The sequence below is a fragment of the Methylotenera sp. genome (genome assembly GCF_029945705.1).
Taxonomy (GTDB): Bacteria; Pseudomonadota; Gammaproteobacteria; order Burkholderiales; family Methylophilaceae; genus Methylotenera.
The window spans coordinates 1-57,671 of record NZ_JAQSDC010000059.1 but is presented as its reverse complement, the minus strand read 5'-3'; the positions used below and the strand labels follow the sequence as shown (position 1 = coordinate 57,671).

The 57,671-nt window shown below is 41.9% G+C and carries 50 protein-coding genes, 1 tRNA gene and 1 pseudogene (1 of these 52 running past the window's edge); 14 read left to right on the top strand and 38 right to left on the bottom strand.

What is annotated here, in order from left to right; genetic code table 11:
* The 12 genes from mnmC to PSU78_RS13575 form a co-directional block, all read right to left on the bottom strand.
* A protein-coding gene (mnmC, locus tag PSU78_RS13630) for an FAD-dependent 5-carboxymethylaminomethyl-2-thiouridine(34) oxidoreductase MnmC (protein ID WP_300388914.1) crosses the window boundary here: on the bottom strand, positions 1-926 show its 5' portion. It extends 283 nt beyond the left edge of the window; the window shows 926 of its 1,209 coding nt (coding positions 1-926); its start codon is at positions 924-926; its stop codon lies beyond the left edge, outside the window.
* 20 nt (positions 927-946) lie between these two features.
* A complete protein-coding gene (gene mnmD, locus PSU78_RS13625; RefSeq protein WP_300388912.1) occupies positions 947-1,654 on the bottom strand; it encodes a tRNA (5-methylaminomethyl-2-thiouridine)(34)-methyltransferase MnmD in 708 nt (235 codons plus the stop codon).
* 31 nt (positions 1,655-1,685) lie between these two features.
* Positions 1,686-2,138 carry a YhcH/YjgK/YiaL family protein gene (locus PSU78_RS13620; RefSeq protein WP_300388910.1) on the bottom strand — a complete coding sequence of 151 codons (453 nt, stop codon included), beginning with the start codon at positions 2,136-2,138 and terminating at the stop codon, positions 1,686-1,688.
* A 48-nt stretch (positions 2,139-2,186) separates the two neighbouring features.
* Positions 2,187-3,455, bottom strand: coding sequence for a cyclopropane-fatty-acyl-phospholipid synthase family protein (locus PSU78_RS13615; protein ID WP_300388908.1), 1,269 nt, complete (start codon positions 3,453-3,455; stop codon positions 2,187-2,189).
* 2 nt (positions 3,456-3,457) lie between these two features.
* On the bottom strand, positions 3,458-4,234 hold the full coding sequence (locus tag PSU78_RS13610; RefSeq protein WP_300388906.1) for a DUF1365 domain-containing protein: 777 nt from the start codon (positions 4,232-4,234) through the stop codon (positions 3,458-3,460).
* Positions 4,235-5,488, bottom strand: a complete 1,254-nt coding sequence (locus PSU78_RS13605; RefSeq protein ID WP_300388904.1) for an NAD(P)/FAD-dependent oxidoreductase — start codon at positions 5,486-5,488, stop codon at positions 4,235-4,237.
* 12 nt (positions 5,489-5,500) lie between these two features.
* Entirely contained in the window at positions 5,501-6,439 is a 939-nt protein-coding gene (locus PSU78_RS13600) for an acyl-CoA desaturase (RefSeq protein WP_300388902.1), read from the bottom strand.
* 20 nt (positions 6,440-6,459) lie between these two features.
* Positions 6,460-6,984: a lipocalin family protein gene (locus PSU78_RS13595; RefSeq protein ID WP_300388900.1), complete on the bottom strand. Its 525-nt coding sequence runs from the start codon at positions 6,982-6,984 to the stop codon at positions 6,460-6,462.
* Positions 6,985-7,051: 67 nt separating this feature from the next.
* On the bottom strand, positions 7,052-7,654 hold the full coding sequence (locus PSU78_RS13590) for a DUF6134 family protein (protein WP_367186367.1): 603 nt from the start codon (positions 7,652-7,654) through the stop codon (positions 7,052-7,054).
* A gap of 29 nt (positions 7,655-7,683) precedes the next feature.
* Positions 7,684-8,469: a DUF1295 domain-containing protein gene (locus PSU78_RS13585; RefSeq protein ID WP_300388897.1), complete on the bottom strand. Its 786-nt coding sequence runs from the start codon at positions 8,467-8,469 to the stop codon at positions 7,684-7,686.
* The gene (locus PSU78_RS13580) at positions 8,466-9,008 is read right to left on the bottom strand and encodes a DUF2878 domain-containing protein (protein ID WP_300388895.1); all 543 of its coding nucleotides are present in this window, start codon (positions 9,006-9,008) and stop codon (positions 8,466-8,468) included. Before PSU78_RS13580 ends, PSU78_RS13585 begins: the two co-directional genes overlap by 4 nt.
* 12 nt (positions 9,009-9,020) lie before the next feature.
* Positions 9,021-10,079, bottom strand: a complete 1,059-nt coding sequence (locus PSU78_RS13575) for a cyclopropane-fatty-acyl-phospholipid synthase family protein (RefSeq protein WP_300388893.1) — start codon at positions 10,077-10,079, stop codon at positions 9,021-9,023.
* Between the two features lie 278 nt (positions 10,080-10,357).
* Here PSU78_RS13575 and PSU78_RS13570 point away from each other — a divergent pair, with 278 nt between their 5' ends.
* Both PSU78_RS13570 and PSU78_RS13565 read left to right on the top strand, forming a co-directional pair.
* Positions 10,358-11,323 (top strand): DUF3034 family protein, encoded by a 966-nt coding sequence (locus PSU78_RS13570; protein ID WP_300388891.1) that lies wholly within the window; start codon positions 10,358-10,360, stop codon positions 11,321-11,323.
* Positions 11,313-11,879 carry a group 1 truncated hemoglobin gene (locus PSU78_RS13565; protein WP_300388889.1) on the top strand — a complete coding sequence of 189 codons (567 nt, stop codon included), beginning with the start codon at positions 11,313-11,315 and terminating at the stop codon, positions 11,877-11,879. Before PSU78_RS13570 ends, PSU78_RS13565 begins: the two co-directional genes overlap by 11 nt.
* A 29-nt stretch (positions 11,880-11,908) precedes the next feature.
* On the opposite strand, the gene PSU78_RS13560 is transcribed toward PSU78_RS13565, so the two are convergent.
* The 5 genes from PSU78_RS13560 to PSU78_RS13540 all read right to left on the bottom strand — a co-directional run bounded on the left by PSU78_RS13560 (position 11,909) and on the right by PSU78_RS13540 (position 16,633).
* The gene (locus PSU78_RS13560; protein ID WP_300388887.1) at positions 11,909-12,973 is read right to left on the bottom strand and encodes a hydrolase; all 1,065 of its coding nucleotides are present in this window, start codon (positions 12,971-12,973) and stop codon (positions 11,909-11,911) included.
* Positions 12,974-13,034: 61 nt separating this feature from the next.
* Positions 13,035-13,484: a cupin domain-containing protein gene (locus PSU78_RS13555; protein ID WP_300388885.1), complete on the bottom strand. Its 450-nt coding sequence runs from the start codon at positions 13,482-13,484 to the stop codon at positions 13,035-13,037.
* 2 nt (positions 13,485-13,486) lie between these two features.
* Positions 13,487-14,074 carry a sigma-70 family RNA polymerase sigma factor gene (locus tag PSU78_RS13550; protein WP_300388883.1) on the bottom strand — a complete coding sequence of 196 codons (588 nt, stop codon included), beginning with the start codon at positions 14,072-14,074 and terminating at the stop codon, positions 13,487-13,489.
* A 133-nt stretch (positions 14,075-14,207) separates the two neighbouring features.
* Positions 14,208-15,959, bottom strand: a complete 1,752-nt coding sequence (gene ycaO, locus PSU78_RS13545; protein WP_300388881.1) for a 30S ribosomal protein S12 methylthiotransferase accessory factor YcaO — start codon at positions 15,957-15,959, stop codon at positions 14,208-14,210.
* Positions 15,960-16,033: 74 nt separating this feature from the next.
* Positions 16,034-16,633: a hypothetical protein gene (locus PSU78_RS13540; protein WP_300388879.1), complete on the bottom strand. Its 600-nt coding sequence runs from the start codon at positions 16,631-16,633 to the stop codon at positions 16,034-16,036.
* Positions 16,634-16,982: 349 nt separating this feature from the next.
* Here PSU78_RS13540 and PSU78_RS13535 point away from each other — a divergent pair, with 349 nt between their 5' ends.
* The 3 genes from PSU78_RS13535 to PSU78_RS13525 are packed head-to-tail and all read left to right on the top strand — an operon-like array spanning position 16,983 to position 22,354.
* Positions 16,983-18,935, top strand: a complete 1,953-nt coding sequence (locus PSU78_RS13535) for a TonB-dependent siderophore receptor (protein ID WP_300388878.1) — start codon at positions 16,983-16,985, stop codon at positions 18,933-18,935.
* Positions 18,932-19,450 carry a YfiR family protein gene (locus tag PSU78_RS13530; RefSeq protein WP_300388877.1) on the top strand — a complete coding sequence of 173 codons (519 nt, stop codon included), beginning with the start codon at positions 18,932-18,934 and terminating at the stop codon, positions 19,448-19,450. Before PSU78_RS13535 ends, PSU78_RS13530 begins: the two co-directional genes overlap by 4 nt.
* Positions 19,451-19,456: 6 nt before the next feature.
* Positions 19,457-22,354 carry an EAL domain-containing protein gene (locus PSU78_RS13525; RefSeq protein WP_300388876.1) on the top strand — a complete coding sequence of 966 codons (2,898 nt, stop codon included), beginning with the start codon at positions 19,457-19,459 and terminating at the stop codon, positions 22,352-22,354.
* 139 nt (positions 22,355-22,493) lie between these two features.
* Here the strand turns inward: PSU78_RS13525 and PSU78_RS13520 are convergent, their stop codons facing one another.
* The 7 genes from PSU78_RS13520 to PSU78_RS13490 form a co-directional block, all read right to left on the bottom strand.
* Positions 22,494-25,550, bottom strand: a complete 3,057-nt coding sequence (locus PSU78_RS13520) for a CusA/CzcA family heavy metal efflux RND transporter (RefSeq protein ID WP_300388874.1) — start codon at positions 25,548-25,550, stop codon at positions 22,494-22,496.
* Between the two features lie 2 nt (positions 25,551-25,552).
* Positions 25,553-26,653, bottom strand: a complete 1,101-nt coding sequence (locus tag PSU78_RS13515; protein WP_300388872.1) for an efflux RND transporter periplasmic adaptor subunit — start codon at positions 26,651-26,653, stop codon at positions 25,553-25,555.
* Entirely contained in the window at positions 26,650-27,900 is a 1,251-nt protein-coding gene (locus tag PSU78_RS13510) for a TolC family protein (RefSeq protein WP_300388870.1), read from the bottom strand. Before PSU78_RS13510 ends, PSU78_RS13515 begins: the two co-directional genes overlap by 4 nt.
* 79 nt (positions 27,901-27,979) lie before the next feature.
* Positions 27,980-28,336, bottom strand: coding sequence for a hypothetical protein (locus PSU78_RS13505; RefSeq protein WP_300388868.1), 357 nt, complete (start codon positions 28,334-28,336; stop codon positions 27,980-27,982).
* A 95-nt stretch (positions 28,337-28,431) separates the two neighbouring features.
* Positions 28,432-28,668, bottom strand: a complete 237-nt coding sequence (locus PSU78_RS13500) for a VF530 family protein (protein WP_300388867.1) — start codon at positions 28,666-28,668, stop codon at positions 28,432-28,434.
* A 1-nt stretch (position 28,669) separates the two neighbouring features.
* Complete coding sequence (locus PSU78_RS13495; protein ID WP_300388865.1) at positions 28,670-29,146, bottom strand: DUF1854 domain-containing protein; 477 nt, start codon at positions 29,144-29,146, stop codon at positions 28,670-28,672.
* The gene (locus PSU78_RS13490) at positions 29,143-31,380 is read right to left on the bottom strand and encodes an ABC transporter ATP-binding protein (RefSeq protein WP_300388928.1); all 2,238 of its coding nucleotides are present in this window, start codon (positions 31,378-31,380) and stop codon (positions 29,143-29,145) included. Before PSU78_RS13490 ends, PSU78_RS13495 begins: the two co-directional genes overlap by 4 nt.
* A gap of 221 nt (positions 31,381-31,601) precedes the next feature.
* Here PSU78_RS13490 and cphA (PSU78_RS13485) point away from each other — a divergent pair, with 221 nt between their 5' ends.
* The 4 genes from cphA (PSU78_RS13485) (at position 31,602) to PSU78_RS13470 (ending at position 41,060) form a co-directional block, all read left to right on the top strand.
* Positions 31,602-33,770, top strand: a complete 2,169-nt coding sequence (gene cphA, locus PSU78_RS13485; RefSeq protein ID WP_300388863.1) for a cyanophycin synthetase — start codon at positions 31,602-31,604, stop codon at positions 33,768-33,770.
* A 57-nt stretch (positions 33,771-33,827) separates the two neighbouring features.
* The gene (gene cphA / locus PSU78_RS13480; RefSeq protein ID WP_300388861.1) at positions 33,828-36,398 is read left to right on the top strand and encodes a cyanophycin synthetase; all 2,571 of its coding nucleotides are present in this window, start codon (positions 33,828-33,830) and stop codon (positions 36,396-36,398) included.
* Positions 36,399-36,462: 64 nt separating this feature from the next.
* The gene (locus PSU78_RS13475) at positions 36,463-40,458 is read left to right on the top strand and encodes a Pls/PosA family non-ribosomal peptide synthetase (RefSeq protein WP_300388859.1); all 3,996 of its coding nucleotides are present in this window, start codon (positions 36,463-36,465) and stop codon (positions 40,456-40,458) included.
* Positions 40,458-41,060 (top strand): hypothetical protein, encoded by a 603-nt coding sequence (locus PSU78_RS13470; protein ID WP_300388858.1) that lies wholly within the window; start codon positions 40,458-40,460, stop codon positions 41,058-41,060. The genes PSU78_RS13475 and PSU78_RS13470 overlap by 1 nt, the downstream gene beginning before the upstream one ends.
* Before the next feature lie 10 nt (positions 41,061-41,070).
* On the opposite strand, the gene PSU78_RS13465 is transcribed toward PSU78_RS13470, so the two are convergent.
* The 4 genes from PSU78_RS13465 to PSU78_RS13450 form a co-directional block, all read right to left on the bottom strand.
* The gene (locus tag PSU78_RS13465; RefSeq protein WP_300388856.1) at positions 41,071-41,397 is read right to left on the bottom strand and encodes a hypothetical protein; all 327 of its coding nucleotides are present in this window, start codon (positions 41,395-41,397) and stop codon (positions 41,071-41,073) included.
* Between the two features lie 35 nt (positions 41,398-41,432).
* A complete protein-coding gene (locus PSU78_RS13460) occupies positions 41,433-41,732 on the bottom strand; it encodes a DUF5710 domain-containing protein (protein WP_300388854.1) in 300 nt (99 codons plus the stop codon).
* Positions 41,733-41,880: 148 nt separating this feature from the next.
* Complete coding sequence (locus PSU78_RS13455; protein ID WP_300388852.1) at positions 41,881-43,380, bottom strand: YdiU family protein; 1,500 nt, start codon at positions 43,378-43,380, stop codon at positions 41,881-41,883.
* A 103-nt stretch (positions 43,381-43,483) separates the two neighbouring features.
* Positions 43,484-43,951, bottom strand: coding sequence for a hypothetical protein (locus PSU78_RS13450; protein WP_300388850.1), 468 nt, complete (start codon positions 43,949-43,951; stop codon positions 43,484-43,486).
* 330 nt (positions 43,952-44,281) lie between these two features.
* On the opposite strand from PSU78_RS13450, the gene PSU78_RS13445 reads away from it, so the two are divergent.
* On the top strand, positions 44,282-44,695 hold the full coding sequence (locus tag PSU78_RS13445; RefSeq protein ID WP_300388848.1) for a hypothetical protein: 414 nt from the start codon (positions 44,282-44,284) through the stop codon (positions 44,693-44,695).
* A 202-nt stretch (positions 44,696-44,897) separates the two neighbouring features.
* Positions 44,898-45,533: a phosphatase PAP2 family protein gene (locus PSU78_RS13440; protein ID WP_300388847.1), complete on the top strand. Its 636-nt coding sequence runs from the start codon at positions 44,898-44,900 to the stop codon at positions 45,531-45,533.
* Positions 45,534-45,602: 69 nt separating this feature from the next.
* Here the strand turns inward: PSU78_RS13440 and PSU78_RS13435 are convergent, their stop codons facing one another.
* From PSU78_RS13435 to PSU78_RS13400, 8 genes are all read right to left on the bottom strand, one after another.
* Positions 45,603-46,817: a DUF4124 domain-containing protein gene (locus PSU78_RS13435; protein WP_300388845.1), complete on the bottom strand. Its 1,215-nt coding sequence runs from the start codon at positions 46,815-46,817 to the stop codon at positions 45,603-45,605.
* A 472-nt stretch (positions 46,818-47,289) separates the two neighbouring features.
* On the bottom strand, positions 47,290-48,552 hold the full coding sequence (locus PSU78_RS13430) for a hypothetical protein (RefSeq protein ID WP_300388843.1): 1,263 nt from the start codon (positions 48,550-48,552) through the stop codon (positions 47,290-47,292).
* Between the two features lie 47 nt (positions 48,553-48,599).
* Positions 48,600-49,268, bottom strand: a complete 669-nt coding sequence (locus PSU78_RS13425; RefSeq protein ID WP_300388841.1) for a hypothetical protein — start codon at positions 49,266-49,268, stop codon at positions 48,600-48,602.
* A gap of 41 nt (positions 49,269-49,309) precedes the next feature.
* The gene (locus PSU78_RS13420) at positions 49,310-49,801 is read right to left on the bottom strand and encodes a hypothetical protein (protein ID WP_300388839.1); all 492 of its coding nucleotides are present in this window, start codon (positions 49,799-49,801) and stop codon (positions 49,310-49,312) included.
* A complete protein-coding gene (locus tag PSU78_RS13415; RefSeq protein WP_300388837.1) occupies positions 49,798-50,079 on the bottom strand; it encodes a DnaJ domain-containing protein in 282 nt (93 codons plus the stop codon). Before PSU78_RS13415 ends, PSU78_RS13420 begins: the two co-directional genes overlap by 4 nt.
* Positions 50,080-50,189: 110 nt before the next feature.
* Positions 50,190-50,265: transfer RNA gene (locus tag PSU78_RS13410), tRNA-Asn, on the bottom strand.
* A gap of 106 nt (positions 50,266-50,371) precedes the next feature.
* Positions 50,372-51,592 carry a pyridoxal phosphate-dependent aminotransferase gene (locus PSU78_RS13405; protein ID WP_300388835.1) on the bottom strand — a complete coding sequence of 407 codons (1,221 nt, stop codon included), beginning with the start codon at positions 51,590-51,592 and terminating at the stop codon, positions 50,372-50,374.
* A 191-nt stretch (positions 51,593-51,783) separates the two neighbouring features.
* The gene (locus tag PSU78_RS13400; RefSeq protein ID WP_300388833.1) at positions 51,784-52,806 is read right to left on the bottom strand and encodes a trypsin-like peptidase domain-containing protein; all 1,023 of its coding nucleotides are present in this window, start codon (positions 52,804-52,806) and stop codon (positions 51,784-51,786) included.
* A 195-nt stretch (positions 52,807-53,001) separates the two neighbouring features.
* Here PSU78_RS13400 and uvrB point away from each other — a divergent pair, with 195 nt between their 5' ends.
* Genes uvrB through PSU78_RS13385 form a run of 3 tightly spaced genes read left to right on the top strand, consistent with a single transcriptional unit; the run spans position 53,002 to position 55,571 of the window.
* On the top strand, positions 53,002-55,038 hold the full coding sequence (gene uvrB, locus PSU78_RS13395; RefSeq protein ID WP_300388831.1) for an excinuclease ABC subunit UvrB: 2,037 nt from the start codon (positions 53,002-53,004) through the stop codon (positions 55,036-55,038).
* Positions 55,038-55,244: a transposase gene (locus PSU78_RS13390; RefSeq protein WP_300388829.1), complete on the top strand. Its 207-nt coding sequence runs from the start codon at positions 55,038-55,040 to the stop codon at positions 55,242-55,244. Before uvrB ends, PSU78_RS13390 begins: the two co-directional genes overlap by 1 nt.
* A gap of 30 nt (positions 55,245-55,274) precedes the next feature.
* On the top strand, positions 55,275-55,571 hold the full coding sequence (locus PSU78_RS13385) for a hypothetical protein (protein ID WP_300388827.1): 297 nt from the start codon (positions 55,275-55,277) through the stop codon (positions 55,569-55,571).
* Positions 55,572-55,686: 115 nt separating this feature from the next.
* Here the strand turns inward: PSU78_RS13385 and PSU78_RS13380 are convergent, their stop codons facing one another.
* Together PSU78_RS13380 and PSU78_RS13375 are read right to left on the bottom strand one after the other, a co-directional pair.
* Positions 55,687-57,213, bottom strand: coding sequence for a tetratricopeptide repeat protein (locus tag PSU78_RS13380; protein ID WP_300388825.1), 1,527 nt, complete (start codon positions 57,211-57,213; stop codon positions 55,687-55,689).
* A gap of 34 nt (positions 57,214-57,247) precedes the next feature.
* Positions 57,248-57,616, bottom strand: a pseudogene (locus tag PSU78_RS13375) (ATP-binding cassette domain-containing protein); the annotation flags it as partial.
* Positions 57,617-57,671 lie beyond the last annotated feature (55 nt).

Genomic DNA, 57,671 nt, shown 5'->3' with positions numbered 1-57,671 from the left:
GGAAAGTAGTCGAAGGAGGTGCATCTGAATGACACGCGGCCGCCTTTGATATTGTTTTTAAGGTTTTCATGCAGCGCTGATGAAAAGCTTTTTAGTTTGAAAAGGTTGGCTTGGTGGTCTTCTTCATCTAATGCCGTGTCTAAATTATCTACAGAAAAGGTAGCCCCCAAGCAATGTTGACCATTTTCTGCGGGGCTTAAGTAGCCATCACTACAGATAATGGATTTTATATTTTGGCTGATACTTGTCGCTTCAAGCATGCTGACTTGACCGCGAACGGCTTGCGTTTTTAGGTGTAAGTTAATGCCTAAATGTTGTGCTTCATTTGCATTTGCGATAATGGCAATATCCGCTTTTTCTATGAGTTGACCATTTGAGTAAATTTCAAATAAATCATTATTTTTCAATAAGCTATCGATATTAGTTAATGTTTTAATTGAAATATTTTCATGAGCAACTAAACGCTTGCAGAGTTGTTGAGGGTTAACCCAAGCAGCTTTTGGAAAATACAGTGCATCATGTGGCAACGTTGCGCCTGCAAGGCTGCTTGCTTCATCAGCATTGACATATTTCAGAATATCGTCAGCATGATTTTGCGCGGCAACTTTTTGAATGCGCGCTAATTCTCTGGGGTTAAAGCCGAGTTGCAGCATGCCGCAAACGTTAAAATCTTCAGAGTTTAGGTTTAAATTCTTAAAAAATTCTAAGCTATACAAATAGCTTTCAAGTGCAAATCTGCTGGCATCATCATCGCCACTTAAACGTGGATAAAGCATGGCTTGTGGGTTGCCTGAAGCTTCGCTGGCTATTTGGGTGTTACGCTCAAATAGGGTAACTTTAATGCCACGGCTGGCTAGGGCATAGGCAGTGCTACAGCCTGCGATGCCGCCACCAATGATGATTGCTGTTTTAGGAGTTAAATTCATGATTTGTTATGCGATTTTTATTAGGGGATAAAATTTCCAATGAGCATTTCACGTTTTTTGCCAAAGCCAGTGCGCTTAGTCACATTAAAACCAGCATTGATTAAACCTCGGCGCACGTCGCCTGCACTGGTGAAAGTTGCAAATGTGGTAGAGGTTTTTGACAGCCTAGCCATTTGTTGAAACAGTTCGGTTTGCCACATATCACGGTTTTTAGCGGGCGCAAAACCATCGAGAAACCAAGCATCAACTTGGCTGGTGATTTTGCTTAAACTTGTTGTGGCATCGCCAATTAAAAGGCTCAGTTGCACGCGGTTATCATAAAGAGCAATGGTATTAGCGCCGTTAATCAGGCTTTCATACTGAGCTAGAAACGGTTCGCTCACCGCTTTGAGTTGCGGCCAAAAACTTAATGCTGTGCGCATATCTTGCAAGCTCAGTGGATATTTTTCTGTGCTAATAAAATGCAACGTTGCATTCTCAGGGCTTGTAGCAAGCCATGCGTTGACAGCGCATAAAAAGTTTAAGCCAGTACCAAAGCCAGTTTCGGCAATAATGAAAGTTTGCATTTCAGCATCAAGCCAGCGCTTCATTAAGTCATTGCCTTGCAAAAACACATAGTCAGTTTCTAGCAAACCATTGTCTGTAGAAAAGTAAACATCTTGAAATTCACTGGCGTAGGGTTGCCCGTCGCGCCATTCGATATTGGCAGTATTGCTAGGAGATTGCATATAAGCTGAAGTTTAATTTTAAGGTTAAATTTTAAGGCTTAACCGCAATTTTAAACACCGCTTTATGGAGATGATGCTCAGAGACCATGCCTGAGTGCGCGTCTTCTGGGAAGAAGATACAGAATTTATTTGGCTGCGTGTTAAGCCAATTAAGAGGTAAATCTTCAAAGAACTGCACATCATTGGTGGTGTTAAAGCTATCGATGGCTTGTTGGCAGTCTGCAAGCGGTTTCCAGCCCATATTATCTGTACCATCAAGCACTAATTGAATATCGATATACTTGCGGTGGCATTCAAGTTTAGCTTCAGTTTTGCTTTGCCCAACACCGCGTTGAATAAGCACAAAAATATCATCGTTTAAGATGGCATGTTTGCCGTTTGGTAGCGTTAATAAATTGGTGGTTTTAATGAAATCGAACACTTGTGGAAATAAGGGGTGAACGGCTGCATAGCGTTGTATTTGGTCAATCGTGTCGATAATCATGGCATTTACTCATGTCTGTTTTAAGTATTACTTCGACATTATTATAAATTATATTAACGCATCTCTTCGATTTTCTGGTTTTGCTAAAAGTAAATGCACATCACCTAACGCACGCTCCATAAAGCCGCCTTCGCAATAGCTTAAGTAAAAGTCCCACATTTTAATGAACTCTTCTGAATAACCGAGTTTGCGCACTTCTTGGATATTGGCAAAAAAGTTATCACGCCAAATCTTCAATGTAGTCGCGTAGTGTGGGCCAATATCTTCTAAATCGAATAGTCGCAAATCGCTCACTTTAGTCACGCTATTGAGCATGGCCGTGTTTGATGGAATGCAAGAACCTGGAAATATATAACGTTGGATAAAATCCACTGATTCTTTTGCATTTTCATAACGCTGATCGGCAATGGTGATAGCTTGAATCAAAGCTAATCCGTCGGCTTTAAGCAGTGAACTCACTTTAGCAAAGTAGGTGTCATAAAACTGATGCCCGACCGCTTCAATCATTTCAATAGAAACAAGCTTATCAAAAGTGCCTGTTAAATGGCGATAATCTTCAAGTAATAGCGTGACTTTACTATCTAAACCTGCCGCTTTAACTCTGGCTTTTGCAAGTTCATATTGCTGTTTAGAAATGGTTGTAGTGGTCACGTGGCAGCCATAGTGTGTTGCTGCATAAATGGCAAAGCCACCCCAGCCAGTGCCGATTTCAACTACATGATCTGTCGATTTTAAATCCAGCTTATCGCAAATGGTTTTAAGTTTAAGTTCTGAAGCCGCTTGTAGATTCGGTGTGCTCTCGTTAAAAATAGCGCTGGAATACATCATGGTGGCATCTAAAAACAAGGCAAACATGTCATTACCTAAATCGTAATGGGCAGCAATGTTTTTGCGACTGCCTTCCGTGGTATTGCTATTTAACCAATGCAGTATTTGTAAAAAAGGTTTGGTTAGCCATTGATAACCACCTTCAAGCGTATCCATGACAGATTGATTGAGACACATCATGCGAATCACATCGGTAAGATTATCCGCTGTCCAATAACCCAGCATATAAGCTTCGCCAGCACCTATGCTGCCTCCAAAAGCGATTTCGCCATAAAAACGTGAGTCATGTACGTAAATGCTAGCGCTTAGCCCGTCAGGATTGCCAAACGTGTGCTGCTCAGCACCATCAACAAGGGTTAGGCTACCTTTTTGTAGCTGCTGCAAGCGTTTAAGTATTTTTGACTTTGCAAAATCAGCCACCCATTTGGAGCGACTTTTTTGCTTTAGGCTAGCAGTTAATGTTTCTTGTTGAAGTGTTTGATTGATCATTATTATTTGTTAACTTGTATTGGGTTTGAATAGAAGGGCACACGTTTAATCCAAAGCCAAAGCGCGTTCCAATAGATGGCCGCAACTACTTTAATGGTCATCAATGGATAGGTCATTAAAATCCAATTGAGGTTACTTTGCGTTATTTCTTGGCGTTCTAGGGCTAATGTGGCGTTGAACACTTGTTCGCCACCTTTAAAGTTTTTCATGTGAATAAGTAATTGATTGGCTTCATGCTTAAATGCCCAATCGTATTGAATGTCCATAGGCATAAAGGGTGATACATGAAACTGTTTATCAAACTTGAAGACGGATATTTCACCATTTTTAGTATTTTTTACTGTTTTATCTGCTTTAAAGTCATGTACATAAGCGTAATCTTCGCCCCAAGGGGTGTTGGTGATATGACTGACGATTGCTTGCAAGGTCGTGCCATTGGCTTCATAACAATAATAAAAACTCACTGGATTAAAACAATGACCAAAGTAGCGCATATTGGTGAGTAGTCGGATTGCACCACGTGGTGCAGAGCCAGTGGTTTGTAAAACTAGCTTACTAATCTCTTGTTTAAGTGGTATTTGGGGGTCGCCGTAGTAATCACAGCGCTTAAACCATGCCCAATTTTTAACTGCATAAGACCAGTTTTTAAAACCACTGAATAAGTTTGGCAATTCATCTAAATCTAAATACATCATAAATACTTTATAGCGAAAACCATGTGGCTTAGGCTGGAATCTATGATGTGTAACAAAACCTTGATAAATAGCGCTATTGGACATTTAAGTTTTACCAATATTGGCTTGTTCAAAATGCTTAATAGCCTCTAAAGCACTGACCACACCATCTTCATGAAAACCGTTGCGCCAGTATGCCCCTGCAAAGCCAGTTCTGTTCTTACCACTAATTTCAGCATGCCTAGCTTGTGCCGCTGCACCAGCCAATGTATAAACAGGGTGCATGTATTTCAGTCGTTTAATTACTTTGGCAGGGTTAATGAATTTGGTGTGATTTAAAGTCACAAGTAGCGGTTCTTTTGATTTTAGGCTCTGCAAAATATTCATGTTGTAAGTCACGGCCACTTGCTCAGCATGTGGATTAGTCACATGGTAGTTCCAAGCAGCCCATGCAAGCTTCCGCTTAGGCATCATAGAAACATCATGGTGCAAAAATATGGTATTTTGTTGATATGGAATCGCGCTTAATATTTCTATTTCATTCGGTTTTTTATCGCTAAGTAGTTTTAATGCTTGGTCGCTATGGCATGCGAAAAATACATAATCAAACTTTTCCTCTTCGCCATATAGCGGCTTAACACGCACAGATGCGGCTAATCGGCGCACACTTTCTACAGGTGTATTGAGACGAATTTTATTTTTAAAGCTTTCAGTCAATGCGCTTACGTAGCTTGCTGAACCATTCGTAATGGTGCGCCATTGCGGCCTGTTATTCACTGTGAGCATGCCGTGGTGATGGAAAAAGCGTACAAAAAAACGTGCTGGAAAATCTAGCATTTGACGCGCTTCTGTCGACCAAATTGCAGACCCCATAGGAATGATGTATTGGTCAATAAACTGCTGGCTGTAATTTCCTTGTTTTAAATAATCACCCAATTTAATTTCATTGCCATCAGCCAGTAACTCAAGTGAAGTTTTATTAAAGCGTAAAATATCTCGAATCATTTGGTGAAACGATGGCTTAAATAAATTGCGGCGTTGCGCAAATAAGCTGTTTAAATTAGTGCCGTTATATTCCAAACCCGTTTTTTCACATTGCACACTAAAACTCATTTCACTCGGTTGCCAAGCTACTTTTAACTCATCAAGCAGTGCAATGAAGTTAGGGTAAGTACGATCGTTAAATACGATAAAGCCAGTGTCCACATTGTATGGATTGCCCTCATGCGTGATGTGATGCGTGTGCGTGTGGCCACCAGTGTGGCTTTCTGCCTCAAATACAGTCACATCGTGTTGCTTGTTTAAGTGGTATGCAATGGTGTTGCCTGCAATACCGCTACCTATAATGGCTATTTTCAAAAGACTACTTTCCTAAGCTTTATTGTTAATTTTTCTTGATTCGCGAATAGTTTTTGGCACAGTTCTGATGTCCCATATCAAGCCACAGGCGGCGAGTAGCTTTAAACCGTAATAGGTCAAGTCGATTTCCCACCAGTAAAAGCCTTGTCGAGCTGAGCCTGGATAGTGATGATGATTGTTGTGCCAGCCTTCACCTAAAGTTAAAAGTGCAATCCATAAGTTATTACGGCTTTGATCACTAGTGGCATAGCGTCTTTTTCCCCACACGTGAGCAAGTGAGTTGACGGTAAATGTGGCGTGATATAACACCACGGTGGAGATTGCAAACCCCCAAACCAATAGCTGCATGCCATTGGTATTTAAGTTAGGGTAATAGCTCTCAAGCCACACGCCTAATAGATAAATACTTAGGCCAAAAAGTATCGGTATAACAATATCAAAACGGTCAAGTAAGCGTAACTCTACAAACTTAGCCAGCTCTTTTACGCGGTCAGTTTGTGTGGCGAAGTGTTTGTTGGAAAGAAACCAGCCCAAGTGACTCCATAAAAAACCATGTTGTACGGGGGAGTGTGCATCATCAATCTCGTCTGACTTAATATGGTGATGTCGATGATGTGAAGCCCACCACAAAGGACCACGTTGTACCGCGGTGGCACCAAATACAGCTAAAACAAACTGAAATACACGGGTCGTTCTAAACGCCTTATGTGAAAAGTAGCGATGATAAAAGCCAGTAATTGCAAACATTCTTATGGCATACAGTGCTATGGCAAAAACCAGTGCAAACCAACTAAACTCAACCCAAAATACGGCGAAGCAAGCTAGGTGAAGCAGCACAAATGGAATAACACGCCACAAATCAATTTGGCGCCAGTTGGCACGATAGTTCAGACCATCATCAGGGATGGTCACGGCTTCATTATCAAACCATTTAATAATCTTTTTAAGCATGGTGTTTAAGCGTTCCAATATTATGGATTTGTAGCTTTACTTGTGTTGTGAGGCACTTTACGTAATTTAATTAAATCGTAACCAAGGTTAGAGATGAAACTGGTTAATTTTACATATTCTGTATCAGTGATTGTGGGTGTTCTTGCCATAATCCAAACGTAATCACGTGCATTTCTTGCAATCACAGTTTGTGTGTAGTCATCGTTTAAATAGGCAATACGGTATTCAGCTTTAATCGGCCAAATAAACTGCATGCCCCACAAGGCATTACCAGTATTTTCAATCACGAAACCATGTGGCTGATAAGTTTTGAACTCGCCGTTTAAACTACCCTTATTAAAAGTAAAGGTAGTGGCTATAGTGCCATCTGCATTGAGTTTATAATTTTCAATGGCGTTGTAAGACTGGGTTTCTATCATGGTTGGAATAGCCGCGATCACATACCAGTCACCCATAAACCTTGGTAAATCTACTTGGGGCACTGTCGCAATGGACGGTAATTTAGTGGTTGCGCAGGCGGTTAAAATACTTGCAAGTATTGACATGATGAATACTCTTTTAATGTTTACTAGAATCATTTTAATTTAACTTTCAATTAGTTATTATATGAACTTAACGTAATTTATAATTAATAGTGTAGCCTTCTGGCGTAATGGATTTAAGTGCTAGCCATTCGTTATTAGATGAATACCATAGCTCAATTTTTAACTTGCTCTTACCTTTGAGGCTACCGTCTAATTTGTAGTGATTGGCTTCTACCTTTTTATTTTTTACCTCTATTGTTTCAGTGCCTAGGTGAGTGAATTTTGTATCTAACCACTCCCCATTTTGTGGGTTCAACAGTTTAGTTTGCTGAATTATTTTAGGGTTCCAATAAGCAAAAGTCATGCTACAAGCAGGAAGCTTTTGTTTCACTTTGCCATCGTCTACCGTAAAGTCTTGCCCTGATAGCTTTGCTTTAATATTGGTTTCAACTTTGTTTTCTACAGTATGTGACTCTAAACTACTTAAACAGTCGCCTTGCCATTGCTCCACAGCTTGATGATCATATTGATAAGCGTTAATAAATAACACTTTGACGTTGAATTTTGCCGTACTGGTTAGCTCGTTAGAATCGCTCAGTTTAAATTCATGCTGTCCAATTTTATTTTTGTCTAAGTACACATCAAAAGACCACTCTTTGGCACTGACACCAGATGAAAAGAGGCTTGTCAATAATATTCTACTAATACATATAGCTTTATTCATAAAGATGAAGACCTTCTGGGAAACCATGGAAAGAATGCATTCGTATTTTTAATGTAGCTTATATAAGCTGGACGGCGTTCTGAAATATCTTTTTCTAGCAGCGCAACGCCACTCACTTTAAGTAGTAAAAGCGTCATTAATATTGGCCCAGTAATCGTCCACCATGCGCCACCCGCAAAAGCGATGAGATAAAATCCCCACCAAACACAGCACTCACCAAAGTAATTTGGATGCCTGCTGTAGCGCCAAACCCCCGTATCAAGTACTTTGCCTTGATTGTTAGCATTGGCCTTGAATATACTTAATTGCCAATCTGCAATGGTTTCCCATACAAAACCAAAGGTAAATAAGATGCCACCCAAAACATCTAATCTTGTTAACAACGCTTTTGATTCAATGGCACCGAATAAAGGCATGGAAATAATCCAAGCAAGTACTGCCTGTAGGCCAAATATAATATAAATACTTTTAAACCTAAAGTGCGCTTCATTGTTTTGACGAATGGCTACATAGCGATGATCTTCATGCGGCCCCCAATTACGCCAAGTTAAATATACGCACAGTCTAATGGCCCATAAACTCACCAGAAATAGCACTAAAAACATGCGAGGCGTGAGTTCATTTAATAGTAACGCATAGCTGTAGGCAGATATCATTAAGAATAAACTCCACATGCTGTCTACATGCGTCACATTTTTCCTAACCAAGCTAATTAACCAGCCAACAAATGCCAGTAAACTGATGCTGAGTAGACCACTGAAGTATAGTTGCCAATGGTTCAATTCGATAAGCCTTTAAATGATTTCATAGGAGAATGAGCGAATCCATCATAGCGACTGGAAAGTAAGAGTAATAATGGCGTGATGATTGCCCAGCCAATCGACAAGGCTATATAACTAGTTGCGCCGTGAAGCACTACTGCACCCAACTTTTCCGCACTTAAGTAAGCTAGCGGGGCACCAATCGCGCCAAATATAATACCGATTACATATTTACCGCGCATCCAGCGCAAACTTACATTTAGCGTGCTGGTGAAACCTAGCCAAAGCGCGAGAATCCAGACTGGCACAATGGCATTACTCCAACCATTATTGAGATAGCTAATATAACCTAAAGAAAGCATAGATTGGTCATATGCGGCGCCAATGAGCAGAGCATACAACATCAAAATCACTTCATACTTTACATTTTTTGCTTGATATAGATGCCAACTCAACGCAAGTAAGGTGACTATGACACCTAGCCAAGGCATACCTTTTGCAGCGCCTATCACGCAAGCAAACCAGGCTAGTTGAAACAAAATGAAGTTAATCATTATCATGAGTGATTTTCCCTAAGCAGGGCGCTCAAATTGATAATGTGAAACCCACCATTCTTGACCGTTTTTATAACCAAATAACTCTGCACATGCCATATAGAATATGCGCCAGCGATTACGCCACTTAACGGCCTCATCAACGCCGTAGGTATCTTTTAAAATTGGTGTGATGGTGCTTTCATGTTTATCCATATTCTCCAGCCAAGCATTGGCAGTTTTTTCATAATGTGTGCCATCCCAGCGCCAGCGCTTGTTCAGCTTTAACTTCTGTTGAAAATGTAAAGGCAAATCATCGCTAGGCATCATGCCGCCAGAGAAGAAAAACTGACTCATCCAGTCGTCGTCACCTTGTACTTCAAACGCGTAGGGCGTTGAGCGATGCACAAATATGTGCATAAAAAACTTACCGCCTGGCACTAGCCAATCATGCACCTTACCATATAAAAGTTTGTGGTTACGCATGTGTTCAAACATCTCAACCGAGACTACGCGGTCAAATGCTTTGTTTATCGAAAATGCACTCGGCGAAAAATTATTCATATCACAAGTAATCACGGAAATATTTTTAAGTCCGCGCTGTGCGGCTGTAGTAGTAATATGCTCGCGCTGTGAGTTTGAATTAGAAACCGCTGTGATTTGGCTATTCGGGTAATGCGCAGCCATCCATAATGTCAGTGAGCCCCAGCCGCAGCCTAGCTCTAAAATATGTTGACCATCTTTTAAGTCTGCGTGCTCACAACTCATCTGCAATGCATTAGCTTCCGCTTCATCTAATGATGATGTTTGAGGTAACCAAAAACAGCTACTGTATTTGCGATGGTTTCCTAAACATAATTCAAAGAATTTTGTAGGCAGTTCGTAATGTTGTGCATTTGCCAATTCTGGCACTAAGGCAATAGGCGCTAGGTTCATAGCAGCTACGAAATCAGCTTCAATTTTCGAACCAGCTTCGCAATTATCCGCACGTATTTCTTTAAGCCGTGTTTCTGATAGCTGCCTAATGCCAGCCCTGATTGCGCTATCAGGAACTAAACCTTTTTCAGCCAACTTTATAGCTAAACTTGTTAATTGCATTATTACCCTTGTTATTTTTAAATTGAATATTATCTACCAATAAATAGACGTAACTGGCTAGACTAGGTTCCTTTGTTTAAAACAAATTCATCTCTTATACGTGGTGTTTACGCTGATGGATGCAATAATTTAGATGAATTTAAGGTACTTGGTGTTATTGGCATATAACTAGTCTTTTCTGCATCTAAATATATCGATGCAGCGTATATCTCCTGAGTGATCAATTCAATTCCTAAGGAAAGGATTGTTCGTCACGATCTTTTACTTTTGGAGAATATATGAACAAGCAAACTCGCTTCAAAAAGCGACTACTAGCAACAGTAGTTTCGACCATTACGCTGGGGGTGAGCTTTAGTTCATCCACTACTCAAGCGGAAACTTATAGCAACAAACTACTTTTAACTGGCGGTGTTTCTCAGGTTGAAGGTGCGGCAGGTGGCGGATTGACGCCGTGGGCTGTTATCGGCGGCTATGGTACAAACAACGAAATTGGCGGCAATGTACATTATACCTATGCTAAAACAAACGACTTTCAATTAGATACCTACGGTGTAACCCTAGGCTTTTATGATCGGTTTGAGCTTTCAGTTGCGCAGCAATCATTCGATGTGCGTGACTTAAGAGGCAAGGTGAAAGCAGGACTTGGGGCTGATGCGATTGGTCGTGATGAGGTTGAACAAACTATTATTGGTGCAAAAGTTCGTGTTTTAGGTGAGGCAGTATTAGATGCCAACAGCTGGATTCCTCAAGTAGCAGTGGGAATGCAATACAAAAAAAATCATGATGGTGATTTTGTAACTGGCGGCGTGATAGGCGCTAAAAAAGATCATGGTGTGGATTTCTACGTAGCAGCTACTAAATTGTTATTAGACAAAAATTTATTGTTAAACGGTACTGTACGCATGACTAAAGCTAACCAGTTTGGTCTTTTAGGCTTTGGTGGGGATAGGCATGATAGTTACAGCCCTGAACTTGAACTATCAGCTGCTTATTTGTTAGCTAAAAACCTTGCTGTTGGTGCTGAGTATCGCACGAAACCTCACAATTTAGACAACACCGTTGGTGGTGCTGTTGACCTCAAAGAAGATGATGCATTTGATGTTTTTGTAGCTTATGCGCCATCTAAAAACATTTCACTCACAGTGGCTTATGTCAATTTAGGCAATATCGCGACAGTTAACGCGGTGGGCGCAAATTACGGCAAACAAGACTCAGTGTACTTATCCGCTCAGATTGGCTTCTAAATTAACGATTGAACAAGGAATGATGATGAATTTTAAAGTAAAAATATTACTAGTTGCACTATTTACTAGTGCATCGCTCATGCAAGCAATACCCGCAATGAGTGCAGAAAAAGCGATGGCGCCTGTTGGCAGTCCAAATTTGGGTAATACGCCTATGGAAGGCACAGAAACCTTTAAAGCCTTTGGTGGTAAAGAAGGTTTAATTAAAATAATGGATGATTTTATGATTGGTTTAATTGCAGATCCGCGCACAAAACCATTTTTTGATAATCCTAAAAAAGACTTTATTAAGGCAATGTTAGTTGAACAAATGTGCGAGCTAATGAATGGGGGCTGTAAATATCCAGGTCGCGATATGACCACGGCACACGCAAATATGAAAGTAAATCGTGAGGCTTTTAATGCACTTGTGGAGCAGTTTCAATTTGCTATGGATAAGCATAACGTGCCATTTTCCGCGCAAAACAAGTTGTTAGCTAAGTTAGCACCTATGTACCGTGAAGTTGAGACGACTAATGGTGTGGCAGTTCCTCCAACCACTTTATCGGCTCAATAGTCAATATAAGCATTAGATTTGAAGTACGCTTACTGGTTATCTGTTGTTTGACCAGTAAGCGTACTTTTTAACTGTAAGGATTCAAAGTAATGAATGATATGTTGCGGTAGCCAATTGTTATTGCCAGGGAAGGGGAGGCTTATAAACCCAACATGTCCGCCTTCTTCAGTCACTTCTAATGTCACTGCATCTGATACGGATGATTGATCAGGTAAAGATTCAGCAGGAATAAAGGGGTCGTTTTTTGCGTTAAGCATCAGCGTTGGGATTTTAATGTAAGGTAACCATGGTTTTGCGGCATTTTTAGCCCAGTAATCGTCAGCATCTTTGAACCCATGTAGCTTGGCAGTGACATAAGTGTCAAATTCGCGAATAGTCCTTGCTGATTTAATCTTTTCTTCATCTAACAAACCTGGAAATTGGCGTGCTTTTTCAATGGCTTTGGGACGCATACTGTTAACAAACATAGGAGTATAAAGCAGGCGATTAAGCCCTTTATCTAATGCTTCTCCGCAGGCGGCCAAGTCTGTTGGGGCTGAAATAGCCGCTGCCGATTGAATGATTTCAGCTGCATGTTCACCTGATTCACCCAACCACTTCAGCAGTGCATTGCCACCTAATGAAACGCCAACTGCATAGACGGGTGCATTGCCCACAGTTTTTTTAACGCGAGATAATGCCATTTCTATATCAGCGCTATCTCCAGCAAAATATGCACGTGGTAAACGATTGTTTTCACCTGAGCAGCCACGGAAGTGAACTACCAAGCCATGCCAACCTTTGGCTTGCAAATTAGCCATTAACGCTAAAGCATAGTGGCTCTTTGAACTGCCTTCTAAGCCGTGGAATAGCACAACAGTTGGAGTGCTTTCACTATCGCTAGTTTTTACAACGTTACTCTCGTTATCTATCCAATCGACATCCATAAAGTCACCGTCATCTAATTCCCAGCGCTCACGACGATACTTAACTTGTTGTTTAGCCGTGAATACTGCTGGATAAATAGTTTGCAGGTGTCCGCTAGGCAACCAAAACGGTGCTGAATATGCCTCCTCAGCCACACTTGGCGTTGCCATAAACCCAAATATCATCATAAAAACTAAGTTATATTTGTTCAAGGTATTTATCAGAGGTGTTCTATATGTGACTTAAGAACTAAGCATTTCTGATAAATAGTAAGCAACCATGGTCAGAACGAATCTCGCGATGCGCGCTGCCTGCATGGGCGAGATGATAGTCACCAATGCCGCACAGAATGTCCTCGAGCCAAACCTCACCTTCGAGCACGATAGCCTCTTCATCAAAATGGTGATCATGTGCTGGCAAGCAGCTATTTGCGGCCATTTTAACTAAAGCTGAGCGACTGTCAGAATCTTGTCTTAGTATCTTAACTTGCACACCTTCTGCAATGGTTCGCCAGTCGCCTTGGTCGGCAAACATAAAGCGATGACTAGTTTCAGAAGTCTTAATTCTATTAAGTAAGGTTTCTTTCATTCTATGCGCTACTTCAGGCGCAGGAATGGTTGGTAGTAGGCTTGATGCCACTGCGCCAGCTACGGTTATATCTAGTCCTTCTAAAACATTTAAGTCTTTATCTTTAGCCATGATTAGGCCTCCTGATGCGATAGCGCGTCTTTTAGCGACGCCTGCGCACGTTTAATATGAGATTTAACAGAACCTAAGGGTAAGTTAGTCTGTTCAGAAATTTCTTGATGTGTATAACCTTTAAAAAAAGCGAGGGCAATTAATTGCCTTTGAATGGCGGTAAGCTTTGCCATAGCAACATGTAACGCAGAATCTCTTTCTAGGGTCAGCATTTTTTCAAGTGTAGGGCATGAAAATTCAGACTCAACAATTAATTCACTAGGTTCAGGGTGTGATTCAGCTTCGTCTAACTTACGTAATGCATCTAATGCACGTGATCGACAAATGAGCATTAGCCACGCCATGGGCACGCCTCTATTAATATCAAACCTCACTGCTTGATGCCAAACCTGCCAGTAAGTGTCGCACACAACATCTTCAGCTAGGTCATGGCGGCGAGTGATTTTAAGCGCTAGGCCATAAACTTTTGATAGGGTCATATCATAAAAATCTTCAAGAGATGATTCATCTCTTTTCGCCATTCTGCCAATGAGCGCGAGCAAATCCGATGGCGGCGAGAGGTCGTGCAGATGCGTAGGTGTAGCGTACATAAGTTCAACCATAGTATTTTTAATCAAATTAACTATCATATGAAGCATTACGCAACACAGTAGTTTTTAGATGCAACTTTTAATAAAATTGCATCTATTTTTTTAAGACTGTTTTTTAAGGCTGGTTTTAAGACTAGTTAAGTTGTTTCCATACTTTACGATAAGCAGCTAGCAATTGTTGATGCATTTTGCTAGCTTCCATATTGGCGCCTAAATTTTCTAAACCAAAGTATTGTTCTTCTTGATTCACTAAGCGCCGTGCTTGTGCCAAGGTTTCTTTGCCATACATAAGCGCTAAATTTTCTTCAAATAAAGCCGTGTCGCCATTCTCTAACTCTTCTTCAATCTGTACTAAGTTGGCAATGCAGCGGTAAACTTTGGCGCGTGCAGGCGGCAACTCATTAAATTGCGCAATCCAAGCGCAACCGTCTAAGATATTGTCGGTATCACCTGCGGCAAGCGCGGCTAAAGTTTTAAGTTCACCTGCGCGCAAATCCACCCATGTTGTACCAGCATCGGCGCACAGGCCAATGAGCGTGGTCACTGGTAATTCATCAGCTAAATCTAAATCAAGTAGCGTTTCTAGTAATGCTGCTGACTCTTCTTGCTGTAATTCTTGTAGTCGCAATGCGAAAGGGCGCACTAAATTACCTACCGTATTGTTTTCCCATTCCAATTCTTCAACAGGGTAGATTTCACTCATACCTGGTATGAAAATGCGGCAAGCATAGACGCCTAAATGCATAAAGTCGGCAATGTACATATCATGTCCGCTATTGTGAATGGTGTTAACGCACCAGTTGTAGTCTTCTTCTGTGGTTGTACCGAAGTTCCAAGCGACAAATTCGTAGTCTGGGGTACTACGTAAGAAATCCCAGCTAATTACACCACTAGAATCCACAAAATGGATTTCTAAGTTTTGCGAGTCAGCAATTTCTTCCATATCAAAACCTGGTGCAACAAAGCCTTTTAAGCTACCCAGCGCGCGGCCTTGTAATAGCTCGGTCAGTGCGCGTTCAAGCGCCACTTCAAAGCGTGGGTGTGCTCCAAAACTGGCGAAGCAACCTTGGTCTTCTGGGTGTAGCAAGGTGACGTTCATGACTGGGTATTGTCCACCCAATGAAGCGTCTTTTACTAAAATGCCATAACCAGCGTCACGTAACCCTTTAATGCCTGCAGCGATACGTGGGTAACGGTTAATCACGGCCTCTGGTACATCTGGCAAGCAAATGCCTTCACGAATGATTTTGTATTTAATATCGCGTTCAAAAATCTCTGCAAGTGCTTGTGTGCGAGCTTCCATTAAGGTGTTGCCAGCGCTCATACCGTTACTTACATATAGATTGCCGATTAGGTTGACTGGAAAGTATACGGTTTTGTCGTCACGCAGACGCTTGTATGGAATTGCGCAAATGCCACGCTCTTTATTGCCTGAGTTCAAATCAATCAATTGACTGGCGACTGCTGTGTTTTCTGGGTTGTAGAATTTTTGCAATTCAGGTGTAAGCAAGCCAGCTGGCCATTTATCACCCTTGAGATGAAACCATTGCTCATTTGGATAGTGAACAAAGTCTTTATTAGCGATGTTTTCGCCTAGGTAAAAATGTGTCCAAAAATAGTTGGTGCTTAAGCGCTCGAAATATTCGCCCAAGGCGCTGGCGCGCGCTGCTAATTGAGAAGCGCCTTTACCGTTAGTAAATAAGCGAGTGCAGTCGCGGTCAATCACATGCACAGACCAAATGCCTTCAATCTCATTCAACCATGACTTTTCTTCTACTTGTATGCCTAGCGCTTCTAGCTTGCCTTGTAGTGTGCGGATGGATGACTCTAGTGAGGCATCCTTGCTAGGGATAAAGGTTTCTGTGGTAGTGGAGTTGGCAGTCATTTTGCAGGCTCTTGGCTAAAAACCTACAGAATATCATGCGGAGCTAAAACAGCGAAAGTAAGCCGATAAAATGACTACTTTTTATCGATTCTATCTGGCGATAATGCACGCCTATATTCTTCGAGTTTAGCTTCGTAGTTTTCTGCGTCCCCAAAGTCTAAAAACCTAGAGTAACGGGCATGCGTGCTCAATACCTTTCTTGCATGTTTAATTGGGCAAAAGTATTGTTCAGTTCTAGCGATAATTTCGCTGATATAGGCCACCATGCCAGTGCCGTAAGCGCAGTACGTGCAATGAAATTTTTCGATGAAATTTAAATAACTTAAATGCTGGCGGTCGAAAATGATGTAATCGGCACGTTTTACTTTCTTAATGCCGTAAATTGGAAAGCAAGTAAATTGGTAAAAACTAACAAAAAGGTCGGTGACGAGCAGGGGAACAATCATCGAGTAAATAATAGGCCCTGTAATCAGGTTTTGTGGGCGGTCTGTAACCAACCAGCGAAAGAAATTTATTTTTAGTTTGCGGTGTGTTGCTTTAATGGATTGTTCAAACTCAACGCGCTTACCTTTTATTTGAAAAAACATCGTTGATTGTTGTTCACTTAAGGCTGTACGTAGCTCGTCCTCTAGTACATTCATCTGATTAAGTAACTGTTGGACGCGCTCATTCATATTTACTTCGTTCTAAATAATTTTAGTTAACTTAGTATACGGCATGAATATGGGAGCGAGTTTTTGATACTATAAGTTATGTAGTTAATTTTGCAACAGAGCCACTTACCTAAAGATATTGGGCGACTAAATGTAGGTTTTATGTTACATTTTATTACATATTTATGGGCTTCACTTTACAAAGATAAAGCCATTAATATTTAACAGAATATGAGCAATCAAACATACTACCATGGTAGATAAAATATTTAACCACGTTTATTGTTAGATATAATTAAGCTCAAAGACGAGTTTTTTCAACATCATTATTACTATAAAAACTTATAGGCATAGTTTGAGGAAAGTATTAATGCGCTATATAGTTTTGTTAACAACAATCCTGTTCTCTTCAGCAGGTCAGGCAGTTGGCGCAGAAAAAAGTACTAATAATCAAGTAGATTTAACTCGTATGGAGTTAGAGCAGCTTCTTGATGTGGAGTATGTTTCGGCAGCTAAAATTGCTAATCAAATTAGCGATGCAAATACTGCTATCTCAATTGTCACCGCCGATGATATTCGTGCTTACGGCTATCGTAGTATGGCTGAAATAGTTAACAGCATGCGCGGGCTTTATACGCCGTATGACGGCAGTATCTATTATCTTGGTGGACGTGGTTTTGGTCGCTCAGGCGATTATGTTGGTCGTATATTGTTGATGATTGATGGCTATGCCACAAATGATAATATTTATGATGAGGCCTATATTGGCAATGATGGCTTGCTGGATACGGAGCTTATTGATCGAGTAGAGTATGTGCCTGGCTCTGGTTCGGCCATCTACGGAAATAACGCTTTCTTTGGCATCATTAATATCATTACAAAAAAAGGACATGATTTTGACGGTACCCAGGTGTCAGGCGAGATCGCCAGTTTTGGTGGGAAAAAAGGCCGAGTTACCTACGGCAAACGGTTTGATAATGGTGCGGATATTTTGCTGTCTGCGTCTGCATTACACAGCGATGGACAAGACTTTTACTATCCTGAGTTCAATAACCCAACAAGTAATTACGGCGTAGCAGCTAGTCTTGACTTTGAACGTAGTCAACGCGTATTTGGCAAATTACAGTTTGAAGGCATAAGTGTTGAAGGCGGATACGTCTCCAGAAGACACGCTAATCCAACAGGGGCATATGGTACGGTATTTAATGCTTTAACATGGGATTGGGACACCAATGGATTTGTTAGCCTAAAATCAGATAACGATATTAGTTCTCACGTAAAAGCTTCTAGCCATGTGTATTACGGATATTATTTAGATCGAACTGCGTTAACTGACCCAACACTAGGTTTTATACATGAACATAACCGTGGTCAATGGGTTGGCGGTGATGTTAAGTTTGTTGGCAATTGGTTTGATCATCACAAATTAGTGTTTGGTGCGGAATATCGTAATGACTTTGAAATAAGCTTTGAAAATCACTTTGGCACTTCAGACTACAGCCGAGAAACACTAAGTCTTTATGCTCAAGATGAAATGATTGTCACTGACAATTTGAAGTTTAACCTTGGTGGTCGAATTGAGAACAGCACTGGGTTAGGCACAAATATTAGCCCTAGAGCGGCTCTAATCTATACGCCATTTAACCCTACCACAATTAAGTTTTCATATAGCTCTGCTTTCAGAAGGCCATCTGCATACGAACAGTTTTATCATGATGGCACACAGGCAATTAATCCAACGCTAGGTCCAGAGTTCGTTAAATCAACTGAACTCACAGTTCAGCAGCAGTTTTCTAGGAATATGCGGGCAATCGCATCTCTTTATCATTACCAAACAAGCGATATTATTACTAGTATGGCTTTACCTTCTGGACTGAGTCAAAATGTTAACTCGGGAGGTGGACATGCTAATGGCTTAGAGCTTGAAGTGCAGAGACTCTGGGATAATGGTGTGCGACTACACGGTAGTTATGCGAAGCAATTTTCAACAGATTCAGATGGATTGCGCATGGTGAACTCTCCAAAAGATCTTGCAAAAATCAATTTAACTTTCCCTATGTTGCAAAACTCTGTTCGAACTGGGGTTGAGGTGCAAACTACCAGCTCTCGCTACACAGAAAAAAGAATGTTGGCAGCAGGTTACACAGTAGCAAATTTAACGTTCAGTTCTGAACATCCAGTTAATGGCTTGAATGCCTCTTTTAGTATTAAAAATCTGTTCGATCGCCATTACGTTTCAGTGGCGCCAGTCGGTTTAGTGCAGGATACGCTCCAGATGGATGGCCGTAATTTTTGGCTACAAGTTGATTATTCCTTCAAATGAAAATAAAACCTTTAATTTATAAGTGTTTTATTGCAAGCTTGCTGGGTTTACCTTGGGGTCAAAGCTGTCAAGCCAATCCCGCTCCAGAATACAAATTAAAAGCAGCGTTCCTTTATAACTTTATTCTATTAACAGAATGGCCTAATACAGTGAATGAAGCCTTACGTGTTTGTGTTATTGGGAAAAGCGGCATAGATGATGCAATTAATGATATCGATGGCGCCGAGGCCAATAAGCGGCATATTAAAATAATGCATTTGTCGAGCTTTTCTAACGTAGATGGCTGTGATGTGCTTTACATAGGTGAAGCTGATTCAATAGATATTCCAAATATTCTTAACAAGCTCGGAGATTCACCTGTCCTGACGATTAGTGATAACTTAGATTTGGTTAAGTCAGGTGTCATGATCAATATGTTTCCCGAAAATCGGCGATTGGTTTTTAGCGTCAATATCGATTCTGCAAAGCATGCTCATTTAACTTTAAGTTCTAGGCTGGTGAGGCTAGCAAAGTAGATTGATATGATGAATAGACAAAAACATTTTTTATCGATTAAAACCAAATTAACTACGATTAGTCTGGTTTCAATTATATCCGCGATGCTTATTATGCTTATCGTGATGATGTCATACGAGTTTTATTTTTTTAGGCAAAATCAGTCCGTTGATTTATCGGTTCAATCAAACATCATTGCTGATAATAGTGCTACGGCTTTAGCCTTTAGCGACCCAGTTGCAACAAATGAAGTGCTTTCTGCTTTGCATACCTCACCTAGCCTAGATAGGGCGATAATCTTTTTACATGATGGCACTCTTTTTGCGGAATACAGTAAGCCAAACCTAAAGCAGTCAGAAACGTTAGTGAGACCAACTTGGTATGGCGCTCAATACACGTGGACTAAGATGATATTGTCGGAAGATATTAAGTTTAAAGGTAGTTCTGTTGGGCAGCTTGTACTTGAAGCTAACTTCAATCTGCTTTATCAACATATATTTTTGTATGGCGGAATTGCCTTACTTGCCGTTGTTGTAGCGCTTTCTTTTGCAATGCTTATGCTTCGCCCACTGATACGCTCAATTACACAGCCAATTCTGAATATGAATTATATGATGCGCCACATCACCAAGAATATAGACTATTCAGGGCGTATGGATCATATTTCTAGCGATGAAGTAGGAGAGCTGGCGACTGGTTTTAATGAAATGTTAGAGCAGATGCAACTTGCTGAAATTCGAGAAGCGTCACAAAGTAACATTATGCGCATGTTGGCTAATGACAAGCCATTAACTGATGTGCTTGAAGCTATTGTCAGTAGCGGGTTTTCTGAAAACACTGAGTATTCTAATAAAGGTGCAATTTGTTGTTTCTGGTTGCTCAACAATGATAGTACGCAGTTTTATCGAAACATATCTCTTAAGCTACCTGATTTTTATGTAGATTTTATAAAAGAGATGAAGCTTAGCAATAGTATGAGTCCATGTGCGTTGGCCGTAGCTACTGGCAAGCGTGTCATTGTTAAAGATATTCAGTTACATCCTTATGATAATAGCTATAAAGACCTTGCCAATAAAGTAGGGTTAACTACATGTTGGACACATCCAGTAATTTCTTCGACAGGAAAAGTTCAGGGCGTATTTTCTGTCTATTTCAATGAGCCCATGAGCCCTAAAGGCGCGGATATTGCCATCATGGAGCAATATGCAGATTTGGCTAGTATTGCTATTGAGCGTGATAGGGCTGAATCTGAACTCAAAATTGCAGCGACAGCATTTCAATCGCAAGAGAGTTTATTAATTACAGACGCTAATTGCATAGTATTACGAGTTAATCAGGCATTTACCAAATCTACAGGCTATGCAGCCGATGAGGTCATTGGTAAAAGTGCTTATATGTTTAAATCAAATCTGAATCCTGCGAATTTTTATGTAGAGATGTGGGATTCCATTCATAAAACTGGTATATGGCAAGGGGAGGTTTGGGCTCGGCGTAAGAATGGTGAGGTTTATCCCAAATGGCTCACTATTTCTGCGGTCAGCGGAAAGGACGGGGTAGTCAGTCATTATGTCGGTTCTGGAATAGATATTACTCAGCGCAAAGCTGCTGAAGAAGAAATCAGAAACCTTGCATTTTATGATTCGCTTACAGGTTTACCTAACCGGAGATTGCTGATTGATAGGCTTAAACATGCCTTGGCAGCCAGTGCTCGCAGTAAAATGTTCGGCGCAGTTTTATTTCTTGATTTAGATAACTTTAAGACACTTAACGACACGCTTGGTCATGATGTCGGTGATTTGCTCTTGCAACAAGTTGCTAAGCGTTTATCTGATACCTCTCGTGAAGAGGATACGATTGCGCGCATAGGGGGCGATGAATTTGTCGTAATTTTAGAAAATTTAAGCGATAAGTCCATTGAAGCTGCTGAACATGCGAAAGTGATATGTGATAAGTATTTAAGCATACTTAATGAATCTTATATGCTTTCTACGTATGTGTGCCTTAGCTCACCAAGCATTGGCGTTACGTTGTTTACTGATCATCAGTCGGGTATAGAAGAGTTGTTAAAACAGGCTGATATCGCTATGTATCAAGCAAAAAAAGCGGGGCGTAATGCAATCCGATTTTTTGACCCCAAGATGCAAGATGCGATTAACCAACTCGTGAGTTTAGACCGTGAATTGCGCGTAGCGATTGAGCAGCAACAGTTTCAATTGTATTTTCAAGTTCAAGTTGATATTACAGGTCAAGCATTGGGTGCTGAGGTGCTGATTCGTTGGATTCATCCTGAACATGGGGCAATATTGCCCCCCATATTTATTCCATTAGCCGAAGACAATGGTCTGATTTTTACTATTGGGAAATGGGTTCTGGATAAAGCTTGTGCTCAGCTTAAAGCTTGGGCGTTAAATGCTAGCACTTGTAACCTCAAGCTTTCGCTTAATGTAAGCGCGAAACAGTTTCATCAAGCAGATTTCATTAAACAAGTTAAGACGGCCATAACATATCACGCAATCAACCCAGCAATGCTAAAGTTAGAGTTGACCGAAAGTATGTTGTTAGACAATATCGAAGACACGATTAAAACCATGAATATTCTAAAAGAAATGGGCATACAATTTTCACTTGATGACTTTGGAACTGGCTACTCATCATTACAGTATCTAAAGCAATTGCCGCTTACCCAATTGAAAATTGATAAATCTTTTGTACACGACATTGCTGAAGATAGTAGCGATCAAGCAATAGTGCGTACAACCATCGTGATGGCACAAACATTAAACTTAGAGGTGATGGCTGAAGGTGTTGAGACCAGTGAACAGTACAACGTACTAATCAATAGTGGTTGCACTTGCTTTCAAGGATTTCTATTTGGACAGCCTATGCCAATCGAGCAGTTTGAAGCTCAGATAAAATTGATGTGAAATACTAATTAACAAAAAATAAATTTAAGATGAAGATTAACTGCTAAAAATAAAAACAATAACTTATATATGTTTTTTTAAGAGAGTTTTCTAACAGTTAATTGTTTTCATCTTAAATATAAATCTACTTATAATTAGTTTATCTGCGACTGCCAAATCGCTGATATAGCATCGGCAACAGAATCAACGTTAAAATAGTGCTAGTGAATAAGCCGCCAATGACTACTATGGCTAAGGGTTTCTGAATTTCCGACCCCGGCCCACTGGCAAATAATAATGGCACCAAACCAAAAGCTGCGATAGTCGCAGTCATTAGCACGGGTCGTAATCTACGTTTTGCACCTTCCATTACCACATCAATTAACGGTAAACCTTCGTCTTCTAGTTGATTGAAGTAGGTCATCATCACTACACCATTCAGTACGGCAATGCCTAGCAATGCAATAAATCCCACTGAAGCTGGCACAGATAAATACTCACCTGAAACCCATAGTGCGAATACACCACCAATCATGGCAAATGGAATGTTGGCTAAAATGAGCACCGTTTGGCGAATAGAGTGAAAAGTTGAGAATAGCAAAATAAAGATCATCAAGATGGCAATAGGAATAACAATAGAAAGCCGTTGTGCCGCGCGTTGTTGATTTTCAAACTGACCGCCAAATTGAATACGGTAGCCAGACTCTAACTTGACTTGGCTAGTAATTTTTTGTTTAGCCTCCTCAACAAAGCTTACTAGATCACGGCCTTTCACATTACTTGTGACTACTATCATACGGCTTGCGCGTTCTCGATCAATTTTCACGGGTCCTTCTACACGCTGTAGATTAGCCAAAGTGGCAAGTGGCACGCTGACGCCTTCACTTGAGGTGATACGAATGTTAGCAAAGTCGGCAGGGGAGAGACGTAAGCCCTCTGCGCCTTTAATAATCAGCGGTGTGCGGCGCTCAGCTTCTTGCACAATTCCCATTTGCAAGCCTTCAACTTGAACTCGAAGGGCATCTTGAATATGTGCAATATCAAAACCTAATCTACCCGCTTTTTCGCGGTCGATATTGACAGATAAGTATTGCACACCATTATTTTCTGGCGTGTAGACATCTTGCGCACCTTGAATACCTTCTAATATCGATTTTATTTTTTCGGCTTTTTCTCCCAGTATTTTTAAGTCTGCACCATATAACTTAATGGCTAAGTCGCCTCGAACGCCTAAAATCATCTCATTCACACGCATATCAATGGGCTGTGTAAAACTGTAATCTATGCCTGCAAAATTTGCCATGACTTTACGCAAACTATCGATAATGTCGTCTTTATTTTGTGTTCGCCATTGGTCACGCGGCTTTAAAATCAAAAAGTTATCGGTTTGATTTAAGCCCATTGGATCTAAACCCAGTTCATCAGAACCTACTCGTGATACTACTTGAGCAACTTCTGGCACCTCTTTTAGAATGGCTTTTTGTATGGCGTCATCAATCGCAACGCTTTGGTTTAAGGTAATGGAAGGCAGTTTTTCTGTTCCCATAATAATGTCACCTTCATCCATGGTTGGCATAAAGGTTTTACCAATTTGCGTATAAATGAGCGCAGTCAAAATCAAAAATATGATTGCAATTATCATCACAAGTTTACTTCGCTTCAACGCCATCTTTAAAACTGGCGTGTAAGCTCGTAAAGCTTGGCGCACTAGCCAAGGCTCTGCATGATGCTTTTTGGTAATCAACATCGCAGCAAATACAGGAATAACTGTGAGCGACAATAGTAACGATGCAGCCAAGGCAAATACAATAGTGAGTGCTACAGGCGCAAATAGCTTGCCTTCTAAGCCTTGTAAGGTGAGCAATGGCAAAAATACGACAATAATAATCACAATGCCTGAGATGACAGGCGTACTAACTTCTTTGACTGCTTGTAAAATCAAGGCAACCTTATTGCTCTTTCCATCGTAATGAGCAAGTTTAGATTCTATATTTTCAACCACGACAACGGCTGCATCTACCAGCATACCAATAGCAATCGTCAGCCCACCTAGACTCATTAAATTAGCGCTTACGCCAAAATAGCGCATCAACATAAACGTCACTAATGCAGAAAGAGGCAATACTAAAGCTACGGTAATCGCCGCGCGAATATTACCCAAAAATAACATGAGTAAAATCATCACAAGCACAATGGCTTCAAGCATGGCTTTAGAAACGCCATGAATTGCTTTATCGACTAAATTACCACGGTTGTAAAAGACATTCAGTTTTATGCCTTTGGGCAAAGTAGGTTCAATTTCAGCTAATTTAGTTTTTACACTTTCGACTAATTTTTGTGCATTTGCACCACGCAAACCCAGCACCAAGCCTTCGACTACTTCACCTTGTCCATTGTGGCTGACAGAGCCATTACGTGTTAGGTTGCTAATATTCACGCTAGCAATATCTTTAACTCTAACCACAAGGTTAGCATCTGCTTTCACTACAGTATTTAAAATATCACTCAGTGCATTGATACGGCCTTCACTGCGTACAATAATAGCTTCCTCACCTTGACTGAGTCGTCCTGCACCATCGTTGCGGTTATTACGCACTAGTGCCGTTTGTAAGCTATCTAAAGTAATGCCACGTGCTTGCATGGCGTTTAAATCAGGTACTATTTCAAAGGTTTTAACTTTTCCACCCAGTGAATTTACATCTGCTACACCCTCTAAGCCTCTCAGTTGAGGTCTAATCACCCAGTCTAATAGGCTGCGATGCTCGGTTAGGCTTAAGCCACCACCTTCTACAGTAAACATCAACATTTCACCCAGCGGCGTAGTCATAGGCGCAATTCCACCGGTGGCATCGCTCGGTAGGTCGCCACGCACAGCATTAATGCGTTCTGCTACTTGGTTGCGCGCCCAATATATATCAGTGCCATCAGCAAAATCGATTGTAATATCGGTAAGCCCATATTTAGCTACTGAGCGCAACATGGTTTGATTCGGCAAGCCTAACATTTCAATTTCAAGCGGTGCAGTAATACGTGCTTCGACTTCCTCCGGCGTTAAACCAGGTGATTTCATAATGATTTTTACCTGCGTACTTGAGACGTCAGGAAATGCATCGATCGGCAGTTCTTTTGCTGCATATAGCCCACCGAATAAAATACAGGCGGTGAATATTAAAGTAAGTAGTGGATTTTTAAGCGAAATTTCAATCAGTTTATTCATGGTTATTCTCCACCCAAGCCTTGCCAACTAGCTTTAATGCCAGCCGTACCACTGATCACAATTTCTTCAGTGCCGTTAAATTCACCAGTAATGCTAGTAACCTCACCTTGAGTATTCAGCACCTTTACCTCACGCACTTCAAAGCCAGTGCCTGTTTGCACGAACACCACTACGCGTGATTGATGATTCACCAACGCGCTTGTTGGTACTTTAAAGCTATTCACGTTTGCACCCGAAACGGATGAAATGATGACATCCACCATTTGGCTGGGAAATAACTGATTAACGCCATGACGTACTTCAGCACGAACGATTGCAGTTTGGTCTTGTGCACGCATGCTAGGCAGCACTGTCATCACTGTGCCTGATGCATCTAGGTCTTTAATGGTAATTAACGCCCCTTTTTGAATAGGGTTATTTTTAAGATCAGTCAACGGCACATGCGCCTCAATCCAAAGTGGGTTTAATTGTGCAATTCTCAACAATGGCGTTACTGCCTCGATGCGCTGCCCCTGTGTAACCATTTGCTCTAGCACTACGCCAGAAATTGGCGCAATTAACGCAATGCCATTCTGATAGTGTCCACCTTTTTCAAGTTGATTAATTGCTCCATCACCCATGCCAGAGAGCTTAAGTAATTGACGGCGCTCATTCATCTGCGCTGCTGTTTCAAAGTGACTATTTTGTGATGTTTGCAAGCGCTTTTCGGCAATGATGCCATCTTTAAATAATGCTTCATCTCGGTCTAGCGACTGCCTAGCCAAACGTCTTTGCGCATTACTTTGTAGATATTCTCGCTGCATACTAATGAGTTCTGGGCTAACAATATGTGCCAGTACTTGGCCTTTTTTAACCGTTTGACCTGCCGTTACCTGTAACTGATCAACCAACCCTGCATAAGCACTGCTTACTACACGAATTTGGTTGACTGGCACGACGACTTCCGCAGGGTAAACTTGACCTGAAGCCTTGGTTTCCGCTTGTAATTTTACGGTTTTAACGTTCAAGTTCTTTTGTTGTATTGCTGTCATTTTCATAACATCTGCAGCGATCGCTTGGCCGCAATAAAGTACTAATAAAGTGAAATATAGCGTGAATCTCATGGTAGTTCTCCTACTGCTTGATTAAAGCGCGCAGTATTCCAAAGTTGTTGAATTTGCTGGTTTTTTAGGCTTCTGTCTGCATTGAATGCTTGTGCCTGAACGCGCATTAAGTCGCTTAAATCTAGCTCACCTAATTGAAAGGCTTTACGAGTAACATTTAAACTTTGATGTGCGATGCTATTTTGTTTCAAAAGGACATCTAATTGAATGATGCCAATCTCATAGTTGTGTTCAGCTTCGTGCATGGCTGCTGCAAGTAATTGTTTTAATTGACTTAGATTAACCTGTTGCTCCGCATGTTGCATTTCGGCAGCAGCCAATAAAGGCGCGTTGCGCGATTCAGTCTGTAATGGAATACGCAAAGTGATGCCTAGACTGTTATTAAATTGCGCATCAGAGGCACCGCGTAAACTACGCGTTCCGATGATCACAGTTGGGTTGTCGCGGGACTCAATTTTGGTTAAATTGCTACGCTGTTCACTAAGCGCGATTTTATCGTTAGCCTCAACCAAGGCTGGGTGTGTTTGGTCTAAGTCATTTTTGTCGGATTTCATTTCCGTAAACTCAGCAGGAATCACTTTCAAACCCGTTAAATTGATATAGCGGAACTTAGCATGCTGAACTTCGGCTTCTGCATAAATTTTTTCAGATTCAGCTTGTAAGGTTTCAGTCTGAGAGACTAGTAAATCCTTTTGCGCCATATCACCAAGTGTTACGCGTTTTTCAATATCTCGCTGTAATTGGCTTGCAGCGTCATATTTATTGTTGGCAATATCAGCTAAACCTTGCATTAGCTTAATTTCCCACAGCGCGTCTCGCACCATGCCAGCTAATTGCAATCGTATATTTTGTGTATGGCTATTTAGGTTTTGTAATGACGCATTTGCAATCGCCTCGCGCGCTTTTCGCTGACCACTTAACCAAATTGGTAACTCAACGCCAAGCTCCCATTCGCTTTCACCATTGCGGCTCAATAATTGGTCATTTTGATTGCGCAGCATTATGCTAGGCGCAGCAGGTAATAAGCCTTTAGCATGAATTTGACGCGCTTCAAGCTCTAGCTTTTTAGCGTTGAGTAATTGGCTATTGGGATAATTTGGTAGAGATTTTTCTACCAAATTATGTAGGGTAAGGGTGCTGTCTGAGGTCAATGTATCTTCATGCTGCATTTCTTCAGCGCGTGATAAAGCGCTATTAAAGAGACAGGATAAAAATAGTGCCCACACCAAGTAATGTGGTTTAAACATAAAAACTCCTAATTAAATCGACTGATTAAAACAACCAAATAATAGTTAGCTATTATTAAGCCCAGCTTAAGTGATTTAATTAGTAAGGCGGCGCACGGGGACTTTGAAGTGAGTAGGGGGTGTGACGGTACTTAGAAGTTTGCAGAAAGCTAGGTTTTAATGGGCTGGCTTTATTAAATACGATTGAAATAATTGTGAACAAAACAGCCAACATTGCAAGGTTGTCATCAATATCATCGGCTTTTGATACTTTAATGCCATTTGCAACAGTTACAATTGCACCAATGCTAGGTTGATCGCTTAACTGTGTATTGGCAATCACTTGATTATTACTTGTAGGACTAACTTCATTGGAATGTATGTGAAAGCCATGCACTTTAGAGTCGTCCAAACCATAGGCATGCGCGTGTATAAACGGTGCAAAAAATTGCAACATGACTAAACACAGCATTAAACAGTTTTTACTAAGCTTGAGCATTGTATGAATATTATACTGATTAAATCAAAATCTCATATTTGAACTTATTATTTTCAACTATTCTTAGTCAGCATAGCCAGATAAAGCGCTTCAACTTTATCGCGTGCCCATGGCGTTCTGCGTAAGAATTTTAAGCTGGATTGTATGCTAGGATCATTGCTGAAACAGTTGACAGGAATGCGATCTGCTAAGCCATTCCAGCCATAATGGTTTACTAAGTCCGTCACTATTTGCTCTAGTTTAATACCATGTAACGGGTTGTTGTGTTGAGTAGGTGTAGTGGTAGTCATGTTATAAAAAACGATCCAGAAGTTTTCTACTGGCTTTGTCTAATTGGTCTATTTCAGGAATCAAGAAATCAATGCCATGACTATCAGAAATAAGCAGGCTGGTAGGAGTTAATCGGCGAATATGATCTTCAGATTTCAAGGTGAGTGTTGCTTCGCCGCGATTCGTCATCAGCTGCCAAGTGCTAGGCGTGGCAAAGCTAGTGACGTGTATGATGCGATGAATTTCTGGCATGAATTCTCTTTGCGCCAATTCCTCTGCGATAAGTATGCGTATATCTTCTGGCAAGTCTGAAAGTTGATTAATCCAAGCCAGTTCATGACCTTCACGATTGAGTAATGACAGTCCTTCATTCGCGGCTGAGATTGGGAAAGCGCGGACTGGATACACGCCGTTGTGAACCTCATTGTTACGCGTGGTGAGTTGCAATTGTCCTGCGGGATTGCGTATTAGTTTGAAGTCTTCGAAAGTTTGATTCATGATGATGTGTTCATTTCTTTGCTGGCAATCTTATCATCAGCACTTAAGTCATCTAGATCCGTATCCACATTTCTAGCCTGTGCTTGGTAAAGTCGGTAATAAGCGCCTTCTTTTGCCATTAATTCATCATGGCTGCCAATTTCAACCACTTCGCCTTGGTCTAACACTACTAGGCGATTGGCTTTATGCAAGGTAGAAAGGCGATGCGCAATGGCGATAGTTGTACGACCCTGAACCAAATTATCGAGTGCTTTTTGAATTTCTTTTTCAGTTTCTGTATCGACTGAAGCGGTTGCTTCGTCCAATATCAAAATATGCGGATCTATGAGCAATGCTCGTGCAATTGAAATGCGTTGGCGTTCACCACCAGATAAGCCATGACCACGTTCTCCAACTAAGGAGTCATAACCATGCGGCAGCCGTAAAATAAACTCATGTGCATGCGCAGCTCGTGCCGCAGCGACAATTTCGGCGCGACTTGCATCAGGTTTTCCGTAAGCAATATTGTCTGCAATGCTGCCAAAGAATAAGAATGGATCTTGTAATACCAGCCCAATATTACGCCTATATTCTGAAATAGGCAGAGAGCGAATATTGACACCATCTAGGCTGATTGAGCCACTAGAAACATCATAAAAACGGCACATGAGATTGACCAGCGTACTTTTGCCAGAACCACTATGACCAACCAAGCCTATCATTTCGCCTGGTTGTATAGTTAGGTTGATGTTTTTAATCACAGTGCGATTGCCGTATCGAAAGCCTGCATTAGTAATTTCAATTTTTCCTGTAACATTGTTCAAATGCACTGGATTAGTGGCTTCTGGAACACTAGAAACATGATCAAGAATATCAAAAATACGCTTGGCACCAGAGGCAGCTTTTTGCGTCACTGAAACAATACGGCTCATAGAATCTAAGCGGGTATAAAAGCGGCTAATATAGGCGAGAAAAGCGGTTAATACGCCCACGCTGATTTCGTTACGGGATACTTGCCAAATGCCAAATGCCCAGACTAATAACAAGCCAATTTCCGTTAGTAAAGTTACGCTGGGCGAGAATAGCGACCAGATTTTATTAATACGGTCATTCACTATCAAGTTTTGTTGATTGGCTTCACGGAAGCGGGTGGCTTCACGATTTTCTTGTGCAAAAGCCTTCACCACGCGAATGCCCGGTATGGTATCTGCCAACACATTGCTTACTTGTGACCATACCCTGTCAATTTTTTCAAAGCCGGTGCGTAGGCGGTCGCGCACTAGGTGAATCATCCAGGCAATGATGGGTAGTGGTAGCAGGGTGATGAGCGCTAGCTTGGCATTGATGGAAATTAAAATCGCTGCTGTCATGATGATCATCAGGACATCGGTAGCAAAGTCGAGTAAATGTAAGGATAAAAATACACAGATTCGGTCAGATTCAGAGCCGATTCGCGCCATTAAATCACCTGTACGCTTTCCGCCAAAATACTCTAAGGAAAGTCGAAGTAGATGTTCGTAGGTGATGGTTCTGAGGTCGGCACCGATACGTTCGCTCACTAGAGCCAGAATGTAAGTGCGCGCCCAGCCTAAGCTCCAAGCCAATAGTGCCGAGCCTAGTAAGCCGACAAGTAGCAAAGAAACCATGTTTTTATCAATAGGCACGCCATTTTGATAAGGAATTAATACCTTATCCATCAGTGGAATGGTTAAATAAGGCGGCACCAAAGTCGCAGCGGTTGACGCTAGCATCAGCAAAAATCCCGCAAGCAGTTGCCATTGGTAAGGCTTTGCAAAGCGCCACAACCTAAATAATGTCCAAGTCGAAGGCGGCGCATCTAAGGTGCGGCTACATTGTGGGCACTCATCCTGATCAGCTGTCATGGCAAACTGACACTTTGGGCACGGTTCTGTTGGCTCTATGCTGATAGCCTGCCCAGTCACAAGCTTGTTGATTTGTTGCACAAACTGCTTAACAAAACGTAAAGTTGCGGTATTATTTTCTAAAGTCAAAAACCAGTAGGCGGTTCTTTTTCCTTGCTCAAATAGCTCGATTTTTCCTACGCCAGCATGGTCGCGATACTCGAGCTTTAAATTTACGTCATATTGAAACTCTGCTGTTTGCGCTTTGGTTTCCAGCGTTTGCGGCTCAATATGAAGTAAACGTTGATTGGTAATGACCAACAAACTTTTTTTAAAATAAAGCTTGTTATCCAAGTTGATTTCCAGCCAGCCATGCATCGTTTCAGCACTCATTAATCGTGCAGACACGTTTGCTTGCCAATCATCAGGTAGTGGCTTTAGGGCGGAGTTTAAATGTTGTATTTGCTTGTTCACGGCTGCTGAGTTTACTACAATCACCGAGCCTTACAAATAAATATAAATCTGTTACTGTGTGGCAGTCTGTCAGCTTTATGTCAGCTAAATACGATAAAATCGAATGACATTATTTCAATAATATTAATCTGGATAGATTGATGCAATTTCTCAAAATATTACCTCTGCATGGCCCAAATATATGGACGTATCGTCCAGTGTTAGAGGTATGGCTAGATATTGGTGCGTTAGAAGACTCACCATCCAATACCATCCCAGGTTTTTATGAACGTCTCAGTTCATGGCTTCCTTCGCTCATTGAGCATCGTTGTGGCATAGGTGAGCGCGGTGGATTTTTGTTGCGCGTAAAAGAGGGCACTTGGGCTGGTCACATACTAGAACACGTTACGCTTGAGTTGCAAACCTTAGCAGGTATGCAGGGCGGCTTTGGTAAAGCGCGCAGCACCTCTGTGCGAGGTATCTACAAAGTTGTTGTACGTTCACGTAATGAAAAAGTCAGTCGAGCAGCACTAAATGCAGGGCGCGACTTGATTATGGCTGCGATAGAAAACAAGCCATTTGATGTCGCTGGCACCGTTGCAACCCTGCGCGAACTGGTGGATGACTATTGCTTAGGCCCCAGCACCGCTTGCATTGTAGATGCCGCTACAGAGTTACGCATTCCCTCTATCCGTTTGACTGAAGGCAATTTAGTGCAGCTTGGTTATGGCTCAGCTCAACATCGTGTTTGGACCGCCGAAACGGATATGACTAGCGCGATTGCTGAAGGCATTTCACGTGATAAAGATTTAACTAAGCAACTGTTACAAAATTGCGGCGTGCCAGTACCTGAAGGCCGTATTGTAGAAAGCCCAGAAGATGCTTGGGAAGCGGCTGAAGATATAGGCTTACCTGTTGTCGTCAAGCCAAGTGATGGTAACCATGGCCGTGGCGTTTCTACCGAACTGATGACGCGCGTTGACGTTGAGGCAGCATTCAAACTTGCTGACGAAGAGGGTAGTGAGGTCATTGTCGAGCGATTTATACGTGGTAATGAGCATCGCCTGTTAGTTGTAGGTGGAAAATTAGCCGCCGCCGCGCGTGGAGAATCCGTTTCGGTGATTGGCGATGGCGTGTCTACGGTTCGCCAGTTAATTGACCTGCAAGTCAATACAGATCCTAGAAGGGGTGAGGCTGAAGAATTTCCATTGGAGCCGCTACTGATTGATAAAACGCCATCTGTTATTTTCGAGATTAACCGGCAAGGGCATACGCCTGATTCAATTTTGTCAAAAAATGTTTCTATTATTGTGCAACGTAATGGCAATGTGGCTATTGACGTGACTGATTTAGTTCACCCAGAAGTTGCTGCCGTAGCTGCCTTGGCCGCACGCATTGTCGGCCTTGATATCGCCGGTATTGATATGGTTGCGGAAGATATTTCTCGCCCGCTAGCCGAGCAAGGTGCAGCGATTGTTGAAGTGAATGCAGGGCCAGGTTTGTTAATGCATCTTAAACCTGCGCAAGGCGAGGCACGCCCAGTAGGTAAAGCGATTGTTGAAAGCTTATTTAGTAGTGAAGACTCTGGTCGAATTCCACTGGTAGGCATTGCAGGTACTCATGGAAAATCTCAAGTTGCCCAAATAGTGGCAAGCTTAATTCAGCTCAGTGGTTTACATACGGGACTAGCTTGCGCGGATGGTTTGTATGTAGATGAGCGTCAATTAGATAAAAAAGATTGTGCTAATTGGACTGCTGCCCAAAAGTTACTCATGAATCGCAAAGTGCAAGCGGCGGTGATTGAGAGTAGCGCCGCTACCATTTTGGGTGAAGGCTTGGGCTACGACCGTTGCCAGGTAGGTATTATTACTAATATTGAACCAGAGAAACACTTTGGAGAATATTACATAGAAACGATTGAGCAAGTTTACAATGTGATGCGCACACAAGTTGATGTAGTATTGGATAACGGCGCGGCTGTATTGAATGCTGAAGATCCACTAGTGGCCATGATGGCGGAGTTGTGTGATGGCGAAGTGATATTTTTTGCGCAAAATGCTGAATGTGAAATAGTAAGTGAGCATTTAGCCAATGCTGGGCGGGCGGTGATATTAAAGGATGGATATATCGTACTTGCCCATGGGGGAGTGCAAACGCCTTTGGTGAGTTTGGCGGTTATTCCAGCATTGAATAATCAACCCGCAACAGTAGAGATTACAAGTTTCTTGGCTGCCGCAGGCGCTGCATGGGCGCTTGGTATTTCACCCGATCTTATTGTTACAGGTATCAACACGTTCATAATTAAACCTGCCAACCTTGCTAAAATCTAACAACTAAAACAATCATCATTAACATCATAAAATCAATACAATAAGGAAAACTGTTTAATGCAAGTCAATCGTGTTCGAGCACTTCGCGGTCCTAATTTATGGAGCCGACATACCTCTATTGAAGCGGTTGTGTCTTGTGACGAGCTAGAGCGCTGCATCGCCAATATCAGCGGTTTTGAAGTGCGACTTCGTGAGCGCTTTCCTGAGATTGGTATGTTGCAACTAGGCGGTCATACTGAAGCTGTGACGATGGCGCATGTGTTAGAACTTACCGCCTTGGCGCTACAAGCTCAATCGGGAAGCCTAGTGACTTTTAGTCGTACCACGGCAACACCGGAACCTGGCGTGTTTCAAGTCGTGTTTGAATATAGCGAAGAAGAAGTTGGTCGTAGGGCGCTTGAGTTAGCGGAAAGTCTTTGCCAAGCTGCAGTGGCAGATACGCCATTTGATTTGGATGCTGCACTCACAGCGTTGAAAGACCTCGATGAAGATGTCCGTCTAGGACCTAGTACCGATTCTATTGTGCAAGCTGCAGTAGCTAGAGGAATACCATACAGACGATTAACTGAAGGTAGTTTGGTACAGTTTGGCTGGGGTAGTCGTCAGCGTCGCATTCAAGCCGCTGAAACAGATCGCAGTAGTGCGATTGCCGAAGCGATTGCGCAAGATAAACATTTAACAAAAAAATTACTCGATGCGGCTGGAGTAGCAGTACCATTTGGTCGGGAAGTTTCCACGATAGAAGAAGCATGGGCCGCCATGCTTGAAATTGCGGGGCCTGTTGTTGTTAAGCCGAAAGATGGAAATCAGGGCAAAGGTGTGACGGTGAATATAGTCACACGTGAACAGCTTAATGATGCTTTTATTGCGGCATCTAAAATTAGTTCAGAAGTATTGGTTGAGCGTTTTATCACAGGTAGTGACTTCCGATTGCTGGTTGTTGGCAATCAAATGGTTGCGGCAGCAAGACGCGACCCGCCGATTGTGTTGGGAGACGGTGTGCGCACTGTTCGCGCTTTGGTCGAGCAGGTAAATAGCGACCCACGTCGTGGTTCTGGTCATGCGACTTCGCTCACTAAAATTCGCATAGACGATATTGCATTAGGCTGCTTAGCCGAACAAAACTTAAATGCAGACTCAGTGCCTAGCAAAGGTCAGCGCGTGGTGATGCGCAGTAACGCTAATTTGAGTACAGGCGGCTCAGCAACCGATGTTACAGATGACGTACACCCTGAACTAGCCGCTACCGCAGTGGCCGCTGCGCAAATGATAGGTTTAGATATTTGCGGTGTAGATGTGATGTGCGATAGCGTATTGCATCCACTTGAAGCGCAAGGTGGTGGCATTGTAGAAGTGAATGCCGCGCCAGGTTTGCGCATGCATCTGCAGCCTTCTTATGGCAAAAGTCGCAAAGTAGGGGGCGCTATTTTATCTACTATGTTTGCCGCTGATGAAGATGGCAGAATTCCACTGGTGACTGTTGCAGGTACCAATGGTAAAACAACAACGGTACGTTTAATTTCGCATATCCTCACTTGCCAAGGATTGAGAGTTGGCATGACTAACTCAGATGGCGTTTATATTGAAGGCCGACGAATTGATACTGGTGATTGCAGTGGTCCAAAAAGCGCCCGTAATGTATTAATGCATCCAGATGTAGATGCTGCTGTGTTAGAAACGGCCAGAGGCGGCGTGTTACGTGAAGGTTTAGCGTTTGACCGTTGCAATGTCGCGGTGGTGACGAATATTGGTATGGGCGACCACTTAGGATTAAGCTATATCACCACCGTGGAAGATTTAGCCGTCGTTAAAAGAGTCGTTGTGCAAAATGTTGCGCCTAACGGCATGGCTGTATTAAATGCTGCTGATCCAATGACTGTGAATATGGCTGCAGCATGTCCTGGCGCTGTGACTTTCTTTGCACAAAATGGTCAGCTACCTGTGATTGCTACCCACCGCGCCCATGGGCATCGTGTGGTGTATGTTGAAGGTGGGCAGATAGTTGCCGCACAACAGCACAATGAATATCGTATTGATCTAGCGAAAATTCCATTGACTCGGAACGGTACGATAGGCTTTCAAGTTGAGAATGCCATGGCTGCAATTGCGTCTGCATGGGCGTTAAACGTTAAGTGGGATATTATTCTTCAAGGCGTCTCAACTTTTGTTAACGATGCGCAAACCGCACCAGGCCGCTTTAACTTTTTTGAATATCGTGGCGCCAGCGTCATTGCTGATTACGGACATAATCCAGATGCGATTGTAGCGCTAGTCAGTGCGATTGAAAATATCCCAGCAAATAAACGTATGGTAGTGATTAGTGGCGCTGGAGACCGCAGAGACGTAGACATCAGCCGTCAATCAGAAATTTTAGGTGATGCTTTTGACGAAGTGATACTCTATGAAGACCAATGCCAACGCGGTCGCGCAGATGGTGAGGTGCTTGCGCTATTAAGAAGCGGCCTGTCAAATGCTAGACGCACTAAAAGAGTAGATGAAATACGTGGAGAGTTTGTGGCGATTGATGCGGCATTGTCACGTTTGGAAAAGGGCGATTTATGCCTCATCCTAATTGATCAGGTTGATGAGGCGCTGGCTTATATAGCACAGCAAATCTCACAAGCTTAATTCAACTAAACTTGTTACAATCAGGCCCCGAGATTTTACGAACTCCACTAGAGGTCAACACACTATGCCCAGTATTTTATTTGGACATAACCAACCTGAGTTAATAGCAACTGAGATTCTTGCTGATATTTTTGAAGCAACTGCAGAGCGTTTACCTAATCAAACGGCTTTGATTTTTGGCGAACACAAGCTTAGCTATTCTGAACTGAATGATCGAGCAGATCTAGTAGCTTCAAATTTGATCGACCATGGTGTTATTACAGGGCAGATTATTGGTCTCTGGCTACCACGGGGCATAGAGTTACTAGTGATGCAGTTGGCAATAGCCAAGACAGGTGCTGCTTGGTTACCCTTTGATGCAGATACGCCAGCCGAGCGTGTTGCAGTTTGCTTGGGTGATGCGAGTGCTTTTGGCTTAATTAGTTGTGATACGAATATCAAGCAGTTAGCTGATTTAACTTCTGCAGCTTTATCTAGTGCGTTATGGAGTTCAGATAGCTTACTTACTCCAACTAAGGGCACAATAAAAAGACGTGTTGGCGCCTTGCCAGAACATCCTGCTTATGTGATTTACACCTCTGGTTCTACAGGTAAGCCTAAAGGCATTCTGGTGAACCAAGGCTCAATTTGCCATTTTTTGCGTAGTGAAAACAGTCGATTAGGCGTTATCGCCTCAGACCTTGTCTATCAGGGTTTCTCCGTAGCATTCGATATGTCTTTTGAAGAAATATGGATTAGCTATCTAGTGGGTGCTACGTTGTGGATTGCACCCAAAGAGTTAGCAACCGACCCTGAGGCGTTACCACAAGCTTTATTTGAGCAAAAGGTGACTGTACTGCATGCAGTGCCAACTTTGCTTGCATTGTTCAATCGAGAGCTGCCAAATCTACGTATTATTAATCTTGGTGGAGAGGCTTGTCCTGAATCGCTGGCCAATAAATGGGCTACTCCTGAACGCAAAATGTTCAATACTTACGGGCCAACAGAGGCGACGGTCTCTGCTTCATTGGCTCAATTACAAGCGAACGAGCCTGTGATTATCGGCTTGCCACTGCCAAACTACATACTGCTTGTGGTGGATCCTGATCCAACAGTTAGCTTGCGTTTACTTGATCTTGGCGAAACAGGGGAACTATGCATCAGTGGCCCAGGTGTGGCGATTGGCTATCTTGGACGACCAGAACTTACCGCTGAAAAATTTTTAACCAATCCATTTGCAACTGGGCTGCATGACCAAAGGCTTTATCGTACGGGTGATCTTGCGAGAATTGACGAGGCTGGTCGAGTTCAATGTTTAGGAAGAACTGATGATCAAGTCAAAATTAGAGGTTTTCGTGTAGAACTAGGTGAGATTGAAGCGGCACTTTCTGCCCAAAATCACATAGGAACAGCCGCAGTCATTTTACGGCAAGATGATGGCCTAGAGCGTTTGGTTGCATATATCGTAAGCGAAAATGGTGATGATATTGCTACATCTCAATTACGTGCAGCTTTAGCCGAAACTTTACCGCCTTATATGGTGCCTGCTTATTTTGTGATACTTACAGAAATGCCGCGACTCACTTCAGGTAAGATTGATCGTAAAGCGCTACGTGCTTTACCTTTAAGCATCTCAACTAACGAAAATAGTGATTCAGATAGCCCAGATAATCAAGCTGAAGAAGTGTTGTTTACCGCCCTAAATAGACTTTTTCCTGGTCAACCGATACGGCGTGAAGCAGATTTTTTTACCGATTTAGGTGGACACTCTTTATTGGCGGCGAGATTAGCTTCGGCAATACGAGCTAGTGAAACGTTTTCTAGTTTTACTGTGCGAGATATTTATCAATATCGCCAAATTGGACGTATCGCTGAAATTTTAAATGAAACGCCTGTTAATTTGCCTGTTGTAGAGTCAACTTGGGTACCGCCATCCACGACTAAGCGATGGCTATGTGGTGCGGCGCAAGCTTTAGTGGTGCCTATGTTGGTGTTGCTGCGCATGTCACAGTGGCTGGCTTCATTTTTTACTTATCATTTCTTTACTGGCGACCCAGGTGACTCTATTGCTAAAGCCGTTGCGGCCTCTATAGGTGTTTTTTTACTGGTCACAGTGCTTAGTTTTGTCATCGCAATCGTTGGTAAATGGTTGGTAGCAGGCAAACTTAAAGCAGGACGCTATCCGCTGTGGGGCGCTACATATTTCCGCTGGTGGCTTTCTGACCGCCTAATTGAAGGTGCTCCGCTATATATGTTGGGCGGTTCTTCGTTATATGTGTGGTGGCTGCGAGCGCTTGGAGCAAAAGTTGGAAGCGAGGTTAATATTGGCTCATTGAGCTTACGTGCTCATGATTTATTAAAGATTTCAGATGGCGTCAGTATTGGCAATGCAGTCAATTTAGAAAATGCTAGGGTGGAGCATGGTGAGTTAGTTTTAGGTAACATTTTTATAGCAAAAGAAGCCTGTGTGGACTCTTATGCCATATTAGAAGGTAATACCAGTGTAGGCGAATACGCTCGTGTTGAAGGGCTATCTGCCCTTAGTGATGGCATGCACGTGCCAGCAAAACGTATTTGGGGTGGTTCGCCAGCAAAAGAGTTAGGCACTTTTGATGAAAGTTTGCATGTGCCTCGTCCTGCGGTTTCTAAAATCCGTTTAATTTTAGAAGCACTATTTTTTATATTTGGCGTACTAGTTACAGCAGTATTGTTTTTCATCCCTATTTTCCCAAGCATGATGTTGGTTGATCGTATGGATGAAAGTTATCCATGGCTTGAGCATGGCAGCACGTCGTTTCAATTGGTTAAATATTTCTTCTTAGCATTTCCTGCTATTGCGGTGCTTATTATCTGTACGGCTTTGATTTCAGCCGCATTGCGTTGGATTGTCTTGATGCGTGTAAAGGCTGGTCGATGGCCTGTACATAGCAATGTATATTGCCGTCGCTGGTTGGTGAATCAAATTCAAGAGTCAAGTTTAAACATTCTGCATGGTGTTTATGCGACTGTATATGCGCCATTTTGGTACCGTTTATTAGGTGCAAAAGTCGGACGAGATGCTGAAATCTCTACAGCACAAGGTGTGGTGCCAGATTTACTCACTTTGGGTGATGAGTCGTTTATTGCCGATGGTGTGATGCTTGGTGATGAGTCTATACAAGGCGGTTGGATGCAAACCCGACCCACCGTAATTTCAAAACGCAGCTTTGTTGGTAATGGTGCATACATTCCTGATGGAACAATCATTCCTGAAAATGTCTTGATAGGAGTTCATTCACGTGCGCCAAGTAATGAAGCGATGAGCAAGGGTGATACGTGGCTTGGTTCGCCAGCCATTAATCTATCTGCGCGAGAAGAAACTGTCGGTTTGTTTCCCGAATCACTTACATTCCACCCTTCAATTTTACGCAGAATAGGGCGCGCATTAGTAGAAGCTTACCGTATTGTGACGCCACACGCAGTGGTGATAGCCGTTGGTTATACTGTGGTGCTTAATGCCATGCCATATGCAGCTGCAGAGCAATGGGGCATTGTGGCTTTACATTTAATTGCAGCAGGTCTGTTATATGGCCTAGGTGGTTTTATTTTTATTGCCATTCTTAAATGGACATTAATATTCCGTTACGACAAGCGCTCTCAACCAATGTGGACATCATTTGTATGGATGTCTGAAGGCATTACTAATCTTTATGAAGGCCTTGTAGTACCTAATTTTATGCGTTACTTACGCGGCACTCCATGGTTGCCAATGGCGTTTAATTTATTAGGCTGTCATATCGGGCGAGGCGTGTATTTAGATACCACTGACTTGACCGAGTTTGACTGTGTAACGATAGGCGAATTCAGCGAACTCAACGCGCTGGTATGTCCACAAACCCATCTGTTTGAAGATCGTATTATGAAAATTGATCATGTGAATATCGGCAAGCGAGTGAGTATCGGCGCGCGTAGCACCGTTCTTTACAGCGCTTACGTGGCAGATAATGTTAAATTAGGACCGCTCACATTGGTGATGAAAGGCGAAAGTATTCCAGCTAATTCGCGTTGGTGGGGCTGTCCAGCGATTCCAGATAGAACATAATGCTACAGCAGCGGCTTTCTGTATTTGAGTGGCCGAACGATGCAGGCAAGTTAAGCCTAGAAAATGGCTTGCTCGTTATTGCATTAAAAACACCGCCAACCATGCAACGCCAAGAAGCTAGGCAGCTTATTAGGTTGGCTATCCAAGAAGTATTAGCTTTGTTGCTTTATTGCGACGTCAGTGAAATTGACTTGCTTTCTCAAGCGGGTCAGGCAGTTAAGTTGTTAAATGCACAGCATAATATTGGACTTTCTATTAGTCATGAAGTTGGGTTGTCGCTAGTCGCAATCAATATGTATGGTGCTGTTGGTGTTGATGTGATGGCAATAAGTAGTGTTCCTGAAGATGCTGAGTTGCGTACACTAGCTATTGAATATTTTGGCGTAAAGGCTGCGGAGCTTATTCTTAGCAAGCCGACACGAGAGCATAAAGAAGCTTTTGCAATGGCTTGGACGAAATTTGAAGCAGGTTTGAAGGTGAGAGGTGAAGCTTTAGTTGAGTGGAGTGCTGCACGAGATGAAAAGCTCAAAAGCATACCTGTTTGTAGGTTAGCTTTAGGTGATGGATATATTGGCGCTATCGCTTATGAAGCTACTATTTAGATATTTTAAATTATGCCTGCCAAACACCAAAACCAGCACTGCGTAAATCGATGCCAATCTCAACCTCCATGCGACTAGCTTCATCATAAGTCATAGGATTAAAACCTTCATACAAGTCTGGCAGTAAACGTAAGCCATATTGTTTTGCATATCGGTTAGATTGAATGCCAGCTTTATGTTTATCAAAACGTACATCAGGGTCTAAACCTGTCATTCCAACATAGACGCATGGCTTTCCGCTGATGTAGTTGGGATTGCATTTGATGAACTTTGCCTCAAACAGTACGTCTTTGGATAACTCAATAACATAAACGTTGTGATGTGAACGGCGAGACATATTTGATTAATATAGGTGATTAATAATATAGATGATTAAAATGCATCACCATCATGAGCTTCATAGGCATCACGTAATCTTGCGTTAATAGCATCTATGTCATCATCAGAAGACTGATTCGGCACTGTTTTATCAGATTTTACAGTTGGTTTTGATGCTGATTGGGTCTGGGCGGGAGTGGGCGAGTTTGTGAACCACTTTTCAAAAGGTGCAGCATCAACGCCTTGTGGTACATACCAGTGTTTTGATTCTGCATTCCAGCGTGCGCCTAGCGATTTGGCTTGGTCTTTCTCATTGAATGGTACTTTTAGTGCAATATTGGTTGTTGCGGTCATTTTCTTCCTAAGGTTTTTGCATTAATGCTTTTAGATAATTAGTTTAGTGAAAGATAGCATTATAGCTAATTCCAAAATAAGGTCATACCAGCGGCATCTGCTCTAGAATGATTTAGGGCGGGTTATTGTTGCAAGTTAGGTATTCTAACTAAGTACCGCAGAATGTTTTGTAAGGCATTGCTGATGGTATCGGCGGCGCACGATAACTCATGTAGTTAGCATCCTCTTTGAACGGCTGCGACAGTACTTTAAGCAAGTTTTCTAGCACTGTGAAATCACCTGATTCTGCAGCGCTTAATGCAGCTTCTACTTGATGGTTGCGTGGAATCACTACAGGATTAGTCTTTGACATTAATGCAACCGCATCATCTAGACTTTCAGTCTGGCTTGATAATCGTTGACGCCATTGATGATGCCAGGTGATGAAATCGGGCGTGTCACTATTTTCTTCTTCATTAAAGCCTATAGCTAAACCTGAAGATAAGTCGCGAAAGGTGTTGGTATAGTCCATACGGTATTTTTTCATACAACTCAACAGCTCTTCCACCAATGCAAGATCATCAGGCTCTGCTGTGAATAAGCCTAACTTTTTCCGCATGCCAGTTAGCCAATACTGCTGATATTTATCTGCAAATACGCTAAGCGCAGATTGTGCAATTCGTATAGATTCATCTAAATCCTGATGTAATAGCGGCAATAATGTTTCAGCAAATCGCGTTAAATTCCATTGCGCGATTTGCGGCTGGTTACCAAAAGCGTATCGACCCTGCTGGTCAATAGAACTAAATACGGTCGCAGAGTCAAAGTTATCCATAAACGCACAAGGACCAAAATCAATGCTTTCGCCACAAATTGACATATTGTCTGTATTCATCACGCCATGGATAAATCCAACTTGCATCCACTGTGCAATGAGTTTGGCCTGATTTTCAATCACGGCATTTAGTAACGATAAATACTTATTTTCAGAGTTTACAAGAGTTGGAAAGTGTCGATTTAAAGTGTAATCAGCCAAAGACCTTACAAGCTCTGTATTGTCATGTGATGCGGCAAATTGGAATGTACCAACTCGAATATGACTAGCAGCTACTCGCGTTAAAATGGCGCCAGGCAGTGCGCTATCACGATAAACGAGTTCGCCTGTTGTGACCACAGCCAAGCTGCGTGTAGTGGGTATACCCAGCGCATGCATCGCTTCACTGATGATATATTCCCTAAGCATTGGGCCAAGCGCTGCACGACCGTCACCACGGCGTGAAAACGCGGTAACGCCTGCACCTTTCAGCTGAATATCATAGCGACTGCCCTCTGGCGTAATATGCTCCCCGAGCAGTATGGCTCTACCATCGCCAAGCATGTTCAAATGGCCAAACTGATGCCCCGCATATGCCTGTGCGATAGGCTCTGCACCTACAGGTATTGTGTTGCCCGAGAAAATAAAGTTAGCATCATTTTTTAATAAAGCCTCCATATTTAACCCAAGTGAGATGGCTAATGGCTGATTAAATACTACGATATTGGGCGCTTTAACAGTGGTTGGCTTCTGCTTCACAAAAAAAGTGTTGACTAGACGCGTGTAGCTATTATCAAAATTCCAGCCAGATGATATTGCAGGGCTTTCATTTAAGTCTTTTTCTGTCGCTTTCAATTGGTTTAATCCTTACTAAATTACTGGGATATTTATTAGCTTTGATAATAACCACTCACTTCAAAGATTAGAAGCGTTTATATCAAATATGACTGCGCCGAGCTTAAAATAATTCAGCTTGTGCTGCGGGCGGCGCGGCTAAAAGCTCGTCTACATCAAGCTCAAAAATGCCAAGCTTGCCACGACATGGCAACAGTGCTAAAGGTCGTGCTTGTTCAAACAGAAAGCCGAAGTACTCCTGATGAACGCCACCAAAATGCGCACGTTGCTGACGACTAATACCTTTAGGCAGCTCTCCTGGCCGACAGCAAAGCACTAAATTAGCGATGCCGACCACACCACCGAACTCAAGTTTGTCTTTATCGGGTAATGGGATATCCGTATGTAACTTAAGGTAGTCGTAATACACCTCGTAGAGACCTTTACTTGCATGAATTAGCACAGGTCCGCGATACTGTGTTCCCCAAGTACGATCATCCACTAGCAGATAGCCATTTGCAATCAGCCATGCATAAGGCTGCTTGAGCGAAAGTGCTTTTGTGATGCCTTGAGGAAGTAGGGTGCTTAGCATACTTGCGACAATGATATGTCAGTGACTTCTGCAATTTTTTGAGCTAATTTTTGCATATGCATTTTCATATATCTAATGGTAGGGGTATTGAACATGTTTAATCTGCTTCATTTTGAAGCGTAAAATTCAGCGGCATTTTATCAGAAAAGAAAAACTACCGTATTTCTAAGAGAGGTCTTAGTGCTGAGGTATTTACAACAGACAAGTCAATTAAAAATAACTTTTTATACCTGTGTCAGGTTCCTGTAAGCAAAGACATGCAATATGAGCTCATGAAAATTAAGTTTTTCAAATTATTGACAAGCTAAAGGTAGTAAATATATGGCAATCATGGCACGCTCTCATTTAGACAGCACAATGCAACTTACTAACTTGCTGGAGTTAGGTAAAGATTATTGCAGCGATCATCTAGGGCGTTTCTTTCAAAACAAATATTCGCAACTTGCATCTGCGGCGAATCAATTTGAAATTCCTGCTAAGCTCGCTAGAGACGATGAACAAGAGTGTTATGCCATCTGCGTAATGATGAATAACCATATTGTAGACTTAAAATACTTTAGTGACATATTCCAAGATAAGGCCAATAAGCACCTAGACAGCATATCCTCAGAATTGAATTCTGAGAATTTCAGCACACTTATTCATGATCATAGACTTCTATCTGTCATCAAGCGCTTTAAAAAGGTCAATGACGAAATTGTGATTGGACGTTGCCGAGGTCGCGAATTTACACCCATTAATTAACTTTAAGAATGAGGGTAGAGTTGACAATATTTACAAGTCACCTTTTCCACAAATTACTTTCAAAATATCTACACTAAATATTAAGTGTAGATGCTACAAGTCAGTCATTTTATAATGACGTACAATGTAGCCTTTCAAGCCAAACTCAGCAGTAGGCTATATTTTTCATGACTAAAGCTATTTTATGATTTCGCAAATATCAATGCAAACAACAGGCGCATACTGGCAGCTAATCACGCAGCTTGGCTCATCAAGCTTACTATTTCCTGTGTTAGCTATATCGGTGGCTACGCTTTGGATATCTAATCAGAAAGCGGCTATTTATTTATGGCTTACAGCGCTTACCTTAGCCGTCACTGTTACGCTCACCACTAAGTTGCTTTTCCTCGGCTGGGGAATAGGCATTGCATCATTAGATTTTACCGGTGTTAGTGGACATACCTTATTAGCCACTTCCATTCTTCCCATCTTGTTTTTTTCAGTCGGCGGAGGCGCACAAACCAAATTACGAAATATAGGCTTATGGTTTGGCCTGTTACTTGGCTTTGCGGTAGGTGTATCTCGCATCGTACTTGGTATGCACAGCATCAGTGAAGTAGTCGCAGGCTGGGCTTTGGGGTTGGTGGTATGTAGCGTGGCTATATTCGCCATTAAAAGTCACCGTCAGGGCTTAGTTTATCTACAGATACTAGCATTGTGTCTACTGCTTACATTTTGCTCAACTGTACCAAACTATATTCCAGCACATGACATGTCGATCAAACTAGCCCTATATTTATCGGGACATAACCAGCCATTTACGCGCGCATACTTTATCAAAGCCAAAACTCCAAGTTAACTTTAAGTTTAGAATAAACTGTTTTAAATAAACTTAAAGTAGTTGCAGATTTGTGTCTTTAGCTGATAATTATGATTTACCGTAACTAATCGGTAAGAATTGCAGCTTATCCCACGGAAAGCCAGTCAAAACATCCCACGATTTTTTACCCTCAAGCACAGATGGATATGGATCTGCTAACCCTTGTGTCGTATAACTCAGTGGGTTTTGCGCACGTAATACTACTGCGCCAGCTCGATCCCAAACAACAAAACCATACTTCTGAGCGGCTTTAGCGATCACCTTCCCAGCCTTACCCATCTTTAAAGTATCTACATTAATGCTAGGGTCTAGTCTAAAGCGCTGCCCCTCTGCGATACGATCAGGTAGCCCTTTAGGATTGACCCCATCTGAACGATGAGCTGGCCATGAGACTACATTCCAATTTGCTGTATCAACTAATGCGATGCCAATCACATGTTTAATTTCTCCCCGAGCTAATTCTTCTGCGGTGATTTGACCACCTAAGAAAGGTAAGCTTGTTGCCGTGGTGCCGTAATATGTAGGGAACACTCCATCACTTAAAGATGCATTTTGCATACGCCCCCCCCAGCAAGCCCCCCACTTACCGTTAGCATCTTTCTTAGCTTTCCAAAACTCCCATATTGTGTCTGTAGAGGCCTGATAAACAGTCATCTCAGCATCAGTTCCGTCTGCTTGTCTTGCGTAATTGGGCATTGGCACAGCTTCCCATTGTTTACCTAAACTATAATCTGTATATCCTTTTTTGCTGCAGTCTAATGGTGTGACTTTAACCTTAGGTACACTTGCATCAACATAGTAAACAGGACTTGAATACGAGGTACTCACATTCAATCCTATGGTTCCGTAATAGGTAGTCTTTTGTCTAATCAACTCTTGTGTAAGCAAAGCTGAATTAATTGCTAAAGGGGCATTAACTGGTAAAGGTGTGTACCAAAAGCTATTTTTTGCAAAAAATATATCAGATTTTGGCAGTACAGAAGGTACTGGTGGTAAGGTGGCAGTTGCTTGCGAAGGTGTAATGACTGGCGTCGTTGTATTGTTTTGTGCAGGTGGCTTGACTGTATTTGCAGCTTTATCGGAGCCTGGAATAGACTTTTTAAACAACTCTTTGTAGTTTGAGCTACATGCGCTATTAGAAAAGCTCATCTTGCCATTTTTATCTTGACAGCCATAAATAGTCGCTGCATTAGCTGTCGAATAAACAGATACAAGTAAAATGGCCATCAAATTTGTTTTGAATATGGTTTTTCTAATAAACATATAATTCTCCAGCTTTTAAGCCAAGTTAGTAAGTGTTAAAAATCTATATTAATCTTAATGTTAGTCCAACAATATAACCCAGCTGGTTAAAAATCGTATCGTAAAACTTTCTACAATGCATCATTTAGTTTTGAGTTGATTTCTTTGCTAGTAAGAATGCGTGTAACTAGTCATAAAAATAACATAACAGAAATTTAAGTGCAGCTTAATAAAACACCCATATTTATTAATCATCCGCACTAAATCAATGACGTCAATTTTTTGAGAAACTTTAGGGTGCTATAAAAATATTTATTAACCGTACTAGATAACCACGAATACAAGCTAGTGACTCAACGTTTTATAAATTAAAGTTGGAGAATTGGGAAGGTAGATGTTGCAGTTAGCGAGACGGTTCAATATTATTTTAACTCGGCTGTTAATGTTACTTAATCTTGTAATCCGTCTTTACTGAGTCGCCGCTTTAGTCATGTTATTTCTTGGCTTTTTGTATATTGCAGCGATCAGTTAAATAGCTCATGACTTCATGTAAATTTTCATCTGAGCTGTCTAGCAAGTAGGGTGATGCTTCATCTATAAAGTCATCCCATAAAGACATGAGTTGATTTATATCATCGTGTGGCGCAGTCTTAATTAGATTAAGCACTTCATTTTGTAAAAGACCATTTTCGCGTATGTTTAACACTGCTTTTTTAGCTTCGAAAGCTTTTAAAGTGCTTTTACGAGCTACCCCAGCCGCTACGCAAAGAAATAGGGTGAGAAGCGATGAATCCTCATTAGTACTACTTGCATCAGTATTGCCTATAAGCGAAAACCAGTCCGCTGCAAGCGCTTTGTCGAATCGACTTACTTCATTTAACTGATCGTGCAAGTAAAAATATTTACTATGTTTAAGGTCATTTAACACCGACTCTAGGCTAACGGACTGATTCACTATTTTAGGAATATCTTCATTTTTAATGCTCTGGAGGGTGGTTTTGATATTGACCTGAAATTCAGCTGGTACATCCTCTATAAACTTGCTTGAGTAAGTTACATCACCTAGAAGCGCCCATTCTTTACGCATTGAGGTGAATATCTCGTATAAAGTAGCTTCGTCAGGAAATTTGGTTTTGCTTGCGATGGCTTTTTTTGCGCCAAATGCTAAAGATAGTAACGATGTACGAATGACATGTTGAGTTGATGCATGCATGTCGTTTAATTCACTGACAGTGGCCCCAAGTTTCTTAACCAGCAATGTGGCTAAATTGATTTGGCTTTTATAGCGCTCGCAATCTTTAAATTCTTGTCTGTATTTTGCAGTAGACAACTCTTTGCTTAAACATTTTTTTAAGAATTCGCGCTCAGTATCGAGTCGTGATGAACCAAAATGCTCATCTTCTGGCATGCTGTAGAGCGCTTTTAGCATTTGTGATCCACCACGAGAAAGCGCTCGAAATGGTTTATCTTTTAAAAGTTGTGCGGCTTTATCTAGCTCACCATCCGTTGTATCTTCAAGATATAGGCTGACCAAACTCACCATGCGCCTCATAGAGACTTCTAGATTTTGTCTCAGGTGAGTGGATTCATCAAAATATTCTGCTATTTGTAGCGAGCCTGTGGCTGCGTCATTGATCAATTCAGCTAATCTAACCTGATCAATGAAGTTGTTCTGAACTGCATGTTTAAGCGCTTTTTCAAAGAAGGGCGCATTATCATAGGCTGTAACAGAATGAATGTTTTGAGTGATTGCCATTAGTGGTTATTTAATGATGTAAAAGCTGCGTATTGACTGAAGAGTGCCTAAATCGCTGAGTCTTCATCTTCTTCCTCTTTAGGTGTTTTTTCTTCAGGAGTAGCGCTCTCAATTACCTCATCATCATCTTCACCTGCATGCATAACTTCAGGGATGATTCTCTCTTGCAATTTGGCTTTTAATAGAACGAGCACAATATTATAAATATCTGAATGTTCATGACGTAGCAACCAAGTCAGTTCCTTCCAGTCATGGTCGCTAATTTCTGAGCGAGATATATCCTCAGTATCGAGTGCAGCAAATGTCTCTCCTACAACCTCTTCTGCGCGATCTGACAGGTAATCGGCGAATGTCTCATAACCAAACTCAAGCTCGGCGATTGCTTCAATGAACTCGTTTGCATCGGCATCTTCACGGAAAATGACTGAGTTCATCATTCCACGAAGTTGTTCGTGCGACATATCTTTATAAAGGCGCTCTAAAACAACTAAGCGTGCAAATTGCTCAGGAGTAATCAATAAATTCAATAGTGACTGTTTAGATGAATCATACTCACGAATCACCGCTAACAAATCCTTAGCTGGAATATCATCAAGCACCTCTATCAACGCATGATCACCCTCAGTTTCCACTAGGGCGGTGAGAATAGCCTCGGCTCTCACAATGTCGCCAGATTGAATAAGGTTAGTTGCTTCTACAACGACTAAATGTGTCATTTTTATCCTATTGTATTGACTAAATTATACTGCGAAAGCTTCTAATGACTATCGAATCCATGCTCAGAAAGCCATTCGCCGCCAGATTCAGCAAGGTCATCAGATTCTTCAGTTTCCATTTCTTCAACCGCATCTTCACTTATCTCGTATAGTGCATAAAGATGCTCTAGCATGACGGTAGTTAATAAAAAGTGTTCACCACCAGCTTCAACTTTTAGCTTTTCAATGATACTTGCTGCCCATGGCTGAAACTCCACGCTAGACGATATATCATCCCATGCTGGAAACATAGCAGGTTCTTTATCAAGATAACTCATGATGATTTTGGGTTGTTTAATCACAACGCTTTTATGAAAAATAACCGCCATCATCTCAGGGTTGGTCTTTATCATCGGCATCAAATCAGGTATCTGCGTGCGTTTTTCTTCAAGACGATCTGCCAGTACATCTTCACCGCCAGAGTCAGTTTTAAAGTCGTTAATATCAGCTACATAAGTAGCCATTAGGTCAGTAAAGTAGCGCGATATTCTCATTGTTTTAATATTCCATCTATGTAGTACTGCCAAAGTTCACGTGCCGTGTCTATTGGGCTATCCAATAAGCTACGTCTGCGGTTTTCGTCGTATGTTTTTCTTTTGTCCGTGTCGGAAAGTATTTCGTAGGCTTCTTGCACTTGCCTAAACTTTGCAGGGGCGTCACTTGCTGAGTTTTTATCAGGATGGTATTGAGATGCCATCTTGCGATAGGTGGCTTTTATATCAGCTAAGGTTGCGTTAGCGGTAAGTCCTAAAACTTCGTAGTAATTTTTCAATTTTATCCACCAAATTTAGAGAAGCTAACAAAGTAATTTGTATGTGTAGCTTAGTAATTTAGACCTAAAGCAAAAAAGCCCCACATTGCTATAGGGCTTTTTAATGTATTTGGCTCCTCGACCTGGGCTCGAACCAGGGACACACGGATTAACAGTCCGTTGCTCTACCGACTGAGCTATCGAGGAATATTCGGTTTTTCTTACCGCTTCTATTTCTTCACAAACCGTTGATTTTGTGAAGCCGCTATATTAATGACTTAGCGGTACTTGGTCAACGTCAAAATGCTTTTTTTTAAATATTGAGTGCTTTTTCAATTCTATCTAGCGCATTGCTTAGATTTTCCATAGAAGTGGCGAATGAAATGCGGAAATAGCCTTCAGCACCGAAGGCGGAACCTGGTACTACAGCCACGTCAAATTCCTCAAGTAGATATTCAGCCAATGCCATGTCTGTAGCCGCTTTAATTTTTCCAGCTTTGTACAGGTTGTCAATGGCACCGCGCGCGTCTGGGAATGCATAGAAAGCGCCACCAGCCATTAAGCAACTTAAGCCTGGCATTGTATTGAAACGGTTAACCACGTAAGTGTGACGTTCTTTAAATGCCGTGACCATCGGCGTGATGCAGTCTTGTGAGCCTTCAAGTGCAGCTTGCGCGGCGACTTGAGAGATGGAGGTTGCATTGCTGGTAGATTGCGACTGTAAAATTTCCATCGCTTTGATGATATAAGCAGGGCCTGCAGCATAACCGATGCGCCAGCCTGTCATTGAGTAAGCTTTGGAAACGCCATTAAGTACAATGCAACGATCTTTTAGCGCGGGTGTTGCATTTAGAATGTTATAGAACTTGTCCCCAGTTAAGTTGACATGCTCGTACATATCATCTGTGGCGACTAATACATGTGGATGTTTAAGTAACACTTCGCCCAAGGCTTGTAACTCAGCTAAGCTGTAAACTGCGCCAGTCGGGTTGGAAGGGGAGTTAATCATAAAAATTTTAGTTTTTGGGGTGATAGCAGCTTCTAGCTGAGCAGGCAGTAATTTAAAACCTTGCTCAATGCCGCATTCAATAATGACTGGCGTTGCTTCAGCCACTAATGCAATGTCTGCATAAGACACCCAGTAAGGTGCTGGGATGATGACTTCATCACCTTTATTCAGCACTGCAAGACATAAATTGAATATGGTTTGTTTACCGCCAACGCCAACAATCACTTCGTTTAATGCATAGTCAAAACCATTTTCATTTTTGAATTTGTTGACGATAGCTTTTTTAAGCCCTGGAATACCTGCGACAGGTGTGTATTTTGTAAAGCCATTGTCAATCGCCGTTTTTGCAGCATCTTTAATGTGTTGTGGCGTATCAAAGTCTGGTTCGCCTGCCGCTAAGCCGATAATTGGGCGGCCATCAGCTTTGTATTTACCTGCTTTTGCAGTAATCGCTAGCGTAGGAGATTCTTTGATTGATTGGACGCGTTTAGATAAAACGGATGCCTGATGAGCTGCTGATGACAAAATATGCTTCCTTAAAACAAATTTTTGCAATTAATTGAATGGGCGCTATTTTACGCATAAAAATGCGGTTTAGGAATGATTTATCGTGAGTTATCACGTAGTTGCAGAAAGTATGTACTGAGGAAAACTTCAAAGTTAAGTGGCTTTGTGTTTAAGCCACTTAACTTGAGTGATTTATTGGCGTGTAAAACTTAGCATTCCATGTCACAGCCCAGCATGTGGCTGTATTCTTGTGCTAAATCTTTACTGATGTTGGCAATGGCTACATTAATATCATGCACTACCGCTTTATCTCCAGCCGATTGGGCGATAGCGCCAAGTCTAAACAAGGAATCAGTATTAGAGCCATCAAGCATTACAGATTTTTTGTATGCCGCTTTTGCCTCTTCAGTTTGTTGCATATTTTCTTGTGCGTTGCCTAACTCGTACCAAGCATCAGAATTATTAGGATCACTATTGATCCAATTTTGTGCAATTTTGGCGAGTTTAGGCCAGTCCTGATTGATTTCTGGAAGTGCAATTTGCATAAAAAACGGCTTTTTATCGTCATCTTCTTCCCAAAATGCTTTACCTTTAATAGGGAAAGTGGTTTCAACAGGTAATTTCTCAAGATCGGCTAACCATTCGATGGGTAGTGAATAGAAATATGCATGCCGACCAGGTGTTTTAAATGTATTGATTCCAAGTAAGTTGCCTTCCACATCAAAAATACCACTACCACTAGCCCCCATACGGAACGCGGCATTGCTTCTAATCACACGTCCACCTTCAAATGTGTAAGTGGAGTTGATGACGCCAGCTGAAGTTAAAGGCGATGGCGCACCGTTTGAATGGCCGATAGATATAATATCTTGACCACGTTTTAGGTCATGCCCCATTACAATATTGGCTGGTTTAAATGGTAAGTTAGATGTAGTTAATAAACATAAGTCATGCCATCTGTCTGCTTGTACTGAAAACACATCGTATGTATCTTCACCATGCGCTATCCAAGGTTGCTTGGTACTGCGAAATATGTGGCAATTGGTCATGACCTTATTTTGAGCAACGACTACGCCAGAGCCGTAAGACAAGCCACCTGTATCGTTGTAGCCGCGCACCATTACAACGGTTTGCAATGCACTGAGTACTTTTTGTTGGTCGATTGCGAATACGTTCTGGGCAAAGGCTAATAAAGCTGCAAGTAGAACGAGTCGCGTAGTGAGTCTAGGCATAGTAATTCCCAATCATGACTTTAGTTTAGTTTCGAACGATTAACTTTATTACGAGTTACATAGCTTTCTGGATGCAACCGTTTGTTTAATGACTGTAATAATCTTGCAAAGTTCTCAATGGCTTACAAACTAATTATTCGCAATTTTCATTAAATATACTGTTAGAATAAAACGTTAAATTCAATGAAGAGCAATGTGTTCGTTACTTTCCCCAATAGTAAATATCAGTTAAACCAGCCATTTCCGCCCGCTGGCGACCAGCCGCAAGCCATCGATAAGCTCACGCAAGGTATCGATGATGGTTTGAAGTTTCAAACTTTGCTTGGGGTGACTGGCTCTGGTAAAACTTACACCATGGCGAATGTGATTGCCCGCACGGGCCGACCCGCTATTGTGATGGCGCCAAATAAAACCCTAGCCGCACAGTTATATAGTGAGTTTAGAGAGTTTTTCCCGAATAACTCGGTTGAATATTTCGTTTCTTACTATGATTATTATCAGCCAGAAGCTTACGTGCCTTCGCGTGATTTATTCATTGAAAAAGATTCTAGTATTAACGAGCACATTGAACAGATGCGGCTTTCAGCCACTAAGGCGTTGTTGGAGCGCGAAGACAGCATTATTGTCGCGACGGTTTCAGCGATATACGGTATCGGTGACCCGACTGATTACCATGGCATGGTGCTGCACTTGCAGCAGGGCGAGAAAATACCGCAGCGCGATATGATTGCGCGTTTGGTGGGCATGCAGTACGACCGTAACGAATTTGATTTCTCGCGCGGTACGTTCAGAGTACGGGGCGATGTCATTGATGTATTCCCTGCAGAAAATAATGAAACCGCTGTACGCATCTCAATGTTTGACGATGAAATCGAATCCATTACTTTGTTTGATCCACTTACTGGGCAGATTTTTAATAAGATTCCACGTTACACAGTTTATCCATCAAGTCACTATGTGACACCGCGCGAAACAACGATTCGTGCCATGAAAAAAATTAAACACGAACTTAAAGACCGCGTAGATTTTTACATTAAAACGGGTAAATTGGTAGAAGCCGCGCGCATTGAACAGCGCACACGCTTTGACCTAGAAATGTTAAACGAGATTGGTTTCTGTAAAGGCATTGAAAACTACTCACGTCATTTATCAGGCGGCAACCCAGGCGATCCGCCACCCACCTTAATTGATTATTTGCCCGATAACGCGCTCATGATTATTGATGAAAGCCACGTCACGGTGCCACAAATTGGCGCTATGTATAAAGGTGACCGCTCGCGCAAAGAAAATTTGGTCGATTATGGCTGGCGTTTGCCTTCTGCGCTGGATAATCGCCCGCTAAAATTTGAAGAATTTGAGCGAATAATGCGCCAGTGCGTGTTTGTATCTGCCACACCTTCAGAATACGAAGCAAATCATCAGCAACAAGTCGTTGAAATGATTGCGCGACCAACAGGTTTAGTCGACCCACAAATTACCGTTAAACCGGCCGATACGCAGGTAGATGATTTGCTCGGTGAAATTAAACTTCGTGTAGCCGTTGGCGAGCGCGTGCTAGCCACTACTCTCACTAAGCGCATGTCTGAAGACTTAACCGACTATTTAAGCGAGCATGGCGTAAAAGTACGCTATTTGCATAGCGATATTGATACGGTAGAGCGCGTTGAGATTATTCGCGATTTGCGCCTTGGCGAGTTTGATGTGCTGGTTGGCATTAACTTATTGCGCGAAGGTTTAGATATTCCAGAAGTATCCTTAGTTGCGGTATTGGATGCTGATAAAGAAGGCTTCTTACGCTCAGAGCGCAGTCTAATTCAAACCGCAGGTCGCGCAGCCCGTAACCTAAACGGTCAAGTAATTTTTTATGCCAATAAAATCACCCGTAGCATGAAAGCTGCCATGGATGAAACGGAAAGAAGAAGAGGGGTACAGCTCGCGTTCAATGAAGCAAATGGCATCGTTCCAAGAGGAATTTCAAAACGCATCAAAGACATTATCGACGGCGTTTATGATAAAGACGAAGCGCTACGTGAGCGTAAAGTGCTACAAGATCAAGCGAATTATGAATCGCTAAGTGAAAAACAAATCGCCAAAGAAATGAAGCGCTTAGAAAAAGCCATGCATGATGCCGCGAAAAACCTTGAGTTTGAAAAAGCCGCTGATTTTAGAGATCAGTTGAAAAAGCTCAGAGTTAAGTTTTATGGAGCGGAGATGCCAGATACGATTGAATAATGGCTAATTATCGGCGTGCATGGTGTTTGGGCGGCACCTATTTCTTTACCATCAACTTGTTACAGCGTAAAAATAATACATTGTTAACCAGCAATATTGAGCATTTGCGGGCTGTCATTAAAAGTGTACGGCAATCTCACCCGTTTATTATTCATAGTTGGGTGGTATTGCCAGATCATATGCATTGCATGATAGAGTTACCGTAAGGTGATAGTAACTTTGCCTTACGCTTGAGGTTGATTAAAAGCAACTTTTCTAAAGGGGTTCCTAAAACAGAACGGCTTACAGCAGTCCGCAATGCAAGGGGTGAGCGGGGTATATGGCAGCGTCGATATTGGGAACATTTAATTAGAGATGAAGCCGATTACGCCGCACACATGCATTATGTGCACATCAACCCATTAAAGCATGGCGTAGTAAATGCGGTTAAAGATTGGCCATACTCAACATTTCATCGTTTAGTAAAGCAGGGCGTTTATCCATTAGATTGGGCAGGTAACGGTGAGTTATTGATAGATTATGAGGAAAGTTAGCACCATTAATACCTTGTAGGGTGACAATAAGCGAAGCGCATTGCACCAAAGTGAGTTCCCATGCGGCGCAATGCCTTTCAGTTATTGGCGCCCTACGAATTGCATCCTACGCGGGCTAAAAGTAGTGGTCATTTTGATTCACCTGTTTTGAGTTTTTGTGGATTTCATCATGAAATTTAAAGCATTTACTTTGCAGAAAATCACTTGGCGACAAGCTACAATTTATTTTAGCTGTTGGGAAATAGGCTTCTGCTAATCCCAGAAAACCAGCCAAGGAAATATCTAATATTGCATCATAATATGTACCAGGGTTGTACCTGAACAAGCTTCGCTGATTTTTACTATTCCGAATAGTCAATAAATAAATAGAACGCAACCTAACCTCATCAGAGAAAGGTTCGTAGTTAGTTAATGGCGCATTATAAAAACCTAAACCAACCATTTTATTTAAAAACTCTTTAACTTTTCTAGGGTCTATTTTTCGCAAAGTTTCGGTATTTTCCATGTCTGTTGGAAGATGGTCGTGTGTAAAGTTAACTCGACCATCCGCATATACGTCTAGAAGCTTCTCAGTACCATTCGCTTCAAATTTCGAAAATACGGGCTTATCTTTAATTTTCTTATCTTTTTTCCCAAATAACTTGGGAATCTTCACTTGATTTTCTAAGGCTAAAATATGGGTTCTTTCTGTTGCATTAGCCCATAACCTATCTAGTTGTTGGTTTATTTCTTTCAGCCCGCCCATTTGTTGCATTTCAGCAAGTTTTAGGTTTATTTTGTAATTTAATGCTTCAGAAGATCCAAAATTCGTTGATGAAATAAGACTTACTTTATCTATACCAAACACATACCACAAATAAGCTTGCTCTAAATTCGGCTTATTTCCAGCAATACCTCGACGATATAAATTTCCCATCTCGTATGCAAAATCCCCAAGTCTGATATTGCGTTCATTCGCTTGCATGGCCGCTTTTTGCATCCAATACCAGCCTTTGGTTTCGTCTTTCGGCAGACATAAGCTAGGTTCATTACTCATGCAACCGTAATAATCATCCACCACGTTTAAATATTTCATGCCTAATTTGAATGCGGCCTCTGTACTGCCGAGCTCTGCCGCTTTAATGAGCCATTTAAGAGCGTTTTCTTGGTCATCTTTACTTTTTGGTGATCGATGTTCATATAAATGATAAGCAGCTGGCGCATAACCTTTATTTGCTATTGGTTCTAGTCTCTGGATGAGTGCTTGTTCTTCATGAATAGCTTCTGGTGAGTTTGGTTTAGGATAATCATTCAGCCTTGATATAACAGCTAAACGATATTGCGCTTGTAAGCTACTTTGTGTTGTGGCTTTTTCTAGGTAATCAAATAGTTCGTTTTGTTGAGGCTCAGTGAGATTTGGTCGCCATGTTTTTGGGTATTGCTTGAGAATTCCAAGAAATAAGATAATGCCGTCATCATTTTTATGATCCAACGCATCTTTGATTTCCATCAAAATTTTATTACCATCTTGAGCCTGCAAAGCATCTAACGCCTTGCGGAAGTCTGCATGGGCAGTGGTTGCAGTGAGGCAAAGTAGTGCAATGCTGGCTGCTAGCATTGCTTTGAGTTTGCTTTTGAAATACCTATTATGAGTTTTGTTCATTTCAGCACTCTCCAGTTGTTTTTGTTCAGTTGAGTCATTCCTGTTGCTTCACTTCAATATCAGTTTGATCCAGTTTTGTTTCTTGCTGCTGCTTGTTGGTTTCAGATGCATCTTTCCCCAACAGCACCGCCTCATCCACCATTAGGCCTTTCGGTATCTGATGCGTAATAAACAGAATAGTGACCTTGCCTTTAAGCTGGTTAATGGTCTGCGCAAACTGTTCTGCGGTGTGTTGATCTAGATTACTGACCGCTTCATCAAAGATTAAGATATTGGGTTGTCTGAGTAAGGCGCGTGCAATCGCCATGCGTTGCTTCTGCCCACCACTTAAACCTGTGCCGTGTTCACCAATATGGGTTTGGTAACCCTCTGCGAGCTTCTCTAAAGTTTCATGGATGCCTGCGTGTAATGGTCTAACAAACTGCCACACTTGCTAAGGTTTTTTGCTGATACTTTTG

What these genes read in the sequence shown, in the direction of transcription:
- PSU78_RS13610 (WP_300388906.1), bottom strand. Translation starts at nt 4,234, where the DNA reads ATGTCCAATAGCGCTATTTATCAAGGTTTTGTTACACATCATAGATTC.
- PSU78_RS13520 (WP_300388874.1), bottom strand. Translation starts at nt 25,550, where the DNA reads ATGAATAAACTGATTGAAATTTCGCTTAAAAATCCACTACTTACTTTA.
- PSU78_RS13400 (WP_300388833.1), bottom strand. Translation starts at nt 52,806, where the DNA reads ATGCCTAGACTCACTACGCGACTCGTTCTACTTGCAGCTTTATTAGCC.
- PSU78_RS13570 (WP_300388891.1), top strand. Translation starts at nt 10,358, where the DNA reads ATGAACAAGCAAACTCGCTTCAAAAAGCGACTACTAGCAACAGTAGTT.
- PSU78_RS13550 (WP_300388883.1), bottom strand. Translation starts at nt 14,074, where the DNA reads ATGTACGCTACACCTACGCATCTGCACGACCTCTCGCCGCCATCGGAT.
- PSU78_RS13380 (WP_300388825.1), bottom strand. Translation starts at nt 57,213, where the DNA reads ATGAACAAAACTCATAATAGGTATTTCAAAAGCAAACTCAAAGCAATG.
- PSU78_RS13575 (WP_300388893.1), bottom strand. Translation starts at nt 10,079, where the DNA reads ATGCAATTAACAAGTTTAGCTATAAAGTTGGCTGAAAAAGGTTTAGTT.
- PSU78_RS13475 (WP_300388859.1), top strand. Translation starts at nt 36,463, where the DNA reads ATGCCCAGTATTTTATTTGGACATAACCAACCTGAGTTAATAGCAACT.
- PSU78_RS13615 (WP_300388908.1), bottom strand. Translation starts at nt 3,455, where the DNA reads ATGATCAATCAAACACTTCAACAAGAAACATTAACTGCTAGCCTAAAG.
- PSU78_RS13470 (WP_300388858.1), top strand. Translation starts at nt 40,458, where the DNA reads ATGCTACAGCAGCGGCTTTCTGTATTTGAGTGGCCGAACGATGCAGGC.
- PSU78_RS13510 (WP_300388870.1), bottom strand. Translation starts at nt 27,900, where the DNA reads ATGTTTAAACCACATTACTTGGTGTGGGCACTATTTTTATCCTGTCTC.
- PSU78_RS13420 (WP_300388839.1), bottom strand. Translation starts at nt 49,801, where the DNA reads ATGAGAATATCGCGCTACTTTACTGACCTAATGGCTACTTATGTAGCT.
- PSU78_RS13450 (WP_300388850.1), bottom strand. Translation starts at nt 43,951, where the DNA reads ATGCTAAGCACCCTACTTCCTCAAGGCATCACAAAAGCACTTTCGCTC.
- PSU78_RS13580 (WP_300388895.1), bottom strand. Translation starts at nt 9,008, where the DNA reads ATGATAATGATTAACTTCATTTTGTTTCAACTAGCCTGGTTTGCTTGC.
- PSU78_RS13505 (WP_300388868.1), bottom strand. Translation starts at nt 28,336, where the DNA reads ATGTTGCAATTTTTTGCACCGTTTATACACGCGCATGCCTATGGTTTG.
- PSU78_RS13440 (WP_300388847.1), top strand. Translation starts at nt 44,898, where the DNA reads ATGCAAACAACAGGCGCATACTGGCAGCTAATCACGCAGCTTGGCTCA.
- PSU78_RS13490 (WP_300388928.1), bottom strand. Translation starts at nt 31,380, where the DNA reads ATGAGTGCTGAAACGATGCATGGCTGGCTGGAAATCAACTTGGATAAC.
- PSU78_RS13595 (WP_300388900.1), bottom strand. Translation starts at nt 6,984, where the DNA reads ATGTCAATACTTGCAAGTATTTTAACCGCCTGCGCAACCACTAAATTA.
- PSU78_RS13515 (WP_300388872.1), bottom strand. Translation starts at nt 26,653, where the DNA reads ATGAGATTCACGCTATATTTCACTTTATTAGTACTTTATTGCGGCCAA.
- PSU78_RS13460 (WP_300388854.1), bottom strand. Translation starts at nt 41,732, where the DNA reads ATGACCGCAACAACCAATATTGCACTAAAAGTACCATTCAATGAGAAA.
- mnmD (WP_300388912.1), bottom strand. Translation starts at nt 1,654, where the DNA reads ATGCAATCTCCTAGCAATACTGCCAATATCGAATGGCGCGACGGGCAA.
- PSU78_RS13535 (WP_300388878.1), top strand. Translation starts at nt 16,983, where the DNA reads ATGCGCTATATAGTTTTGTTAACAACAATCCTGTTCTCTTCAGCAGGT.
- PSU78_RS13555 (WP_300388885.1), bottom strand. Translation starts at nt 13,484, where the DNA reads ATGGCTAAAGATAAAGACTTAAATGTTTTAGAAGGACTAGATATAACC.
- PSU78_RS13430 (WP_300388843.1), bottom strand. Translation starts at nt 48,552, where the DNA reads ATGGCAATCACTCAAAACATTCATTCTGTTACAGCCTATGATAATGCG.
- PSU78_RS13540 (WP_300388879.1), bottom strand. Translation starts at nt 16,633, where the DNA reads ATGAATGAGCGCGTCCAACAGTTACTTAATCAGATGAATGTACTAGAG.
- ycaO (WP_300388881.1), bottom strand. Translation starts at nt 15,959, where the DNA reads ATGACTGCCAACTCCACTACCACAGAAACCTTTATCCCTAGCAAGGAT.
- PSU78_RS13465 (WP_300388856.1), bottom strand. Translation starts at nt 41,397, where the DNA reads ATGTCTCGCCGTTCACATCACAACGTTTATGTTATTGAGTTATCCAAA.
- PSU78_RS13620 (WP_300388910.1), bottom strand. Translation starts at nt 2,138, where the DNA reads ATGATTATCGACACGATTGACCAAATACAACGCTATGCAGCCGTTCAC.
- PSU78_RS13525 (WP_300388876.1), top strand. Translation starts at nt 19,457, where the DNA reads ATGATGAATAGACAAAAACATTTTTTATCGATTAAAACCAAATTAACT.
- PSU78_RS13425 (WP_300388841.1), bottom strand. Translation starts at nt 49,268, where the DNA reads ATGACACATTTAGTCGTTGTAGAAGCAACTAACCTTATTCAATCTGGC.
- PSU78_RS13435 (WP_300388845.1), bottom strand. Translation starts at nt 46,817, where the DNA reads ATGTTTATTAGAAAAACCATATTCAAAACAAATTTGATGGCCATTTTA.
- PSU78_RS13445 (WP_300388848.1), top strand. Translation starts at nt 44,282, where the DNA reads ATGGCACGCTCTCATTTAGACAGCACAATGCAACTTACTAACTTGCTG.
- PSU78_RS13600 (WP_300388902.1), bottom strand. Translation starts at nt 6,439, where the DNA reads ATGCTTAAAAAGATTATTAAATGGTTTGATAATGAAGCCGTGACCATC.
- PSU78_RS13530 (WP_300388877.1), top strand. Translation starts at nt 18,932, where the DNA reads ATGAAAATAAAACCTTTAATTTATAAGTGTTTTATTGCAAGCTTGCTG.
- PSU78_RS13390 (WP_300388829.1), top strand. Translation starts at nt 55,038, where the DNA reads ATGGCTAATTATCGGCGTGCATGGTGTTTGGGCGGCACCTATTTCTTT.
- PSU78_RS13495 (WP_300388865.1), bottom strand. Translation starts at nt 29,146, where the DNA reads ATGAATCAAACTTTCGAAGACTTCAAACTAATACGCAATCCCGCAGGA.
- PSU78_RS13560 (WP_300388887.1), bottom strand. Translation starts at nt 12,973, where the DNA reads ATGATGATATTTGGGTTTATGGCAACGCCAAGTGTGGCTGAGGAGGCA.
- cphA (WP_300388861.1), top strand. Translation starts at nt 33,828, where the DNA reads ATGCAAGTCAATCGTGTTCGAGCACTTCGCGGTCCTAATTTATGGAGC.
- cphA (WP_300388863.1), top strand. Translation starts at nt 31,602, where the DNA reads ATGCAATTTCTCAAAATATTACCTCTGCATGGCCCAAATATATGGACG.
- PSU78_RS13500 (WP_300388867.1), bottom strand. Translation starts at nt 28,668, where the DNA reads ATGACTACCACTACACCTACTCAACACAACAACCCGTTACATGGTATT.